Source organism: Corynebacterium breve, assembly GCF_030252165.1.
Lineage (GTDB): Bacteria > Actinomycetota > Actinomycetes > Mycobacteriales > Mycobacteriaceae > Corynebacterium > Corynebacterium breve.
This window is the reverse complement of sequence record NZ_CP126969.1, coordinates 173,015-230,685: the sequence shown is the minus strand read 5'-3', so window position 1 is coordinate 230,685 and position 57,671 is coordinate 173,015. Positions and strand designations below refer to the sequence as shown.

Genomic DNA, 57,671 nt, shown 5'->3' with positions numbered 1-57,671 from the left:
CCAGACCGATCGACGCGCCAATCGACACCGATGACACGTGGACAGGTAACCAGTACGAGTTCAGCGCAGGCACAAGCGGTGCCGCCTGGGCGTACAGCACAGTGGAGTTGAAGAACATCAAAATCACCATTGGTGTCAACAGCCACGGCCACATGGTGTGCCAGTTCTTCTTCTGCGCCACAACAGCCGCAATTACCATAGCCAGTGCGGTCATCACCAGGATGTACTCGTACATGTTGCCCAGTGGGAAACGCTTAGTCGCTAGCCCTCGGGTGATCACCGACACAACATGCAGTGCAATACCGAACCACACCATTGCCTGCGCCATGCCGGAGAATTTCTTCGCACCGGCTAGGCGCTTGTCGTAAAGCTCTTGGTCGAAGGGCTCGTCGATAAGCCCGTGTGCCTCATTGAAGCTATCGCTTGTCGACGACCCCGTGCCCGCTACCACCAGCTCTTTCGCATCGACCTCTGCTTTGGTGTCGCGTAGGCGACGCATATCGATCACGGACTGAATGCGTCCGTAGTGGATGAGCGAGAGCACCAACGCGACGATGTAGATCACAAACGCGGTGCGGAACGACAAATCGGAAAGATTTGCCAGATCGGTGTTTACAAGCATGGAAGACTTCCGGCCTTTCAAAAAGGAAAACTCTGCGCCATACCCTACCCCACGGCCCACCTGAGACCAAGAGGTTTGCGCTTGTCAACCCCGATTACGGAGTTAGTCTTCCTCGAGGTCGAAGTCGTCGCTTTCGTCTTCATCGTCCACGCGGCCAAGGATCTTTCCAGCGATTTCCTCGAATTCACCGGTCCATCCCGCGCGGTCGGTGCGCGCTAGGCCGCCTAGTTCCACCAGGGTGCCTCCTGTTGCCTCATCAGGGCGCAGGCGCACCCAGATGCGTCGGCGCTTAATCATCAACGATCCAATCAGTCCCGCGAGCATCGCCACGCTGGATACGAGCACCCAGCCTTGCGAGGGGTCGCGGGAGATCTGGTAGTTGGCATATTCGGCCGCGCCGTCGAAGCGCACCTTGATATCGCCGTCGATGGTGACCTCGTCGCCCGGCTGGAGGTTCACGCGATCGACCTTTTGTAGTTGACCATTGGCAATGAGCGACTGGTCCAACACGAAGATGTTCTGCGGGCGACCTGAGTCGAGTCCCGCGTCGCCGCGGTAGATGTCGATGGCCATGGCTGGGTCTTCCATCGACGGGTACGAGGAAGTGAGCAGGTCACCGTTTGCCCCTTCCCACTGCGCGGTGGGCGCGAAGAGACCTTCGATGGCGATTTGGTTCTGGCGACGTTCAAACAAGTCCGGGTACATGCCCGCTGGAGGGTCAAATCGCAACACGCCTGACGACAGGAAGAACGTCGGATCATCCGGGCGGAACTGGATCATCTGCGTGCGCTTCTCGCCGTTCGGCCACGTCACGGTGACTTGTGGGGCAAACCCGTGGCCCTGCAAGTAGACGCGGTCACCGCCAATGCGCAATGGATGGTTCACGCTGAGCTGGTATTTTTCCCAGGTATCGGGGTCGGAGGTGATGTCGTCGCCAAGCGCATACGAAACATCGGAGGTGAAGTCGCTCGCCTGGCCGTTCGGCAGGTAGTCGGCGTTGAAGTTGTGCGAGACGAAGCAGAACGGGGTCAGCCCCGTGCCGTCGAAAAGTGCGCCAGCGCGGAAAGAGTCAAAGTTGGCCGGCGACGTGTTGCAGAATTCTTGCGATTGCTCCACGGGCACCGCGTTCTCCGAACCGGACTCGGTCACGACGATGACCTGGCCTTCGTAGTAGGACAGGCGACCAAAGAAGATCGTCACCAGCATCGCGACGATGCCGATGTGGAAGATCAAGTTCATCAGCTCGCGGGTGTAGCCGCGCTCCGCTGCGATGGAGTAGGCTCCCGCGCGGTCGTCGTCAGCTGAGTATTCGGCAGTGTGCCAGCGCTTCAGGTTTTTCTTGGCGTCCGCTGCGACTACGTCGAGAGGCTTGTCGACGACCCCCTCGGCGTGCAACGGCATCCTGTGCAGGAATTTCGGGGCGCGCGTCGGCGGGGTTTTCGTGGCTTTGTAGTGCTCGCTGGAGCGCGGAAGGATGCACCCCACCAGCGAAATCATCAAGAGCGTGACAATCGCGATGAACCAGGTGGAACTGAACACGTCGAACAGCTGGAGCTTGTCGTAGATCTGGCCCATGCGCGGGTTGGAATCCAGGTAGTCATTGACTTGGACTTCGCTCACGCTACGTTGTGGCAAGAGCGCACCGGGGATGGAGACAAGTGCTAGCAGGAAGAGCAGGATGAGCGCGGTGCGCATACTGGTGAGCCAGTGCCAGCTCTTTTTGATCCACGTGATTATAGTGCTCACGTCATCCCACTTTCTTTCTCATCGTTCTGCCATGATGGCTTAGATAGCCGTTGTACCAAAGTCCACCACCAACGATTGAGACCAGCTGATGAAGTGGTTCCATACGCCGGTGAGCAAGGCGATACCCACGATGATCATGAGGATTCCGCCGATGATCTGAAGAGTTCGCGAGTGGCGATGGAGGAATTCAAAGGCATTCATCGCCTTGGCCGATCCCAACGCAACGATGACAAAGGGCAGGCCGAGGCCGAGGCAATACGCCAAAATCAGCACAACCCCCCGGACTGCGGTCATGCCTTCCGTGCCGACGGATACCGAGATAATTGCCGCGAGCGTCGGGCCCAGGCACGGAGTCCAGCCCAGCGCGAACACGCCTCCCAGCAGTGGGGCACCGATCCAAGTGGTCCACTTCTTCGGCTGCATGCGGGTGTCTTTTTGCATACTTGGCATCCAGCCCATGAATACGAAGCCCATGATGATCGTGATCACGCCACCGATGCGCATCAAGAGGTCGCGGTTGAGTTGGATCACGCTGACCGCGCCGAACACGGTCACTGACATGAGCACGAACACGACTGAGAAACCGAGCACAAACAGGATTGCTGCTCCTATGACCGCACCTTGGCGCTTCTTCCCTACTTTTGGGCCGTGTTTGTCGTCGAAGGTCATTTCGCCTCCCACGATGCTGGTGAGGTACGACATATAGCCAGGAACCAGGGGCACTACGCATGGGGAGGCAAAAGACACCAGACCCGCGAGCGCCGCGGCGAGGATGCCGAGTAGGAGTGGACCGGAGGTAGCGAGGTCGGCAAAAAGTTCGCCCATAATTACTTCAACTCGTTGGTCACGTCAAGGATGTCTTGAGCGGACACTTCACGGAGGAATACGGCTGCTGGCCGGTGCTCACTGTCGAGAACGATGGTCGTCGGGATGACCGAAGTTGGGATTCCGCCTAGTGCTGCAGCTGTTTTAAACGGCGGATCATAGACGGACGGGTAGGTCACGCCGTTGTCGGTGGCAAAGTCGCGCGCGATCTGTGGGTTGTAGTCGCGGACGTTGATGCCGAGTACGGTGCCGTCGTCGCCAAGCGCTTCGTGGGCCTCTTGGAGGTCGTCGACTTCCGCGCGGCACGGTGCGCACCATTGGCCCCAGGCGTTGAGGACGACGATCTTACCCTCGTAGTCGTCGAGGCTGATGGTTTTGCCCTCATCCATGAGAGACTCGCCGGAGAAGTTTTTCAGCGGAGCGCGGTCTTCTTCCTCATAGAAGATCTCCACCTTGCCACCTGGAGTGTGGAAGGCGAAGGTTTCCGTCTGGGCGTCGCCTTGGCCACAGGCGGCCAAGGTGACCGTGGCAACCAGCATGGTGGCCGCCAGGGTTAAGCGTTTGCGCATCTAGATATCTCTTGCTGGGGTTGAGTAAAACGATTCGGTCAGTGTGCCATCACGAAACAGCAGAGAGGTCACGCTAGTCAAATCACACTGGCGATCAAGCGGATTGTGGGGCAACGGTTTGTCGGCGACTGCGCGCTGGACCATGACGATCGGGAGTTGGTGCGACACCAAGATTGCCTCATGGCCTTCCGCCGCAATACGAGCGCGCTCAATCGCGTCCATCATGCGGGCGAGGATTTCTTCATAAGGTTCGCCCCATGACGGAACCGTCGGGTTGGTCATGTGTCGCCAGCGAATCGGGTTCCACAGCTGCGAGCGCCATCCCTTGGTGCGCAGGCCCTCAAAGGTGTTGCCGGACTCGATCAGGTCCTCATCGGTCTGGATGGGAAGGCTTGTGACCTGGGAAAATGGCCTTGCTGTTTCTTGGGCACGCTCCAGCGGGCTTGCTGCAAGGTAGGTCACGTCATGGCGCTCAAACGACTGTGCAGCCGCTGCCGCCATCGACTGTCCGCGCGAGGAGAGGTGATAGCCGGGTATGCGTCCGTAGAGGATCTTGCCCGGGTTGTGCACCTCACCGTGGCGTACCAAGTGGACGATAGTTGTGGTCATGCGCTTTAGGCTCCTTCAGGAGTAGCAGCTGCGGCAGCTTGAGCGGCAGGCTTCAATGCTGCTTCGATCTTCTCAAAGTCTGCGTCGGTAAGCGCGGTGGACACGAACCAGGTTTCAAAGGCACTCGGTGGACCGTAGACACCGTGATCCAACAGTGCGTGGAAAAACGGCGCGAAGCGGAAGGTATCGGCGGCCTGCATGTCTGCGAAGTTACGCCCCTCTCCTTCCGCGAAACGCACCGAAAGCATTGTTGCTGCGCGCTGGATGTTGTGGGCGACGCCTTCGCGGTTCAGGGCCTCGCTGACCAGCGAGTCGAGCTTGTCCGCATTCGCGTTGAGGGTTGGGTAGATATCCTCAGCGGCCAGCTTGAGGGAAGCTAGACCCGATGCCATTGCGATTGGGTTCCCCGACAGTGTTCCTGCCTGGTAAACAGGGCCGTTTGGCGCCAAGCGCTCCATAATGTCAGCCCGACCGCCAAATGCTGCTGCTGGCAGGCCTCCGGAAATGACCTTGCCAAAGGTGGTGAGGTCGCCGGCTACCTGGTCCACTCCGAACCAACCGGAGTACGAGGTACGGAAGCCAGTCATGACTTCGTCGATAATAAGCAAAGCGCCGTCGGAGTGTGCGATCTCCTTCAGGGCTGCGTTGAAGCCCTCCTGTGGCGCGACGGTGCCCATGTTTCCTGCTGCCGCCTCGGTGATAATTGCTGCGATTTCTCCAGGGTGGTCAGCGAATGCCTTCCGCACAGCGTCCAGATCGTTATACGGGACGACGATCGTGTCGGCGGCCTGAGCGCCAGTAACACCTGGGGAGTCCGGGAGAGCGAAGGTAGCTACGCCGGAGCCAGCTGCAGCGAGAAGCGCATCGACGTGGCCGTGGTAGCAACCATCGAACTTGATGATCTTCGCGCGGCCGGTAAATCCGCGGGCGAGGCGGACGGCGGACATGGTGGCCTCAGTGCCTGAGTTGACCAGGCGAACTTCTTCGACGCTGGTGCGATCGATAATCGCCTGGGCGAGCTCGACCTCGGCTTCCGTAGGAGCTCCGAACGACAAACCTTTCTTCAGAGCAGCTTCCACGGCGGCGGTGATGTCTGGGTGCGCGTTGCCGTGAATCATGGGACCCCAGGAATTGACCAGGTCAACGTACTCGTTGCCGTCAACGTCAGTGAGCGTCGAGCCTTTCGCCGAAGCAATGAACCTCGCCTGGCCTCCCACGGATCCGAAGGCGCGGACTGGGGAGTTCACTCCACCAGGAGTTACTCGCTGCGCACGCTGAAGAAGCGCTTGGGATTTGTCAGTGTTCTGGGATGTCAGGTCACGGGCAGTCATGGCCATCATTGTAGGTGGTCGCCGCGACACGGTCACATTTCTGTACTAGTTGCTCACTACTTGCAGGCCGACGATGCCCGCGACGATCATAACGAGGAACAGGATTTTCAACACGCTGACCGATTCTTCACCCATCGCGATCGCGATAATCACCGCAGCAGCGGCACCGACGCCCGCCCAGACCGCGTAAGCCGTGCCCGCAGAGATGGATCGCATCGCCCACGCAAGCCCGCCCATAGAAATCACCAGCGCGACGAGGAACACCAGGGAGGGCCAGAGTTTAGTAAATCCCTCGGTCTTGGCTAGGGCGTTTGCCCACACGCCCTCGAACAATCCAGAGCCGATGAGAATAAACCAGTTCATTGTTGTGCTTTCTTTGCTTCCTTGTTTTGCTTAAAGAACACGGAGGCAAAAACGACGACGAGCAGGCCAATCGCGAACCAGTTGGCCACCTTTTGGTACTGCTCAAGGACGAATACCACAGGCTCGCCGATGGCGTAGCCCAGCGCGAAATAGCCCAGCGACCAGATGGTTTTGGAGATGAAGTTGAGCACCATGAACTTGCTCAGCTTCATACCTGTTGCACCGCTCATGATGAACACCACGAGCGCGATCGGCAACGGAATGGGCACATACGCCAAGAAAATACCTAGCCAGCCCAGCTTCTGGGTCGCCTTTTCCACCCGCTCAATGTTGCGGGCTGTTCGTTGCGATTGCTCCGCGTATACGTCCAACATGCCCCGGCCCCACAACTTGCCGGCCCACCAGTAGACCCAGTCGAACTTGATCGCTACCACCGAACCGATCAGCAGGTACCAGATCCAGCCCGGCGCGTCGCCGACTGCGGCTAGAGCACCAGTCGATGCTGCACCGAGGCGAGAACCAGTTAATGCCAGCATGATCGGTGGGTCAAGGCCCAGCAGCCAGGCGCGCAGCGGGATCATCGCCATGCCGAAAACTCCGACGAAACCGATCCAGCCGAGGCACCAGAAGTCGGCCTTGCCTGGCTTCTGGTTCCACGGCATGCCGGGCTCTTCCCACCACTCTGTTTCTTCTTCGCTGGTGGGATCTGCAGGAGCTACGTCCAGCTCCTGCTCGGCCTCATCGCGGGCATTCTCGCGTGCATCGTCAGTCACAGCTACCTAACTTAGCCCGCGACGCGCGCTGCAGCCGCCTTGGCGTCGGCTATGACTGCAGGAACTCCGACTCCCCCGGACCATGCGCCAGTGAGGGCGAGGGTGGGTTGGTCGTCGATAAGCTGCTTTACCTTGGCAACGGTAGCCAGGTGAGTCTCGTCGTAGCGTGGTAAACCACCGAACCAACGCTGGACATAGATTTCTTCGAGTCCTGCCTCGCGGCCGTCAAAGCCGGTGATGGTTTGGAGGTCGTCGAGTGCCCAATCGACAAGATCGTCCTCGTCGGCGCGCAGGGCGGTGTTGTCGCCGAAGCGTCCGAAACTTGCACGGACCAGGGCGCCACCGCGCTCGCCCAAGTGAGGCCATTTTTTCGAGGAGAACGTGAACGCCTTCGCATGCACGCCATCTTCATCGGAAGCGACCAGCACGCCGGAATTCTCCGGCAGGCCTTCGGCGGATGCAAAACGCATGCCGACGACCACCGAGTCGGCAAGTTTCACGGCTTTCAACGCGGCCGATGCCTCGGGGGCAATGTTCTTCAGCAGCAGCGCAGTGGTTGGGGCGGGTGTGGCGATGATGAGTCGGTCGTAAACCTTGTCCTCTCCACCGGTGATGCGGTAGCCCGGGGCGGTCTTTTCCACCCCCGAGATGAACGCATCAACGTAGATATCGGCACCGGACTGCTCGGCCAGAGCTTCGTATGCCTCGGCATAGCCACCTCGGAAGGTACCGAAAACGGGTGCGGGCTTTCCGCCGGCTGGCTTCGGGCGCGCTGCCTCGAGGTTTTTCACTGCGCCAGAGAGTGTGATCTTCTCCCCTGCTTCGGCCAGACGGTCGAATTCCTCCGCCAACTGCGGGATCGTCGCGCGAATACCCAGGTCATCGGCTGCGCACGAGTACACGCCGCCCAACAGCGCGGAGACAACGTGATCAACCAGGTCGGCGCCATAGCGCTCGCGCATCAGCTGTCCAACGTTCATATCTCCCCCGACGGGCCAGTCGATTCCATCCTGGTTGGCTTCGTCGTCGATACGCGCAGCGGTTTCAGTGCTGATCAAGTGCGCCACCGGCTCCGACTGCGCGGGGATGCCCATCACGCCGCCGGCTGGAAGCTCCTTGGTCTCCCCGCCGGAATACACAAGTGAGCGCAGGCCCGAGGGGTGCACCAATGAATCCGCCAGTCCTAGCTCGGTGAAGAACTCCACCGCGTCTTTACGCCGCGCCAAAAACGCCTCGGCGCCCATGTCGGTTGGCCCCGCCTCAAAGGGGACGGTGAAGAGTTTCCCCCCGATGCGATCGGTTGCCTCATAGACGTCGATGACGGCGTCTTTGTCCTGCTTACGAAGCTCGTAAGCACTGGTCAAGCCTGCTAGTCCTGCGCCGATGATGGCGAATTTCATTGGTTTCTCGCTTAGTTCTCGTGGATGATGCGCACTGCTTCGGTAATGGCGTCCGCATCGGTGGTTGGCAATACGCCGTGGCCCAGGTTGAAGATGTGGCCGGTAGCGTCACCTGCGTCGATTGCGCGCTGCGCCTCCGCCTTGATGCGCGCAACCTCGGAGCGGACCACCTCGGAGCCCGCAAATAGCATCGCCGGGTCAAGGTTGCCTTGGAGGACACGTGGGCTGGAGAACCTTGTCGCTGCCTTGTCCAGCGGCACGCGCCAGTCCACACCCATGACCTCGGAGCCGGCCTCGGACATCGCGCCTAGAATCTCGCCGGTGCTCACACCGAAGTGGATGCGCGGAATCTCGCCCTTGACCGATTCCAGGATTTCCACCGAATACGGCAGAACATGCTGGCGGTAGTCCTTCTCGGTAAGGAAACCCGCCCAAGAGTCGAAGAGCTGCATGGCGTCGATACCGGCCTCGACCTGTGTGCGCAAAAATGTAGTGATCGTCGGGACCAAGCGCTTCATCAGCGCGTGCCAGGTTTCCGGATCGGCGTGCATCATCGCCTTGGTCTTCTCGTGATTCTTCGAAGGGCCACCCTCGACCAGGTAGCTGGCCAAGGTGAATGGCGCGCCAACGAAGCCGATCAGGGTTTGGGTGTCCGTAAGCTCGTCGAGAATAATCTCAATGCCCTTGGCCACTTCCTCGACCTCGTGGTCCAAGATCGGCAAGGCATCAACATCCGCGCGGCTTGTGATCGCCTTGTCCATGACAGGGCCGCGACCAGGGACGATCTCCACCCCGACGCCCGCCGCGCGCAGCGGGACGACGATGTCGGAGAACAGGATCGCGCCATCAACATCGTGGCGACGCACCGGCTGCAGGGTGATTTCGGCAAGCAGTTCCGGCATGAAGCAGGAGTCCAGCATAGAAATTCCCTCGCGGACCTTCTTGTATTCCGGGAGGGAGCGTCCAGCTTGGCGCATAAACCAGACTGGTGTGCGTGTTGGGGTGCGGCCGTGGGCTGCCTCAAGCAGCGGGGCGTTAGTTAGGTCGCGACGTTTCATGCTCTCTATTGTGATCCAAAAGTTTGAAAGAAGGAAACTGAGCAGGGGTTCCGCGCACAATAGCTACCGTTTGTTGCGAGCCGGAGCCTCCCAGCAGGCCAGAAACGGCAGCCTTTGTTCGCTTGACGACGACCCCGCTACTCCGTTTCCTCCGCCAGCTGAAGCTCATTGCCCTCGGGGTCCACGGCAACTGCGATCATCACAACACCGAAGTCCTCCACGCTGGACACTCCGATGCCGCGAGACTTGAGATCTGCAACCAGACCCAGCAGGTCATCGGTGCCCAGCACGACAGCTGCTTGACCTGCGCGCTCTGGGATCTCAGCGACCTGCACCCATGCCCCAGGCGCGACCTCCCATTCGGCGATGCCATCCGCAGGCTCCATGGTGGGCTCGCCAAAAAGTGCGTTGTAGAACTCCGTCACATTCGCAAGTTCTTTCACGGGCAAGACAGGGATGACGGCATTGAACTTGGGCATTGAGCGGTGCTCCTTCGAGACGATAAACAACTAAGTTCATCGTCCCACACCGCTACGGCAGGTGCACAGGCTACATTCCTAGTGCTTCCTGTAGCCCCGCCATCACAGCCGAAGTCGGAAGGGTCTCCGCGTGGTGCTGCCACGAATCGATGTTGCCGGCGTGGAAGTCAGCCTCGGCCGCAGCGAAGTCGTCCTTGAACTGTTGGCGGTAGTCCACGATCGGGTCAACTCCGTTAGGCGCGGCCCATTCGTTGAAGGCGGCGTCGTCTTGTGCGACGGTGCGGAAATCGTCGTCAAGCGGGACGGCAGGAGCGATCTGGAATTGCTCATTGACCTGGCCGTCTGGGATGCCGTAAGCAGTTTGGATGGCCTGGTCTGCCACCTGCGCGCGCCCCAGAGGGCCGATGCCTTGGGATGTCACGCCGAGGACCTCGCCGTTGTTTGGGTCATAGTTCACGCCGCCGGAGTCACCACTTTCGTAGGTCAAGCCCCAGTGCACGATGCTGTTCGACGCGCGGAAGAGCTGGACTCCACACGAGCGAGCTGAGCGCTGGCCGTCCTTGCAGATCGGCTGGCCGAAGTTGTCTACGGAGATCTCGGTGGCACCCAAGTCGCGGTAGTCGCGCACACCGGTCATTGCAACTGGGGTCGAGCGCTGGTGACCGTAGTGGTCCTCGGAGGTGGCAAGACCAGTCATCTCGACGCCGTCTTCGAGTTCGACCACGCCCCAGTCCGGCCAGTTGAGCGTGCCGTGGAGTTCGGCGTTTAAGTCGGCGTAGTGCGACTGTGCCTGCTTGTCGCCCGTTGCCACGCGGTAACCAATGAGCTGGTCGCCCCAGGTTTTCGGCGCGTACACCGCGGTTCCGATCTCGTTTTCGTAGCGTGGTGTGTCCACGAGGCAGTGTGCCGCGGTGATCATGATCTGCTTCGTTGTGCCATCTTCTTGGACGATGGTGCCCGCGACACCTTGTGAGCAACTGTTTGGCATGTGCTCTGCCGGGATGCCGTCGACCGGATGCACTGGGTAAGTGCGAACGGGTGCGCCTGGGCCGACTGGAGCTGCGACTGCTGCTGGAACGCTGCACAGGGTGGTGGCGGCGATCAAAGCAGCGAATACGTGGCGACAATTCACTGGAGGTTCTCCCCTATTGTTCCTGTAAGACCCCTTAACCATAACCCGCCGTCACGACATCGGCTCGGGTTCAAGTAAACCGGTCTAGGAAGGGAACTTCTTTACCGACAAGGAGCGGGCCTCGACAAACAAGGACGATCCCAACATCAAGACCGTGGCGGCCATGGGGTGCAGCAGCCCCGCAACGGCGAGCACCATCGCGCTGATGTTGTACACCCATGAGTAAACGATGTTGCGATCGATAATTCGGCAGACGCGGCGTGCCTGTTCGATCAATTGGGGGATCGCGCTGACGTCGTCACGCACAACGATCACGGAAATGTCCTCGCGCAATTCGTTGCCTGTTTCCAGGCTATCGCCCGAGCCTACGAGGATGCCAACGTCGGCAACCCGGAGCGTATTCACAACGGATCGATCGCCTACCATCGCCACGGTGGCGCCCTGTGTGTGCACCGCGCGCACCGCACCCGGTTTGTCGGTATGGCCAATTCCGGCGAGAACGTTCGAAATACCCAACAGGTCAGCAAAACGACGAGCCACCGGATAGGTGTCACGGGAGAGCATCACGGTTTCAATGCCCATGTCCTCGAGGCGCGTAATGGACTCAGCAGCGTCGTCCTTCACAGGGTCGTACAACGTGATGACGCCACGGTCTTTGCCCTTCCAGCGCACCACGATTGGGGTGCCGCCGTTGGTCGCAGCGGCAGCTAGTCGGCCATGCAGCGAAGACAGGTTGGTTGGTCGCCAGAGCATGGCCTCTACTTGCTGGGTGTGCTCTTCGCCGTCGTCGTCACGCGAAACGATCTCGATGCGAGCCTTGAGATCACCGTTTCTTGTGATCTCGTTTTTGGCCACGTCGATCCAGTGCGGGATGTCCACGCCGCCTTCGTCGTGATCGCGCGCCTCGCGAGCGGCACGCACGAGCGCTTGGGAGGACGGATGGTTCGATTCCATGGCCAAGGCACCCGCGACGCGCAAAACCATGTCGGCGTTTTCCCCACGCGCGGCGGTCACTGTTTCCACCGTCATGAACGGCTGCACCAAAGTACCCACGCGGTTGAAGATCACCGTGTCCACGTTTTCCAGGCTGCGCAGCGTGGCACCGTCTCTGATGATGATGCCGTTGCGTGCCGACGACTCGATGCCCAGACGAATCGCCATCGCCGGGGAGAGCGCCAAAGCGGTCGGGGCTACGGAAGCCAGAACTGCGAGGGCGGTGGCCATCGCGGCGTTGTAGTTTTGGTAGATCAGCACCCACAACACGAAATCTGCCACTGCGAGCATAAAGGCTGCGGGGATCAGGTAGGCCGCAGTTTTCGTCGACAATAGCGTGGCGCGATTCTGGCGATGGGAAGCTTCTTGCACCCAGCGGTGGATCGCTGCCATGCGAGTCAGATGTCCGGTGTGCACCACGCGGACTTTGATCTTGCCCGAAACAATCGTCGCGCCAGAGTAGACCTTGGAACCGACTTTGATGTTGAGGTCTTCGCGAGCATCGACAAGCCCTGGCTCGAGGACGCAGGACCCGCCCATCACTTGGCCATCGACGGGAATGATGTCGCCGGGAACCAAGATGATGTCGTCACCGGGATTGACTTCGGCAAGCGGCATCATTTCTTCAGTCACTGCACCGGTGGCACGGTTGCGCACGCTGACGCGCACTTCCGACGAAGGCTCGGGGCGCCGCTTCTCCATTTCTTCCAACAGGCTTGGGCGGGCGCGCATTGTCCAGATGCGGCCTGCGAGGAGGAGGATCGTCATGCCGCAGGCCACGTCGAGGAACAGCTCGCCGTCAGCCAATCTGCTGTGGTTAAACGCAAGCCACTTCGGTTCCGCCTGCCAACCAATATCGCCTGCCGGGGTGGCCACCAACAAGACGATGGACCAACCAAAAGCCAGCAGAATCGCCAGGGAACTCGCCCCATCAAGTGCTGTAAGACCACGGCGAACACCGCCGGCGAGGGCGCGGTGGAAAGGCCACGCGGCGTAAAACACCACCGGAATGGACAAGGCCAGCACCACCCATTGCCAACCTGGGAACTGCAGCTCTTGGAAATACGAGGTGAGGAAGACTGGCGCGCCGAACACGATCGCAATGGCTAGGCGCTTCAGCGTGATCAAATCGCGCGCGGTATAGAGCAGGTCGTTATCGGGCGGAGTGTGGCGGGCGGTGTTGGCGGGATCATTAAGAAACCCGGACACACGAGCGGATTCTATGGTCTTTGCTTCCAGCTCGTGTTGGCGACGCATCCTCCCCGACATGCCTTTGGTGCCACGATTTCCGCGCCGTGTCGTCGCTGGCTCCGGGGAACGCAGTTCGGAGACTCGTCGTCGTAAAGAAGAATCCGTCATCGTGGCACGTACGTTGAAACGAGCCATGACCTTGACCAGTTGGGTCGGATCAATCACATCGGGCGCGGTAATCCAGACGGTGTTGGTGGGATAGACGATTCTGGCCCACACACCCGGGATTTCCTCCAAAGCGTCTTCGATCTCACCAACGTCAGGGGCGTCGGGCAAGTTTTCTAGCTCAAAGGCATAGGAGGTTTTTGGGCGCTGGTCGGCATCAAAAACGTGTTTCGGTCCATCGTCGACATCGATCCCGGCTGCTTTCGCGGCCCGGATGGCTTCATCGATGGCTTGTGTGACGTCGCCTTGTAGTGGCGTGCGGGAAGCGTTCACGAAACGTGTGCCTCTTTTCCCTGTCCTCGGTGGTTAGAATCTGCTGCTTTTTGAGTCGACGTATGCGTTGGCTGCAGGTCGGAAGATGAAAAACGCTCCAAAGGCCAACAGCACGACAACAACCATCATGGCGATGCCTCCCACGCGGATCGCGAAGGCGATCACGTTGAAGAAACACGCCAATGCGATGCAAATGACGACGATCAGACGGGCCTTCTTGTTCCCCTGGCGCAGATAGGAGGCCGCGCCACCCATCACCAGAGCTAAGACCACGTTAACGACAGACACGAACCACATGTTGCGCATGTAGGCATCGCGCATCTCGGTGTCGGCGGGATCGCCTGGGAAGCCGATGGCGATCATCTGCATTGCGGTGACCAGCATCGCTACGGCTCCGGCGACGACGAGCCAGAAGCCGATTTTCAAGGACAACGGCCAGTCCTCGCCTACCTCGACATCGAAACGCCTGTTCTTGTCGTCGGGGTGGGAGGCAAAGGAGGGAAACATTGTCGGCATTATGAGCTCTTTCCTGGCTTATCTGTCTGATCCTTGTCGGACTTCTTTTCTGAAGTGCCATTGAAGCTATTGAAACGGGGATCCTGGTCCTCACCGGTCCACTTCAGCGCTTCTTGCTGGGAGGCGAAGTACATTCCGCACGCCGCCGCGACACCGACGGCAATCTGAATGATGCCATCTACCAGGATCAGCGCAACTGGAACCGAACTTCCTCCCGTTGTGGTCAGGAAAACAGTCAATAGTCGAATGGAGAAAAAGATCGAGAATAGAAACAGCAGCCGACGCGCGTAGCCTGCCCATTTCTGTCGTTTGGCAAACACAACCAACATCCAGACCAAGATGCCGATGATCACCAAAGTGATCGACGCCATAAACGCGATGGAGAGATAGACGCTGAGGTTAAGCACCGAGTCGGTCACCATCTCGTTGTCCTTGGCTGCTTCCTTTGCACTCGCGCGCAACGCAGCCGGATCAACCAGCGCCGCCACAATTGTCAGAATCTGGTGGATTGCCTCGCCCGCAACCGCGAACGTCCAGACCCACACCAGGTACCGCACGGTCTCCGGCATGTCTGATTTAAGCTTCTTGGCTTGCCCGTCCTTATGGACAGGTTTGTCAGGCTTCTGCGCCACCGTCATCAAAAACTTCACCCTAGCCGTTCAATTGCTTTGCCGCATCAACGGCAAAATACGTCAAAATTTGATCCGCACCGGCACGCTTGATGGCAGTCAGAGATTCCATCATCACTGCCTCGCGATCTACCCAGCCATTGAGACCGGCTGCTTGAATCATCGCGTATTCGCCGGAAACTTGGTAAGCAGCAACCGGCACCGGTGACATTTCTGCCACTTTAGTCAACACGTCCAGATAAGGCAGCGCTGGCTTGACCATGACAAAGTCCGCACCTTCTTCGATATCCAGCTGAGTCTCTAGGAGCGACTCGCGAATATTCGCTGGGTCCTGCTGATATGTGCGACGATCGCCTTGCAGCGACGAGCCCACCGCCTCACGGAACGGGCCGAAAAACGCCGACGCGTACTTCGCGGAATACGCCATAATTGAGACGTCTTGGAATCCGGCTACGTCCAACGCTGCCCGGATTGCTTCGATTTGGCCGTCCATCATGCCCGACGGGCTCACGATGTGGGCACCAGCTTCCGCCTGAGCCACCGACATCTTTTGGTACAGCTCGACCGTGGCGTCGTTATCAACGATGGAATTGCCCCACCGGTCCTCGCTGAGGACACCGCAGTGTCCGTGATCTGTGAATTCGTCCAGGCACGTATCAGCCATGATCATCACGTCATCGCCGAACTCCTTGCGCAAGACGGCCAAGTTCCGATTCAGCACTCCCTCTGGGTCCCACGCTGGGGAACCTTCGGCATCCTTGTCGTCGTCAAGCGGAACACCGAACAGGTCGATGCAGCGGATGCCTTGCTCGGCTGCCTCGGCAACCGCGCGGACTAGTGAATCTGTGGTGTGCTGGAAAACGCCTGGCATGGACGAGATTTCGCGCTTCTCGGACAGTCCGTCAGCGACAAACATCGGCAAGATGAAGTCCGCCGGGTGCAATCTCGTCTCGGAGACTAGCTCACGGATGGCGGGGTTCTGCCTCAGGCGGCGGGGGCGACGGGTGAAATCAAAAGTAGACACGGAACCATCATATGCCCAGGCGCATCAAAAGCCCCAAGAATTCACAAGAGCTTAGGATTCGGTTGCTTTACGACGAGCCCTGCGCTTTTTCCTCGGTGGCGGCAGCTGGCCTGCGGCGCGCAAGTTGGCGACGTGGTCGGCCAAGGCGTCGACAAGCGATGGCACATCGGCGACCTCAGGCATTACATCGACGCGCAAACCCTGCTCTTCTGCCTCCGCGGCCGTCATCGGCCCGATACACGCGATGATCGTGCGCTGGTGAGGCTTGCCCGCGATGCCGACCAGGTTCTTCACCGTGGACGCTGACGTGAAGCAAACCGCGTCGAAACCGCCAGTCTTGATCATGTCGCGAACCTCCGGCGGAGGCGGTGCGGCGCGCACGGTGCGGTAGGCAACGACGTCTTCGACCTCCCAGCCCAGATCGGTCAAACCGTCGACAAGTACATCGGTGCCAAGATCCGCGCGTGGCAACAATACGCGGGAGACGGGGTCGAGGTCTTCGACGTACTCAGGGAAGACCTGCACAAGGCCAGCTGCGTTTTGCTTGGTGCGGTGCGGCAGGAGCTCAGGAGTCATGCCACGGGCACGAATCGCATCGGCAGTCTTCGTGCCTACAGCTGCAAGGTGTACGCCGGCGAAGGAACGGGCGTCGAGACCGAGTTCTTCGAACTTGTCCCAAACGGCAACGACCGCGTTGACCGAGGTGAACACAACCCACTGGTAGCGACCTTCCACGATGCCTTTGATCGCGCGATCCATCTGCGCTGGGTTGCGTGGTGGTTCCATCGAGATCGTTGGGACCGACTGCGGAATCGCTCCGTAGCTCGTCAGGCGCGTCGACATCGACGCTGCCTGCTCCTTCGCGCGTGGCACTAGTACACGCCAGCCGTACAGTGGGCGGTTTTCCCACCAAGAGTACTTGGTGCGGTCGTCCACGGCTGTACCCAGCGTGACGACGAGCTTGCCCGGCAGATCCGCATCGAGTTTGCCGATGGTATTCAGCGTGGCATCGAAAGTGCGCTGCAAACGCGTCGTGCCGTTAGTGGTGACGTACGCCGGAGTCGTCGCAGCGAAACCACGCTCTTTCAGCTCCGCTGCAATCACCGGGAGATCGTCAGCTTCTGCCTGCAGTACCAGAGGCTGCGGCGCTTGGGCCAGCTGATCCCAGTCGATGGACTCGTTGGACAAATCCGCTTCGGTATAGGTCGAACCCAACGCGATGCCTGCGAAAGATGGCACCGTGGAAGGCAAAGACATCCCCGGTACAACCTGAAATTCCAGCCCGGCGGCTGCCACTGCGGAAATCTCCGCCAACACTCGGTCGCTGGTCAACGGGTTGCCTGCGACAAGACGGATCACGTCACCTTCGCCCGCTTCACCATCCGCGATGGACTGCATCGCAGCATCCATCACTCGTTTGAGCTGCTCAATCAACTCATCCGGAGTACCAACCGCCTCTTCGAGCTCCGCCGCAGTCGGTTCAGCAGGCTTTGGTGGCTTACGACGAGCTCCCGCCGCCTTCGCATCGGCACACATCTTGTCGTATTCTTCACGCGCAGCGTCGAGCTTCGCCTGCGGAACAGGCAGCCCTTCCGCGACGACGGCACGCACACCGCTGAGAACATCAGCGTCCACGACAGCGTAGGCGTTGTTGGCCAATACCTCGCGTGCTCGCACGGTCAGCAGGTCAGGGTTACCCGGGCCCGCGCCGACGAAAACGATCTTCCCCGGCTGGGGCGTCTGGGAGGACAAGGTCATAAACGGTTCTTTTCTAAGTCGGGTCTGTGCGAAAACGCTCGGACATGATCGAAGCGTTTTGTTGCCACACAAACCAAAAAGGAGACATAGGTCAGTACTTTTGGAAAGTTGAATCTCCGGCCAGCTATCCCACCCCCACCCAAGCTGTTCCAGCTGGCAGAAGCGTTGATTCCTAGAAAACAGGACCACCTTAACTGGCAGAAATTCAACGTATGATAGTTACACCTTAATTTAGGAACCCCAGATTGAAAAAACGGCCGATAATTTTACCGACCGTTTCGTTGCCTGAATCGTTGGGGTCGCACTTGGCACTCGTACGGCTTTCGTACGTCGTCAGGCCACAATCTTCTGCAGCTTTTGGGCATATTCCGACGCATGCGGCGTGGAAATCACGATCTTGCTATATGTTGCGTCCGCAAGTTCAAGCACAATGCCGGGGCCTTTCCGGTGACACACGGCGAGCACTCGCCCGCCCGGATCCTGACTCATTGTTCCCGTATATGTCCACCCTGGAATGTGGGTAGCGCCGTGTCGCTGTCCCACGCCAAGTTCGGTCAAGGGATCGGCAACGCATGACACCCCGCGGATTGCGCGCAAAGGAATCGTTAAGTGCGAGCGGCGCGCCGCAAGCTTCTCCCACCACCTCAAGGTGACGGTCAGTCGATCATGCTTAATCGAAAACTGTGCCATAGCTACCCGATGATACGGGCTGCGCCTTGCTCAATCAGAATCTTTGCAACGTTGTGTCCCAACTCAACCGGATCGGTGCCCGTTGCGGTTTCCACCAACTGTGTCGAGCCATCCAGAGCAAAAACTCCGGCTTGCAGGGTGATCTGGTCACCATCGAGGGAGGCATATGATGCGACAGGCGCGGTGCACCCGGCCTCCAACGCAGCGAGCACGGTCCTCTCCGCGGTGACGGTACGCAACACGGTGTCGTCGGCAAGCGCATCAATAGCTTGGCGAGCATGGTCGTCGTCAATGCGGCACTCCACAGCCAAAGCCCCCTGAGCAGGTGCCGGCATCAGCACGGTTGGGTCGAATAGCTGAGTCGCCTTGTCCCCCATCCCCACGCGCGAAAGGCCAGCGTACGCAAGAACAACCGCATCAAGCTCGCCGGAAAAAACTCTGCCCATGCGCGTATCGATATTGCCACGCAGTGGCTGAATATCCAGGTCAGGACGCTGCGCCTTCAACTGCGAGATGCGTCGCGGCGCCGAAGTTCCCACCCGCGCGCCCTCAGGCAACGTCTCCAGCGTCAGGCCGTCGCGCGCGATCAATGCTTCACGACGATCCTCTCGCACCGGAGTAATCAAGTGCGTCCGAGGCTCGTGTGCAGTAGGCAGATCCTTGAAAGAGTGCACTGCGATATCGCACTCTCCCGCGAAGAGTGCCTCACGCAGGGCTGCGGTAAATACGCCCACGCCGATGCGCTCGACGGGCGCCATGTTGACATCACCGGCAGTGGTGACGATGTGCAGCTCAGCGTCGAATCCAGCAGCGATCATGGCATCACGCTGGTGTCCCGCCTGGGTCGTCGCCAGCTTGGATCCTCGTGTACCGATCTTCAACACGTCTTATTTCTCCTTTTTGTTTTTCAACTCTTCGCGATCAGGAAGCTGCTCGACGTTCACAGCCACCGCCGGTGGCTCGGCGAGGCCAAATAGTTCTTGAAGTGCCGTTTCATAGCTAATCGAGCCCGAGTTCGCCGCCATTTCCTTCGCTCGAACCGTTGGCGTGTGCAAAATCTTGTCCACGACTCGCTTCATCGCACGCCAGACCTCGTTGTATTCGTGCTCCTCTAGGTGCGGCAGTTTCGACTTGAGGCGATCGAACTCGGCCTCCACCATCAGTGCGGAATTCGCACGCAGCTGAGTCACCACCGGGTTGAGGTCGCGGACACGCTCTTTCGAGGTATAAACATCAAGTTCTTCCTCGATAATCGCCAAAGCTTCGCGGTGTGCAGCGGTCTCTTCTGAATCGGTCTCCCGCAGCTTCTGGTGCAGGTACTCGATGTTGACCAGGTTGACGCCCTCGATGGTGGAAACGTCGTCTCTGATATCACGTGGCAAGGACAAGTCCACCAGCATGATTGGGCCAGGAATGTCCTCGGGAGTGATGGTGAAATCGTCTGTCGCTGTAGCCGACACAGCGATGTCCACGCGCCCCAAGGCCCCAGCACGAGCGTTGTAATCAACCACTTCTGCAGGAACGCCTGCTTCGCGAGAATGTTCAGCTAGGCGCTCTGCGCGAGAGCGTGTGCGGTTAGCAATAATCAGCTTGTCAATCCCCTGCTTACCCAAATGAGTAGCAGCCAAGGATGCCATCGCACCAGCGCCCAGAACCAGTGCGGTCTTTCCCTGCATCGTGTCGGTTTCCATGGTCTTCATGGCCTCGTCGAGGGCGAAAGTAACCATGGATGCACCAGCATCGTCGATCTCAGTTTCTGAATGCACGCGCTTGCCAGCTCGAAGCGCAGACTGCGCCAAGGCATGCAGACCAGGGCCAACAGTGCCACGCTTCTTCGCCTCTTGGTACGAGGTACGCACTTGGCCGATAATTTGCTGCTCACCGACGACCATTGAATCCAAACCGGAAGTCACGGTCATCATGTGCTCGGCTGCGGCGTCCGCGTAGCGCACATAGAGATAGCTTCGCAGCTCGTCTTCTGAGACTCCGGAGATCTTTTCAAGAACATCGACTACGTCCTGCACCCCCAAATGGAAGGCATTGGCCATCGTGTAGACCTCAAGACGATTGCAGGTCGAAATAATCATCGCTTCAGAAAGCGAAGGCTGCTCAACCAAAGTCGTCGTCGCTTCGGTTTGGACGGTGTCGTCCATGCTGAGACGTTCCAGCAGCGCCACCGGCGCTGAACGGTGGGACATCCCCACGACAAGCACACTCACTAATGTCCTCCAGATCGGAAAAGAATCAAACCAAAGAATACCCCCGACCCCCATGAGGGATCGTGTCGGGGGCGTTTGATTAAGACCTTGCTAGCTCCGCGGCGAGTTCGTCGTTATCGACTTCCCAGCACGCAAACTCTTCTTCATCAATAACTACAACGGGAACCCTGTCGCCGTATTCCAACGCGAGCTCCTGGATCTCATCCACATTCACCAAACTCAGGGAGGCTCCAGATGCGCGCACAACGGGCTCGATCTGGGCGGCAACTCGCTCACAGGATCCACATGTCGCGCGGACCATGAGCTCAACCTTCTTAGCCACTAACTTCCCCTTAAAGAATTGGCAATGTTTTGCCGAGCAATCTCATGCCCAGACACCTACGATGGTCTAGGTTACCCCGCCACCGAGAAAGGACCACACCCTGCCGTGACAACGGAGAGTTTCCCGTCGAGCCCAAGAGATTTCTTGGCCAACTGGTCCACGTCGAGGGGCAACCTCCGCCGCTTCCTAGAAGAAACAGCACTTCCGCCGATCGACGAGGAAGCGCAACGTGAGGCTGGCCAAGCCGCCGCGGCCGCCGCGGTGGAAGAGACCTTTGGGATCGACCTTGATCAGTTCACCTCTGGGGTTGACTCAGTGTCGGGAGCTCTTGCGTCTGCAGGTGGGCTACACATCACCCAGCCAGATCCGGATGTGCCACAGGATGTGGAATCGGCCGCATTTTTCGATATCGACAACACTCTGATCCAGGGTTCGTCGTTAGTAGTGTTTGCCTTCGGGCTTGCGCGGAAGCGGTTTTTTAACCTGCGCGAGATCGCTCCGATTGCATGGAAGCAGCTTCGGTTCAAGCTCAGTGGCACTGAGCACGCCGGAGACATGCAAAGTGGCCGTGAACAAGCGCTCTCGTTTGTGAAAGGACGCGATGTAAGTATCCTGCGCGAACTGTGCGAAGAGATCGTCGATCGATCCATGGTTCACAAGAGCTACGCGGGCACACTCGATCTCGCGGCGATGCATTTGGCAGCCGGACAGCAGGTCTGGCTAGTCTCGGCGACTCCTGTGCAAATCGGACAGATCTTAGCGGAGCGCTTCGGGTTTACTGGTGCACTGGGTACGGTGGCCGAGGAAGAAGGCGGGAAGTTCACGGGACGACTCGTCGGCGATATCCTGCACGGTCCCGGCAAGCGCCATGCAGTCGCTGCGTTGGCTGCGATCCAGCAGCTCGATCTTTCCAAGTGCACGGCCTACTCAGACTCGGCAAATGACATTCCGATGCTGTCGATGGTAGGTACTGCCGTGGCTATCAACCCAGATAAAGCACTGAAAGCGGAGGCTATAAAGCGCGGTTGGATTGTTCGTGATTACCGCAGCATGCGTCGCGCTGTAAAGACGTGGGGCGTGCCTGCGCTGGTGACCGCCGCATTGTCTTTCTGGGGGTTGAAGCGTTTCCGGGGTCGCGTTGAGTAGCTTCCGCAAATCCGTCTGGAAAACCAGACGGTTTTGCGGAATGTAACAAATTCAACCTTCCACCAACGCAAAATCCCGGCCCCACAGAAGTGTGGAGGCCGGGAAATCGTCGTTAAGCTTTACTTGCCCAACTTGCGACGCTGAACGCGCGTGCGCTTGAGCATCTTGCGGTGCTTCTTCTTAGACATGCGCTTGCGGCGCTTCTTAATAACTGAACCCATGGGGTTTCCTCGTTTCATTGTCGTACGTACAAAACTTGCCGATAGCAGCGTGACAAATCGGAGCAATCCGCTCGCCAAAACCCAAGGTGCACACTTGAGCAGTCGCTATTCGTCGGCACGAATGCACACCAGCATACCGCCCATCATGCAGACAAAAAAACTGGGGCACCCACCTGCCCTGAATCGCAACTCAGAGAAAGTGGGCGCCCCAGCGCTGAAAGGTACCCGGTAATTATCCGACGTCGTAGACAGACGAATCGAGGTACTCACTTACAGCCGACTCGTGGACGCGGAATGAGCGACCCACACGCACCGCTGGAAGCTCACCGGAGTGAACCAGACGGTAAACCGTCATCTTGGAGACGCGCATGATCTCCGCAACCTCAGCAACGGTGAGAAACTTACCTTTATCTTCATTAGCCATTTATAAATTAACCCTTCAGCACCTGGCGCGCTGTAGGCTTCCCCTCCCACAGGACGAACACGCACGTGCCTGAACTAGCTTAGCGTGAAACGTGTGACTCTTGCGACTCAAGTGCCACACTTTTTTACATTCATCGCACGCGAACTACTGTTTTCCCAGTTCACGGGCACGAAATGCATTCTTCTCCAACGCGCGGTAAAAGGCCCCCCGCAGGCCAGATTCCTCCAATTCACGCACTGCTGCAACCGTTGTACCCGCCGGCGAGGACACGCCGGCGCGTAGCACGACAGGATCCGCCCCAGATTGCTCGAGCATCGCACCAGAACCGGCGACGGTAGCGATCGCGAGTTCTTGTGCAACACTGCGCGACAAGCCGAGGGACACGGCGGCGTCGATAAGCGCCTCAGTGACCAGGAAAACATATGCAGGCCCAGACCCCGAAAGCGCGGTCACCGCGTCCATGGACCCTTCCGGCACAAAGACAACTGTCCCTGTAGACGCCAGGAGAGTCTTCACTAGCTCTGCTTGTTCCTCAGTAACAAACTTGCCCGTCGAGATCGCACAGACCCCCTTGCCAATCAGCATCGGCGTATTCGGCATCACACGGACAACCGACGTGCCCGCCGATGAGATAGCCTCCTCCATCTTCGCCAAGGTGATTCCTGCAGCCATCGATACCAAGGTCGTGGAGACGTCGTTGTTTGCGATGGTGTCGGCGATCTCTTCAATCACGGGCACTATCCCCGCCGGTTTTACGCACAGAAAAACCACATCGGCGTCGGAAGCAGCTTCTTCATTGTCCGATGTGGTGTGCACGCCATAGCGCTGCGCCAACTGTTCAGAGTGCTCAGCGGAGCGATTGGTAACGGTGATGGTCTTTGGGTCATAATCCGCAGCGATCAAGCCAGCGATAAGTGCCTCGCCGATCTGACCGCCGCCAATAACTGAAATCTTGCTCATGGCACTAAGCGTGCCACAAAAGTTGCCCTACAACAGAACGATCAAGGCCGGACCGAAGGTCATCAGCAGGCCAACGATGGCAGACAGCGTCATGGAAAGTCCGTCACGTTCCGAAAGCATCTTACGGATCACTCCCATCATGCCCAGCGTGACGACGACGCCGAGAACCGCAACGACAACCCCGTTCAGGTTTGCCCACATCCACTTGAAGCCGAAGAACACAGCAACGGCCAAGACTAGGCCCCCGAGAATCATGCCGATGAGTGCGAGGATGTTAATCGTGCTCGATTCCTCATCCTCGGTGTCTAGGTCTGTATCCTGGCCATCTTCCTGGTCTTCCGGCACATCAACAACTGAAACTTCTGCGGTCTCATCGGACAACGCTTCAGCGACGACCGGAGTTTCCTCACTGTCAGCGCTCTCTTCGACTGGCTCGGCTTCAGGAACGACCGGGATGATATTTGTCTCATCTGCCTCGTCGACCTCATCGGAAGCGTCTACTGCGTCCTCTTCAAGGTCCTTTTCAAGGTCCTCTTCAAGGTCCTCTTCCACTGCCTCTACTGGCTCTTCTGGAGTAACGTCCTCCGCAACCTCCGGAGCAACCTCTTCGGCCGGGGTTTCGTCGTAAAGCTGCTCTTCGACCTGCTGTACTGGCTCCTCAACCTTTTCAGGCTCAGCTACCGTTTCTGGCTCAGCGGGAGCATCAATGGGGACTGACGAGTGGCGTGACTCTGCAGGGCGCTCCTCTACCTTGCGGAAGGAACCAGTGAGCTCAGCCACCGACACGCCACCCTCATCGAGGCTGCGTCGACGGCGACGACGAGGCCGGTCCGCTTCGCCCTCCGGCTTGTCCTTGTTCGCACGTGCGAGCAACTCTGCAACAGTCAGCTGCTTGTCATTGTCCGACATCTACTCGTCATCTCCTTGATCAAGGCCTTTGTCAATCCGACGCAGGATAACACCTTCGCGCAATGCCCACGGGCAGATTTCCAACTTATCAAGCTTTAGTGCGCGCATGCTGGCTTCCGCAACCAGAGCGCCGGCAACAATTTGGTGGGATCGGTCCGCGCTGATGCCTTCAAGCTCGGCACGGTCAGCGGCGGTCATACGTGAAATAAACGCGATGAGCTGGCGCAAGCCAGGGGCTGTCAGGGTTCGCTTCACGTATGGACCAGCCGACGAAGGTGCGGCACCCGTCAGACGCGCTAGTGTTCGGAATGTCTTCGATGTCCCCACCGCAAGCCCAGCTGGACCCAGCGCTTCGAACTGCTGCGCAGGCATAACCAACTCGGCATCGATAAAGTCGCGCAGGGCGTTGATCTTCTTACGCTCGGGAGGATCGGTGTCGAACCACTCGTGGGTCAGGCGTCCCGCACCAAGATCAAGGGAGACCGCCAAATCCGGGGTTTCATCTGAACCGGTGGACATCTCCAGCGAACCGCCACCGATATCCAAGTTGGTGATACGCCCAGCCGACCAGCCGTACCAACGACGCGCCGAAAGGAACGTCAGGCGTGCCTCTTCCTCGCCGGAGAGCACATCCAAGCGGACACCGGTCTGCTTCTCAACGTGATCGAGCACCTCGACAGAGTTCGTTGCTGAACGCACCGCGGACGTGGCGAACGGAATCATCTCCGTGCACTTGAGTCGATCTGCGAGGTCTTTCGCCTCGCTCACCGCATCAGTCAGCTTGGTCAGACCCTTGTTGTCGATGGCATCATCGTCGTCAAGCATCTCGACGAGCCGCAGAGACTGCTTCCAATCACTCATGGGCGTCGGGCGTCCGCCGTAGCGGGCATCCACTGCCACAAGGTGGACAGTATTGCTGCCCACGTCCAATACACCTAATCGCACATATCCTAGGTTAGACGGTCTACGGTGGTGAAGTGTGAATCAACCTGTCTTTCTTGGCTTTCCCGCAAACTCTCCCGCAGGAAAGTCCATCCGCGCCGGACGCGAAGTTCCCCCGGATTTTCCCCGCGAGTGGTTCGAATTTACCCACCCGGATGACCCACACCACTATTTCTCCATCGACCTGACGTGGGTGGAATCGACCTGGCAGTGCCGCTTTGGCACCGACGCGTGCCATGGCATTTCCGACGACCTTCCAGTGGTCGGCTGTTGCATCCACGGCGCCTACCTTGCCGACGAATCCGACCGCGACGACCTCTACAACGCGGTCGCGGAAATGCCCGCGAAGTACTGGCAGCTACGCCCCGCGGACACAGATTCCTATCTTGCCAACGCCGACCCGATTGTGCTGGAGCCCTGGCTGGAGTGGGATGACGACGAAGAAGAACCCAGTCTGAAGACTGCACGGGTCGATGGCGCCTGCATCTTTGCCAACCGCGAGGGTGCGGAAACCGGACCGGGTTGCTCGCTGCATCAATGGGCGATGGCTGAGGGGCGCAATATCATCACCTCGAAGCCTGAGGTGTGTTGGCAGGTGCCATTTTCGCGCGAGGACGCATGGGAAGAACGCTCCGACAGCCAAGAAATCCTGCGCACAACGATTGGCGAATACGACCGCCGTCAATGGGGCGACGGTGGCGAAGATTTCGATTGGTGGTGCTCGGGCGACACGGGTTGCCACGCCGGCGGGGTGCCAGTGTGGCAGTCAATGAAGCAAGAACTGATCGCGCTGATCGGCGAAAAGCCTTATAACATCGTCGCCGAACACTGTCGCAATCGCGCAGAACTCCCCGAGAAATTCAAAGCGGTGCATCCGGCGACACAGCGCGCCCGCTAGGCCTCGAACTTATAGCCCAGCCCGCGCACTGTCACCAGCTGCTTCGGGCGAGAAGGCTCAATCTCAATCTTGGAACGCAGGCGCTTGACGTGAACATCGAGAGTCTTGGTGTCGCCGACGTAGTCGGCACCCCAAATGCGGTCGATGAGCTGCCCCCGCGTGAGCACTCGCCCGGCGTTGCGCAGTAGGTACTCAAGCAGGTCGAACTCTTTGAGAGGCATGGGGACGGGCTGGTCGTCGACAAGCACTGTGTGGCGCTCGACGTCCATCTTTACGCGTCCACCTTCAAGGATCTGCGCTTCGATTTCCTCGGTGATTTCCGCTTCTGGGCCCCGGCGCAAAACGGCGCGGATGCGAGCGATGAGCTCGCGGGAGGAATACGGTTTGGTCACGTAGTCATCAGCACCGAGTTCAAGGCCGACAACCTTGTCGATTTCCGAATCACGTGCGGTGACCATGATGATCGGCACCATCGAGGTAGTCCGCAGCTGCTTACACACGTCAGTGCCGGACATTCCGGGCAGCATCAGGTCTAGGAGAACAAGGTCAACCTCATTGCTGGCAAACTCGTCGAGCGCTGTGGGACCGTCGGGAGCAACAATTGCCTCAAAGCCTTCTTTGCGCAGCAGGTACGCAAGTGGATCCGCGAGGGATTCCTCGTCTTCGACAATAAGGATGGTCGTCGTCATTGCTTCTCCATTTCTTTCCGACGCGCCGTCACGCGAGTGACCGCCTTCCTCAGCTTCGGGCCTGATGAAGCATCATCGGCATCGACGATCTCCAGTTGTTCGGGCTCGGGCTCAGGATTGTAAATAGGGAGCTCAATTGTGAATGTGGATCCCGTTCCAGGACGAGACCACAACTTGATATTACCGCCATGGTTAGCAACCACATGCTTTACGATAGCCAACCCCAGTCCAGTGCCGCCGGTTGAGCGCGACCGGGCCTTATCGATTCGGAAGAATCGTTCAAAAACGCGCTTTTGATGCTCAGGCGCAATTCCAATGCCGCGGTCCGTGACACGGATCAAGACGATGGAATTGTGCACGATTTTCTGCGAGATACTCACCGGCTGAGACTTAGGCGAATAGTTGATCGCATTAGAAAGCAGGTTGGACAAAGCCATGACAAGCATGGACCGGTCCCCCAGCACCTCCACCCCGGTGTCCTGGCCACGAGTAAGGATAATCTCCTGTTGGTCGGCTGCGACCTGGTTGCGCGCCATCGCTTCTTTGACCACATCGTCAACGCGGACCGGCTCCATTTCTGGCAAAGCCTCGGCGCCTTGCAGCTTGGAAAGGCTGATCAGCTCGGAGATCATGTCCGCCATGCGGTGTGACTCTTTGAGCAGCTTCTCGCCGAAGTAGTTGACCATGTCGGGATCTTCTGGATCCTGCAGCAAGGCCTCCGCAAGCAGGGATATTCCACCCACCGGAGTTTTTAGTTCGTGGGACACATTGGCAACGAAGTCTCGACGCGCCGCTTCCATGCGGACGTTTTCTGATTCATCGGTGCCGTACACAATGATGAAGTAGGTATCCACCAGTGTGAGTGGCTTGACCAGCGCTTTAACATCGGACACACGGTTGCCGGTTGAGCGGCGTGGCATCGTGAGGTCCAAGGTGCGGGTCTCTAGATCCTCAAACACCTCTTGGCCAACGGACCACACCTCGGGGTTCAGCGTCCTATCGTGGACGATTGCCATCTCGTGCGCCTTGGCGTTAGACAAAATCACCTCGCCCGAGCGGTCCACCACGGTAACGCCAGTGGGAGATCCTTGCACGGCGAGGTGCAACACTTGACTGACGGTGGTGACCCTGTTGTCTTGAAGGGTCGCCGAGTTCTTGGCTCGCTCGCGGCGTTGCTTCACCCACCGCACCACAGGTACGGCGAGCAACGCTGCCACGATGCCTAGAAGAAATGCGAAAAACTCAGTCACCGGCAGTTGAAGCGTCTGTTATCTCAGCAGTTTGCGACTACTTGTTGCCCTGGTTCGCCACAGCAGCGGCACCGGCAGCGGCGGTCTCTGGGTCAAGGTAGGTACCCCCTGGGTTCACAACCTTGCCAGCAGGATCGATTTCGTAGACCAGCGGCATACCGGTAGGGATGTTCAGGCCTGCGATTTCTTCTTCAGAGACGTTGTCCAGGTACTTCACCAGTGCGCGCAGGGAGTTACCGTGCGCTGCGATCATGACGTTCTCACCGCGACGAGCGCGTGGCAGGATTTCGTCGACAAGGTAAGGCACGAAACGCTCAACAACGTCCTTCAGGCACTCGGTGCGCGGAACCTCAGGAAGGAACTCGTATCGCGCATCGTTGGTCTGTGCGTACTCGTTGTCTGGATCGATCTCTGGAGGAGGGGTGCCGTAGGAGCGGCGCCATTCCATGAACTGCTCTTCACCGAACTGCTCGCGGATTTCAGCCTTGTTCAGGCCCTGGAGCTTGCCGTAGTGGCGCTCGTTCAGGCGCCAGTTGCGGATCACTGGGATCCAGTGGCGGTCTGCCTCATTGAGGGTGATGTTCGCGGTGCGGATTGCGCGACGCAGCAAGGAGGTGAAGACGATGTCTGGCAACATGTCCTTTTCCTTCAGAAGCTTGCCTGCGTTGACTGCTTCAGCTTCGCCCTTTTCGGTGAGGTCAACGTCGACCCAACCGGTAAACTGGTTCGATTCGTTCCACTTGGACTGGCCGTGGCGGACTAGGATCAGATTTCCGTTACTCATAGTTCCAAGCATGCCACTATTCCGAGTAGTTTGCTTGGCAAATTGAGGTTTGACCGCCTACCTTCAACCCCGGCTAGCTACCCTGCGGACGACGCTGTGCCTCCGACGTATCGATTTCCGTCAACGCCTTCGCATACACCTTGGCCATTTCCTCCGCTGACACTTCCCAGGAGAACCGAGCAGCCCGCGTAACGCCGCGCTGGCCCATGTGGATGCGCAGGGAGTCGTCGTCAAGCAGCGTTTCAAGCGCATTAGCCCACGCTTCGGCACCGTGTCCGTTGACCAGCAGGCCCGTCTCACCATCTGCGACCGCGACCGGGAGGCCACCGACCTTGGCTGCCACCACCGGAGTACCGGTTGCCTGAGCCTCGATCGCGACCAGTCCGAACGACTCGTTGTAGCTTGGCACTGCCACAATATCCGCCGCCTGATACACCGCTACGAGGTCCTCTGGCGGACGTGGCTCAAGGTAGCGAATGATCTGTGCCACCCCAAGGTCGCGCGCCAACTGGCAGTAGTACTCCACCGACGCCTGATTGCCCGAAGCACCTCCGCACAGGATGATCCTGACATTGCGGTACGAGTCGCGCTCCAGCAACTCCGCAGCCGCCCGGATGAGTACCTGTGGCCCCTTGAACTCCTGCAGGCGACCGATGAATGCAATCACCTTCGCATGCAACGGGATGCCCAAAGCGCGACGTGCGTTTTCCGTGTTGCGGTTAGTGCCCGGGGTAAACAGCTTGGTGTTGGCACCAGGGGTGACCACGTCGATCTTTGACGCATCCACGTCGTAGTGGGTGCACAGCTCATTGATTTCGTCGTCGGTGTTTACCACGAGGACATCAGCATTATCCACGAGCTGCTGCTCGCAGATGCGCCGAGCTTCGCTTTCCGACGAATCATTGGCCGATCGGTGCGCATTTTTCACCGCTGCCCATGTGTGGCCGGTAAAGATGAGGGGAATCTCCCACAGGTCTCGCAGCAGCCAGCCAATCTGGCCTGAGAGCCAGTAGTGGGCGTGGATCAGGTCGTAGCGCACATCTTCTTGACGAACGAACTGCACGATGCCGCCGGCAAAAGCAGCCAATTGGGTTGCGAGTTCGTCTTTGGATAGGCCCTCGTATGGGCCAGCAACAATGTTGACTACTCGAAAGTTCGGAGTCACTTGGACGATTTCGCCCTGGCTCGGGCGGGTGGCCCGCGTGAAGACATCTACTTGGATACCTTGTTTGCCAAGTTCTCGGGCCATATTGAGGATGTAAACGTTCATGCCACCCGCATCGCCCGAACCAGGTTGTTCAAGCGGAGAAGTGTGCATGGAGATCATCGCGATGCGCATGTTCGCCATGGTAGTTCCTACGCTCTAGGTGTGCCTAAGCCGAATAAGCCGAATGCGCCCAGCTCCGTCGATTTCTCTTGGGAACTAGACGCATCGAGGCGCTAGAAGTTACTCGCGGTGACTTGCAGCCTTCTTCGCGATGTCTTCTACTCGGCGTGGCTGAGTGGCAAATTCTTCCGGACGCTCCGGCACGACCCTGCGCGCTGCGGACTTGGTAATCACAGCCTGCATCTTCTCCAATGGTCCCTGGCCTACGGCGGCCTTCCAGAACACAGCGAACACCACGGCGACAACGATCTGCACGACAGTCATGACCACAGGGAAGTCATTCACTGCTGGCTTAAAGAAGTACAGGAACAGCATGTGGGCGACGTAGACGGTCAGACTCATGGAGCCGACTGCGATGAGTGGTTCCAACAAGTGAACTACAGCGCGTTCCAGCACGAGGAAGGCACTCACGGCTACTGCAGCCAGTGCACCGGCAAAGAACACCGAGGCGATGGTGTTTGTGTGCGGGCCGACGACAAACTGCCACCACAGCGTGCTGGACGGTAGGCGTCCACCGAACTGAACTAGCTCCCAAACATCGTCATAAGACATCGAATCGGTTGCCTCGGTGATTTCGTACATCGCACGGTTTTGCATGACGATATCGGAGATGAACCCGAAGGTAACCGCAGTGACCAGGCTGTAGAAACCCAGCTTGATGACAACGGAAAGGTTACGCAGATCCAAGCGGCCGATTGCCATTCCCAGGAAGATGTACGCCATCCAGGTGATGGCTGGGTACACGCCGGTGAAGATCAGCGAGCTCAGCGAGGTTAACGGCTGAGCGTAGAGCATATCGATGATGTCTGGTCGGTTGAGGAACTCAAAGTCAAACGTGGCGATAGCAAAGTACCGTAGCAACGGCCCCACGATCGCTGTTACAAAAGACAGCAGGAATAGCGACCGGGCACCAAGACCGAGGAACGGAATCGCGAATAGGAAGAAGAACGCGTAGTACGGCAAAATGTTGTACACCGGAATCGGCGCCAAGTTAATCACGCCACCGAGGATGATCATGAAAACCACGCGGAAAAACACATTCCAGCGATCTCGGCGTAGCCGTCGGCCGGTGTGAATCTTGCTCATACCGGAGATAATCGCCAGGGAGAGTCCGGCAAGAAGTGCGAAGAGCTGAGCCGAACGACCAGCGAAAATTTCATACGTCATGCTCACTTCGCGGACGCCGTCGTTCCAAGCAGGCATTGTGTGCACGGCGACCATGCCGATGACGGCAAAACCACGGGCAGCGTCGATGCCGAGGATACGCGGACGCTTCTTGGTACGCGGACGCTTTTCGGGTTCGCTGCCGTTCCATGGTTCGCGTTTATCGCGTGCCCCAGGCTGTGGGCGATCGCCAATCACGATGTCTCCCTCAGGGACATGATCAGGCATTGGTGCAGGTGTAGTCATTGTCTCTGCTTCCTATCGTGATGTTGTGCTGGTGGACGGGGCTTTGGTTTTGAAGCTCGTGCTATTTACTTCGGCCTCAAGTGCCTTGAAGTCGATGGTTGAGCCGGATCCCTTGACAGGGTGGACTGGGTTTCCTTCCCAGACACTGTCGCCTGGAATTCGGTCGTGGCGCAGAATCAGAGATGCAGGGCCGATCGTCGATCGCTCGCCGATCGCGGAACCAGGCAACATGAAGCTGCTTGGGCCCAGGGTCGAGCCGGCTTCTAGATGCACCGGCTCGAGGGACATCACGCGATCGTGGAATAGGTGGGTTTGCAAGACGGTACCGCGGTTCACCGTGGCGTTGTCATCGATGATGATGAGGTCGAATTCTGGCAACCACCAGGTTTCACACCAGACATCCTTGCCGATCTTCGATCCCATCAGGCGGGCCCACATGTTGAAGTACGGGCTTCCCAAGCTCATGAATACGAGGGTTGGTACCGCAAGAAGCTCGTTGAAGTTGTCCGCCAACTCGTTTCGCCACACGAAGCTGCTGTGTAGCTCCTGTTTTTCGGCCTTGAACTCGCCGACGAGAATCCATTTCAGGGCAACCGGCAGCAACGTAGACAAGAGGTAGCCGCAGAAGACGATCGGCCCCGCCGCTAGCAGAGTCAGGAACAGGCTGAACATGCTCGTTCCTGCCTCCACGTACACCATCGACATGAAGTAGACGACACCCGTATCGATCACGAAAGTCACGATGATCGGCAAGAGTCGCAGGGCCTCTACCGCCGCTCGGCCGATCTTTCGACTAAACGGTGGCTTGTAGGTGTTTTCGGAGTTCGAGTTTTCCTTTTGACGTGGAATCGCCGATGCTGTGCGCCCCATCCATGATGAGCCGACTTCCGGTCGGAATGGAGCAGTGGAAAGCACGGCGAGCAACGATTCTTCCGGCATGTCTCGGTCGCCACCGACGATTGCGGAGTTACCGACGAAGCTCTTTTCGCCAATCACGGTGGTACCAATGTGTACCCAGCCGTTGCCGTAACGTGGGGCACACGCCATCACGTCGTCGGCAAGGAATGATCCGTCCTTGATCACAGTGAGGTGAGGGATAACAACGACGGTCGAAATCTCAACATCCTTGCCCACCTGAGCACCACAGATACGGAGCCAAATCGGAGTGATCCACGAGGCGTAAACGAAGTACGCGGATTCCAGCGTGGCCGCCATCAGAGCGCGGGTCAGCCACAGTGCCCAGCCGGTAGTCGATTGATCAGGCCAGAATCCCGGTTTGATCAGACCCGAGAGGGCGCGGACGGTCACTGCCACCATCGACAGCCAGATGGTAATGGAGACGACCACGAACGGGATCGCCCAGATCAAAACTGTGAGGAATACCGCGTGGTAGGAGCGGGTGTACAAAAGACCCGTCTGCGTAACGATAAACACCGCACCCGGAATTGCGGCCATGATGGGCATCACAGTAATGAGCAACATACCGAGCGTGTACAACAGCCAGTTTCCAAAGCGGCTGACCACACCCAAGTCTTCTTGTTCCAGAGGCTCTTCCTCCGGCCAGTTCTGATTGGCTGGTCCAAGGAAGCGCATCGGTGCGCCTTCCCACATTTCGTCTGGCTGGACAGTGCCCTTGACGTGGGATCCAGGGAGGATCTCAGCGCCTTCACCAACAGAGGCACCTGGCGAGACGAAGGATCGAGCACCGATACGCGCATTTTCGCCAATGACGATGCTTCCGACGTAGAACTTGTCGCCGTCAATCCAGTGACCTGACAAATCGACTTCTTCTTCGATGGTGGCATTATCGCCAACGTAGGTAAGTCCAGTGAGAGAGAGGCCAGAGTTAAGTTTGGTATTCTTCCCAATCTTGTTGCCGAGCATTCGGTAGAACACCGGAGCAAACGGCGTGCCGTCCATTGTCTCGTGGCTTTGGTAGTTGAAGAAGCGCTCAGCCGCCCAGACCCGGATGTGTTCTTTGCCGCCGCGCAGGTAGACGCCCGGTTTGAGCTTTCCAATGAGGAGCTTTGTAACGCTGACCGTCACCAGCATCTTTCCAAATGGGCTGTAGAAGATGATCCAGGCGAGCAGCAGCGGGATGATCGGCGGACGCGGTACCCAGGCTGCGTCGCCGAAGACTGAGAAGGCCCATACGACGATGAGAGCCGAAACGCCGTAGCGCAGACCAGTGAAAGCGACCATGAACAAAATCCACAATCCCTGGAAGACCTTGCCACCTGCAGGCAGCGGGGCAGGCATATCGCGCTCTTCGGCTTCGCCTCCGAGAGTGCGCAGGTACTCGCTCATCTCAGTCAGAGTTGGGTTGTTATACAACTCGGCGATGTCGGTAGTCGGGTAAGTCTTGCGCAGCTCTACTGTCAGCTTTGCAATTGCGACCGACGAGCCACCGAGTTCGAAGAAGTCAGAGTCTTCGGTCAATGGGATTGGACCTAGCTGGTGCTTCCATGCTTCTGCCAGCGGGACGAGGTGGGTCGGTAGATCGTCGTCCTCGGCATTTGGATCGATCGGCAGTGGCCACGGCAGTGCCTTGCGGTCAACCTTGCCGGACGTCTTCATCGGCATTTCGTCCATCACATACAGAACAGGGACGATACCGCCCGGCATGGTCTTCGCTAGCTCGCCACGGGCCTCGTGAAGATCGATAGTCTCGCCCTCTTCGGCTACCAGGTAACCAACCAGAACGTCGGAGCCAGTTTCGGTCTTATTCAGGCGACTCGCACCCACATTGACATGGGTCAACGCGGTGAGTTTATCGTCGATCTCGCCAAGTTCTAGTCTTCGTCCAGCGAACTTAATCTGGTCGTCGGCGCGACCAGCGAAGATCAAGCCCTCTTGCTCGGCCTTCACTAGGTCGCCGGTGCGGTATGCGCGTTCCCATCCCATCGATGGCAGGGATGCGTACACCTCCGCGTCTTTCTGCGGATCAAGGTAGCGGCCTAGGCCAACACCGCCGATGATGAGCTGGCCTGTTTCGCCCCACTTCACCGGCTGTTCGTCTTCATCGACGACGACAAGCTGCCAACCAGGTACTGGGCGTCCGATACGTACTGGTGGCTCGGAAGTCATCAAGTGGCCGGAAGCAATGACGGTCGCCTCGGTTGGTCCGTAAGAGTTCCAGATCTCGCGATGCGGATCCTCCAACCGCTCTACTAGATCGAGAGGCAGCGCCTCGCCGCCAAAGATGAGGAGACGAATGTTCTCCAATGCTTCCTTGGACCAGAACGACGCCAGCGTTGGCACCGTGGAAATGGCTGTGATGCGGTTCTTCTTCAACCAGTCGTTCAAGACATCGCCTGAGCGAACAACATCGCGGTGTGCACATACCAGTGTTGCGCCGGTACGCCACGCGAGCCACATTTCCTCACACGAGGCATCGAACGCGACGGACAAGCCTGCCATGACTCGGTCGTGCGGGCCTAACGGCTCGTTGACCAGGTACATCAATTGTTCTGCATCGACAAGAGCGGCGGCGGACCGGTGAGTAATAGCCACACCCTTGGGCTTGCCGGTGGATCCGGAAGTAAAGATGATCCAGGCGTCGTCGTCAAGCGTAGGAGCTGCCTTATCGACGACCGCTTGGTTCAAGTCTTTCTTAATCTCGATGGAGAGGTTTGCCCCATAGACAGCTGCGACGTCAGCTTCTTCCCACACGGTGTTTGCGCGCGAGTCAGGGTCGTCCCAGTCGACTGGAACGTATGCAGCGCCCGCAAAAATAGTGGCCAGGATTGCTACATAAAGGTCGGTCGTGCCCGACGGAACGCGAATTCCGATTCGGTCACCTCGGCCGATTCCAAGCTCATGCAGACGCTCGACCTGCTCACGGAGGCGTTGTTCCAATTCCGCGTACGTTAAACTCTCCGCATCTGATTCCAGTGCGGTGACCTCGGGGAATTGGCGAATTGCGTGCATCGCAATATCCACGAGTGTGCGTTCTTGTGGTTCTGGTTCGACACCGTAGATCGCGTATTCAGCGTGGTCTTCCCGTGACGGGAGTGTTGAGAGGTCGATTGTGGCCATACTTAGAAACTCACTATTCTCATTGTGTAACTCTGGTTGTATAGACAGCTCTTCGCTCTATCGCAACAGTTAATCTTAGGATCAAGTTACGAAACTACAACTTATAGGACGGGTGTCCATTTAGTTTCCCTATCAACTATGTGGGCTGTACTGCCGATTCTACTATTGAAAACCTAACAGTAACGCTAATCACATTTGCCCATAAATCTATTTTGACCCCTAGAACTCATGACAAGTTCGTATCGACTGCACCATTCAGTCACCCGCCCCGCCACGCGCTAGTCTGTTAGCGTGCTCCCCCGTAACAACCAGCAGACAAAGCAACGACGGGTGATCATCAGCATCATCGTGCTCACCGCGCTCGTTGCACTATTATTCGTTCCCGCCATCGTTTATCTCGATTACCGTGTGACCAAACAAGCAGCCTGTACCGAATGGGGTCTTGAGAAGAATGACCACCGTGCCGTACCACGGCCACTCAAAGAGGCTAAACCCGAAGAAGTCCAGCTCAATGCCGAATTTTCTACACAAGACACCACTGGCGAGTACCATTTGTTCGCCCGCGACATTGATTACTCACAACCAGTCGGCCTATTGGTCCGCCTCCACGGCGACGGCGCGTGGGAGTTTGACAATCCTTCCGACCTCCCAAATTGCCTGGCAGATGTGGCGGCCTCCCACAATATGATTTTGCTCGCACCAAAGTCACCAGACCCCAACCCAAGTGGCGAATCACTGACCTGGTGGAAGGCAATTCCACATAACCGCGACTGGGTAACCGCGCTCGTCGAGGAAACTCTTGCACAGCATAAAGCCATCGACCCCAAAAAGATCGTGTGGATGGGCTACTCCGGTGGTGCCGAATTCATCACGTACGGAATGCTTACACACAAATCGGACCTCGTTACAGGTGGCTCCATGATGCTTGGCGGAGGCGGCGCACCCAAGAAGCGCCTCCTCCGAGACCTCCCCGATCCCGCCCGCACCACGATCCCCCACCACTGGTACGTGGGAGAACTGGATACCGGCGAAGATCCTGCCTATCCTTTCGACGCTGTCACTGCTGCCCGGCGTGGCGAAGAGTTCTACCGAGACAACGGGTTTAAGGAAACTAAATTGATTGAGCTTCCCGACCAAGATCATGTCAAAATGCCACATGCCACGATCCTCGACGACTTCCTCTCGGCGGTCGAGACTCAGTAGTCGTTATACTTAATGCTTAGGCCCGAAGCCGGTCACTTTCAACGACGTTGAAGATCCGTACTCTATTTGTTGCTCCCCCGCTTCCTGCGGGGCGTTAGGAATAATCTATGTCTGCTTTTGAATCCAAAGCCTGGTTACAGCACTATCCTGCGTGGACTCCACACACCCTTGATTACGGGGACACCACCTTGTTGGACATCTACGACAACAACCTGGCTATCAACGCAGACAAACCCGCAACATGGTTCTTTGGTCGCAGGATGAACTACGGAGAGCTTGACAAGCTTGTCCGCCGCGCCGCCGCCGGCCTGAAAGCCTTCGGAGTTCGACCCGGCGACCGAGTGGTCATCATGCTGCCGAACTGCCCGCAGCACATCGCTGCGTTTTATGCGGTGCTGAAACTCGGCGCGAGCGTCGTCGAGCACAATCCGCTATACACAGCACACGAGCTACGCGATCAGTTCAAAGATCACGGTGCGCGCGTTGCTATCGCGTGGGACAAAGCAGCTCCAACCCTTGAAAAGCTGCGCAAAGACACCGATCTAGAGACCATCATCGGTGTCAATATGGTCAACGCAATGCCTAAATTGCAGCAGTTCGCATTGAAGATCCCCGTCAAGAAACTTCGTGATTCACGCGACGCTTTGACAGCGCCAGCCCCCAATACTGTTCCCTGGGAAGCCCTGATCGGTGCTGCGATCGGTGGAGAAGGCGAAGATATCGTTTCCGAACCCTCACTGCACAAGGATTCTCCGGCCCTTGTCCTGTACACGTCTGGAACTACCGGTGAGCCGAAGGGTGCAGAGCTCTCCCACGGAAACCTCTTTGCCAACCTTCTCCAAGGCAAAGCGTGGGTCAAGGGGCTGGGAGATCAAGACGAACGCGTGCTTTCGGCACTACCGCTATTCCACGCCTACGGCATGACCATGATCGCAACTCTGTCCATATATATTGGCGCGGAAATGGTCTTGCTCCCCGCTCCCAAGATCCCGCTGATTATGGACGTGATGAAGAAGCACACCCCGACTTGGGTTCCAGGTGTTCCAACACTCTACGAGCGGATCGGCCAAGCAGCAGAAGAGCAAGGCATCGCCATCAAGGGCATTCGCAATGCCTTCTCCGGCGCGTCGACCCTTCCAACCAGCACCGTAGAAAAGTGGGAGCGATTGACCAACGGGCTCCTCGTTGAAGGCTACGGCCTCACCGAAACCTCGCCGATTCTCGTCGGCAACCCAATGAGCGAGGCCCGTCGCCCTGGATACATCGGTATCCCATTCCCCGACACCGAGGTGCGTATCGCCAACCCAGACAACCTTGACGAAACCCAACCAGACGGGGTCGAAGGCGAACTCCTCGTCCGTGGCCCTCAGGTGTTCAAGGGGTACCTGAACAAACCGGAGGAAACCGAGAAGTCCTTCCACAACGGCTGGTTCCGCACCGGCGACGTCGGAGTTATGGAGGAAGATGGTTTCATCCGCTTGGTTGCCCGAATCAAGGAAGTCATCATCACCGGCGGTTTTAATGTCTACCCGGCAGAGGTGGAAGAAGCCCTGCGCGAGCACCCAGATATTGAGAACGTCGCCGTCGTTGGCCGACCTCGCAAAGACGGCTCCGAAGACGTTGTCGCCTGCGTCACCCTAGGCGAAGGCGCAGCACTCGACCCCGACGGATTGAAGGACTTCGCCCGCGAGCGCCTTACTCGATACAAAGTGCCTCGCACCTTCTACCACTTCGAACACCTCGCCTCCGATCAGCTAGGAAAAATCCGCCGTCGCGATGTGCATGCGGATCTATTGAAGCTTCTCGACGAAACCGGCGACTAAAGGTCGTCGCTAAGCCATTCCGTGCAATACTTAGCCACATGAAACCTCGCAAGAAGACCCGAGAAGAAAGGTAAACTCATGTCGGCTTACGAAACAAAGGCATGGACTGCGCAGTACGCAGAGTGGACGTCTCCCACGTTGGAGTACGGCGACACAACGCTGATTGACGTTTACGACGACAACTTGGCGGCTAACCCCCACAAGCCAGCCACGTGGTTCTTCGGCCGTTCGCAAACTTATGCCGAGCTAGATCACCAAGTACGCGCAGCCGCCGCGGGCCTCCGCGCATTCGGCGTGCGCCCCGGGGACCGAGTAGCTATCGTCCTACCTAACTGCCCACAACACATCGTGGCGTTTTACGCGGTACTCAAGCTCGGCGCCGTCGTCGTCGAGCACAACCCGCTCTACACTTCTCACGAACTTGCGCCACTATTCCGTGACCACGGCGCACGCATCGCCATTGTCTGGGACAAGGCCGCAACTACGGTGGAAGTTCTCCGCGAGACCACCAACTTGGAAACAATCGTCAGCGTGAACATGATCGAGGCGATGCCACGCTTTCAACAGCTCGCACTCCGCGTCCCTATCCCTCCGCTCAAGGAGAAGCGCGACCAGCTGACGGGCGATGCCCCTAATACGGTTCCTTGGGGATCACTAGTGGGCACTGCCATTGGCGGTGACGGAAAGAACTTCACCTCCCCTGAGGGCATCACTCGGGACCACCCCGCGGTGGTGTTGTACACATCGGGCACAACAGGAACGCCGAAAGGCGCTGAACTGTCCCACGGCAATATCGTCGCTAACTGCATAATGGGCGAGGCCTGGGTGCCCCGCTTAGGCGAATCTGATGAGCGCATGCTCGGCGCGCTACCCATGTTCCACGCTTATGGCTTAACCCTGATCGGCGCACTCAGCGTGTATATCGGGGGCGAGATGGTGCTCATGCCTGCACCTCGCATCCCATTGATCATGGACATCATGAAAAAGCACACCCCGACCTGGATCCCCGGTGTGCCAACGTTGTACTCCAAAATCATCGAGGCTGCGAAGAATAAGGGCATCGAAATCAAGGGCGTACGCAATTCGCTGTCGGGCGCTGCGGCGTTGCCTATCGAAACTGTCGAGGAATGGGAGCACCTCACTGGAGGCCTGCTCGTCGAGGGCTACGGGCTCACGGAAACCGCGCCGGTGATCGTGGGAAATCCGATGACCGAGAACCGCCGCCCAGGTTATATCGGCGTGCCGTTCCCAGATACCGATATTCGAATTGCGAACCCAGATAATCTCGACGAGACCCAGCCAGACGGCACCGAGGGCGAGCTCTTGGTCCGTGGCCCACAGGTGTTCAAGGGATATCTGAACAATCCAGAGGCCACCGAGGATTCGTTCCATGAGGGCTGGTTCCGCACCGGCGACATGGCGATCATGGAGGAAGACGGTTTCATCCGCATCGTCGCTCGTATCAAGGAAGTCATCATCACTGGCGGCTTCAACGTCTATCCGGCGGAAGTTGAAGATATCGTGCGCGAGCACCCAGACATTGAGAATGTAGCCGTCGTCGGCCGTCCTCGTGAGGATGGCTCGGAGGATGTCGTTGCCTGTGTCACCCTGCGCGATGGTGCAGCGCTGGACCCAGACGGGCTCAAGTCCTACGCGCGCCAGCGTCTCACTCGCTACAAGGTGCCACGCACGTTCTACCACTTTGAGCACTTGGCCTCAGATCAGTTGGGCAAGATTCGTCGTCGCGAAGTCCAGCAGGATCTACTGTCGCTTTTGGAAAAGCACTAGGTTGCAACCCCTTGCACTTTAATACCCCTAGGGGTATAGTGGCAGATGTCAGATACCTCTGGGGTATTAGTTCATTCAGTAAGGAACCCAAAATGTGTTCTCCAGTTAAGTGCAACAAGTGCGGCAAGACCACCTGGGCCGGCTGCGGCCAACATATCGAGCAAGTCAAGGCATCCGTCCCGGCATCTCAGTGGTGCACCTGTGAGCGCGAGCCTTCCAAGGGCTTCCTTGGCGGACTCTTCGGACGCTAGGGAGTAATCGCAACATGACCACCACCATCATCATTGGCGGTGTCGCCGGTGGCATGTCCACCGCAACCCGCCTCCGCCGTAACGACGAGGACATGGAAATCATCGTCCTAGAGGCTTCCGGCAACGTCAGCTTTGCCAACTGCGGCCTGCCCTACTACGTGGGCAACGTGATCACCGATCGCGATGCGCTCCTCCTACAGACCCCTGAGGCACTGAAGGATCGCTTCAACCTAGACGTTCGCGTGAACACCCGCGCAGTCTCGATTGACCGAGACAACCAGACCATCACCACCGAACAGGGCGAGACCCTCAAGTACGACACCCTCGTCCTCTCCCCCGGCGCGAACCCGATCCAGCTGCCCATCGATGGCATCGAGCATGCACTCACCCTGCGCAACGTCGAAGATGTCGACCGCATCGTGGCAGCTACCGAGGGAGCGAAATCCGCCGCAGTTATTGGCGGCGGATTCATCGGCCTGGAGCTTGCAGAAAACTTCACGCACCGTGGCATCAAGACCACCGTCATTGAACGTGGACCTGAAATCATGGCGCCACTGGATTCCGAGATGTCCGCCATCGTACGCAAACACCTCGAAGCCAACGGCGTGACAGTCCTGCTTAACGCCGACACAACCCGCATCGACACCAACTCGATCACCTTGTCCGATGGTCGCACGATCGACTCGGACATCACCATCGCAGCCGTGGGCGTTGCACCGGCCAACGAGCTCGCGGTCATGGCAGGTCTAGAGGTCGGCGAGCGCGGCGGCATCGTTGTCGACGACGAGCAGCGCACATCCGATCCAAAGATCTTCGCCCTCGGCGACGCAGCCGAAAAGCGCGATGGCATCGACGGGACCGACACCCTGGTTCCGCTCGCACAGACCGCGAACCGTCACGGACGCATGGTTGCGGACATCATCGCGGGCCGCGACACCAAGCGCACCGGCACCCTCGGCACCTCCATTGTCGGCCTCTTCGGCTTGTCCGCGGCATCCGTGGGCTGGAACGAGCGTCGCGCGCGACAAAAGGGCCACAACCTGCGCCTCATCCATCTTCACCCGGCGGATCACGCAGGTTACTACCCCGGCGCATCGACTGTCCATCTCAAGCTCGTTGTCAACGCCGATACCGATGAGATCCTCGGGGCGCAGGGCGTGGGCCAGGCGGGCGTCGATAAGCGTATTGATGTAATCGCTACCGCCATGCGCGCGGGTCTCAAGGCAACCGATCTTGCAGACCTGGAACTTTCCTATGCTCCACAGTTTTCGTCTGCGAAGGACCCAGTCAATATGGCCGGGTTTATCAACGACAACATGATCCGTGGCGAGAAGACAGTTCAGTACTACGAGATCGAAGAGAAGCTGGCCCAAGGCTTCGAGCTGATTGACGTCCGTGAGACCAGTGAATATGCGGCGGGAGCCATCCCAGGTTCGCGCAATATCCCACTGAACACACTGCGCGATCACATCGACGAACTGCGAGGCAAGAAGATCATCGTGCACTGCCAGACCGGCGTGCGCAGCCACACGGCGACGTCGTTGCTGCGAAACAACGAGATCGACGTTTCTAACCTCGACGGTGGGTATGTCACGTGGGCAGCAGTACAGTAGACCTCATGAACATTGATAAGGAAGACGCAAAAGCAGCTATCACTCGGCTGAAGCGCGCACGCGGCCAACTCGACGGCATCATCCGCATGCTGGAAGAGGGCGAAGAGTGCGAGAAGGTTGCCACGCAGATCTCTGCGGTGTCTACCGCCGTCTCGCGCGCCGGATTCCTTGTCATCTCTGAGGGGATGAAGAAGTGCATCCTTGAGCAAGGGCCAGACTCTCTGGACGAAAAGCGACTACAGAAGCTGTTTTTGTCGCTGGCTTAACACCCCTTTTGCTTCCGAAAAACCGGACACCCGCTACATCAAGCGGGCGTCCGGTTTTTCGTTTTACCCCCAAAAGTACTCACTGACTGCGAAAAACATGAGAGTTCCCTCACAATTGACGGCGCGTCGTTCCATTCCTACGCCTAAGTAAGTTACGGTGACGAAGTTGTACTGTTTCCGGCCCCTAATTTTCACAAAGGAACTTACGGATGACCTTGACGCCACTTCTCGCCATGCCGAAACCCGCTCTCATCTTCCAGGGACAAGGGTCGAATTGGCAGTACGCTCTAGCCGACGCAGCCACGTCGCCTCTGACCCGCACCCGCCTCAGCGATCTGCTAGATCGCGCGCGCACCACCACCGGCCCAATCGCACGCCTCATCGCCTCGACCGTGCCCGGAGCCACCGAGCGCCTGCGCGCGCTGCTTGCCGAAGATGCATCCCCAGCTCCCATTGCCATCGACGCCCATCCGGCCGTCAGCGTGCCGGGCATCGTCTTGAGCCAAATCGCCGCCGTTGACCAGCTGCGCGACCTAGGAATGGACATCACCGAGACGCTGCTCGCCGGACATTCCCAGGGCTCCCTCGGTGTCGTTGCCGCACGCCAGCCTGAGCAGGCGCTGGCCTTTGCCATCCTGCTGGGTACCGCGGCATCCCACGTGCACGGCGCTACCGACGATCGCCCGCACATGCTCTCTGTTCGTGGCTTGCACCTAGAACAGCTCACCGAGATCATCGCAGACATTGCCGGTGCGCAGGCAGCGGTACTCAACGGCCCTCGCCACATCGTTCTTTCCGGCACCCCGGAAGCACTGGAACAGGCCCAGGCAGCAATCACCGCCGCTGCCGACGCGCATAATGCGCGTCTGGAGTCCGCAGAGTTCGGTGGCTCCGAAATCACCCCGCTTTTCGACGAGCTCCCAGTCGCATACCCATTCCACAACACCACCAACAGCGAGGCCGTCGAGCTTGCTGCGCAGTGGGCTGACGAATGTGGCATCGACCTAGGAGTAGCCACCGCCCGCGAGCTGGCCAACGCAATTTTGCACGATCACCACGATTGGCCCCACGAGGTCTCCTGGCTTCTCGACGAAAACGTCTCCCACATCATCTCCCTGGACAAGTCACTGGCAAGTTTCACCGCGAAGCTTGTTGCCGGCGCTGGCGTCCCGGTACTCACCGCGGATTCGTCGACAAGCCGCGACGAGCTGGCCACCCCTGGAACCGAACTGCCTGAGGCCGTGGACTACTCGGAGTTTGCGCCGCGACTGGTGCGCCTGCCCGATGGCAAGACCTACACCCAGACCCGCTTCTCCACGGTCACCGGCCTTTCACCGATCATGCTGGGTGGCATGACCCCGACCTCCGCCGATGGCGAGATCGTCGCTGCAGCCGCCAACGCTGGCTACTGGACCGAGATGGCCGGCGGCGGAATGTACTCCGATGAGGTGTTTAACCACCACAAAGACAACATGGAGTCCTTCCTCGAACCGGGTCGAACCGCGCAGTTCAACACCATGTTCTTCGACCGCTTCCTGTGGAACCTCCAGTTCGGCCAGGCACGAATCGTGCCTAAGGCTCGCGCTGCGGGTGCATCTTTCAACGGCGTATGTGTCTCCGCGGGTATCCCGGAGGTGGACGAGGCCACTGAGCTACTTGCACAGCTATCTAGCGACGGCTTCCCATACATCGCATTTAAGCCGGGAACCACAAAGCAGATCCGAGATGCGATCAAGATCGCGGCCGCGAACCCAGATTTCCCAGTCATCCTGCAGGTAGAAGACGGCCACGCGGGCGGTCACCACTCCTGGACTGACCTGGACGACATGCTGCTGGACACCTACGCCGAGGTGCGTAAATACCCGAACGCCCTGCTTACCGTGGGTGGCGGCATCTACTCCCCAGATCGTGCAGCCGAGTACATCACTGGTACCTGGTCAAAGAAGTACGGACTGCGCCCGATGCCTGTCGATGCCGTTTTCATCGGCACCGTCGCAATGGCAACCAAAGAAGCCAAGGCCACCGACTCCGTGAAGGAACTCCTAGTCAACACCCCAGGCCTGCCATTCGAAGAGAACGGCGGCTGGGTTTCCCGTGGCACCGGCGTGAACGGCGTGGCGTCGTCGCAAAGCCACCTGCTGGCAGACATCCACGATCTGGACAACTCCTTTGCAGCCGCATCCCGCCTGATTACCTCGCTGGACATCGACGAATACGACGAGCGTCGCGACGAGATCATCGAGGCGATCAACAAGACTTCCAAGCCATACTTCGGCGATGTTGAAACGATGACCTACGCGCAGTGGGTCGAGCGCTTCGTCGAGCTAGCACACCCATTTGTTGATCCAACCTGGGACGATCGCTTCTTCGACCTGCTCCACCGCATCGAGGCCCGCCTAAACAACAATGACCGCGGAGAGATCGAGACTCTCTTCCCTGAAATCGACGAAGTTGCAGACGCTCCGGCGATGGTCCAGCGCCTGATCAACGCCTACCCGCAAGCACGCGAAATCCAGGTCAGCCCACGTGATGCCGCGTGGTGGATCTCCCTGCACTACAAGCATGTCAAGCCGATGCCGTGGGTCCCAGCGATCGATGGCGACCTCAAGGTTTGGTTTGGCAAGGACACCCTGTGGCAGGCGCAGGATGAGCGCTACACCGCCGACGAGGTGCGCATTATCCCTGGCCCAGTGGCGGTTGCTGGCATCACCAAGAAGAACGAGCCAGTGGCAGAGCTGCTCGCGCGTTTCGAAGCTGGTTCTACCCAGGCGCTTACCGCCGCTGGCGTAGAAGCTGAAGAACAGTTCTCGCGCCTGGCTGACGCTCAATCCGCAGAAGAATACATCAAGGCGGCCCCAACCATCGTCTGGCACGGTCACCTCATGGCCAACCCTGCCTACGAGATGAATGACGATGCCTACGATCTGATCCAAGACGAAAACGGCCTGTGGTCCATCCGCATCAACTCCGACTCCTACTGGGATGACCTGCCGGAAGATCAGCGCCCGTTCTACGTCCGCGAGGTGACGATCCCACTGGACCTGCACGATGGCGTGGCCACCGGCGCTTCGCCAGTAGTGTCCGACGAGCGCCTGCCGGATTCTGTCTTTGCGCTACTCGAAGGCCTTGCGGGTGTGGGCTCAACCTCCGAAAACGGTGACTACATCGCGGAGATGCCACGCATCATCGAGGGCTCTGAGTCCGAGGATGCACCATTTGGCATCGCGAAGTATTCCTTCACCTTCCCTGCTTCCCTGTTGAGCGCGCACACCAACGTCACCGGGGGTGCCCTTCCAAACTCGGGTACCGAAGAAACGGTGGGCACCCCAGATGTCTTGGTCGGCCCATGCTGGCCGGCGATCTACACCGCGCTGGGCTCCGGAAAGCTTGCCGACGGCTACCCAGTCATCGAGGGCCTACTCAACGCAGTCCACCTCAACCACGTTGTTGACCTGCGCGTTCCACTCGAGGAGCTGGCTAACGGCCGCACCATCGACGTTATCTCTAAGTGCACGGCGATCGACGAGTCTGTCTCCGGCCGAATCGTCACCGTAGAGCTGGAGCTCTTCGACCACGAGACCGAGAAGCTCGTCGCCACGCAGATGCAGCGCTTTGCGATCCGTGGCCGCGCTACCGGCACCGACCAGCCAACCCCTGCTCCAGAGTGGGGCGGCGGCAAATCCTCCACCAAGGTGGAGTCCACCCCGCGTTCCTTCGTCGACCGCGCCACCGTCACCGCGCCAAGCGACATGACCCCGTTCGCGCTGGTCTCTGGCGACTACAACCCGATCCACACCTCGTACAACGCGTCCGGCCTGGTCAACCTTGAAGCCCCGCTGGTACACGGAATGTGGCTCTCCGCCACCGCACAGCACTTGGCCGGCCGCCATGGAACCGTAGTCGGCTGGACCTACTCGATGTACGGCATGGTGCAACTCAACGACGAAGTCGAGATCACCGTCGAACGCGTCGGCCGCAAGGGCATCCACCAGGCGCTCGAGGTCACGTGCCGGATCGACGGCGAGGTCGTTTCCGTTGGTCAAGCGTTGATGGCGCAGCCCAAGACCGCCTACGTGTACCCGGGCCAGGGCATCCAGGCTGAAGGCATGGGCAAGGGCGATCGCGACTCCTCCCCTGCCGCGCGCGACATCTGGCGCCGTGCAGATCGCCACACCCGTTCCAGGCTGGGCTTTAGCATCCAGCGCATTATCGACGAAAACCCAACCTCGGTGACCGTCAAGGGCGTCGAGTTCAAGCACCCGAAGGGTGTCTTGCACCTCACCCAGTTCACACAGGTGGCTCTGGCCGTCGTCGCTTATGCCCAGACCGAGCGCCTTCGTGAGGCTGGCGCTCTGGCATCGAACTCCATGTACGCGGGCCACTCCCTTGGTGAATACACCGCGCTGGCTTCCCTGGCAAACATCTTCGATTTGGAAGCCGTGATCGACGTTGTGTACTCCCGTGGTTCTGCAATGGGCTCTCTGGTGCCACGCGACGACGAAGGAAACTCTGACTACGGCATGGGTGCACTGCGCCCGAACATGGTGGGCGTTTCTGCTGATGACGTGGAAGAATACGTAGCCAATGTCGCCGAAGAGGCGGGCGAATTCCTGCAGATTGTTAACTACAACATTGCCGGCCAGCAGTACTCCATCGCGGGTACCAAGAAGGGTCTGGCCGCGCTGAAGCAGAAGGCAAACGCCGTACGCGACCGCGCGTATGTCACAGTCCCCGGCATCGACGTGCCATTCCACTCTTCCGTGCTACGCGACGGCGTGCCCGCCTTTGCGCAAAAGCTCGACGAACTCCTCCCGGAGACCATTGACATCGAGGCGCTGGAAGACCGCTATGTGCCGAACCTCGTAGCGCGGCCATTCGAGCTGACCCAAGACTTCATCGACGCAATCAAGGATGAGGTTCCTTCTGAGCGTCTGGCAGACATCACCCCGGAGAACACTGACGCGAACACCTTGGCTCGCACGCTGCTAATCGAGTTGCTCGCGTGGCAGTTCGCTTCCCCAGTTCGCTGGATCGAAACTCAAGATCTGCTCCTCCGAGCTAATGACCAGATGATCGAGGTCGGCTTGGCATCCAGCCCGACCTTGACCAACCTGGCTAAGCGCGAGATGGACATCATCGGCCACCACATCCCGGTATTCAACGTGGAGGCGCACCAGGATCAAGTCATGCTGCAGGACACTGTCGCAGCACCTGTCGTCGAAGAGCCAGTAGCTGACGAAGCTCCTGCAACCGAAACTCCAGCAGCACCGGTAGCCGCCGCGGCCGCTCCTGTCGCGGAAACGCCAGCACCAGCAGCCACCGGCGGAGGCTCCGGCGCAGATGCTCCTGACCTGCCATTCACGGCCGCCGAAGCGATCATGGTGCTGTTCTCCTTCCAGAACAAGATGCGCATCGAGCAGATCAACGATTCCGACACCGTCGAGGAATTGACCAATGGTGTCTCGTCTCGTCGAAACCAGCTGCTCATGGACATGTCTGCAGAGATCGGTGTTCCTGCGATTGACGGTGCCGCAGACGCCGACGTTGCGTCCTTGCGCGACAAGGTCAAGACAGCAGCCCCTGGCTACTCTCCGTTCGGATCGGTCCTGTCCGAAGCGACAACTGCACGTTTGCGCCAGCTCACCGGCGCTGCAGGTGTGAAGCCGGCTTATATTGCCGAGCGCGTCACTGGCGCATGGGGTCTGCCTGCGTCTTGGGCGTCCCATGTTGAGGCAGAGATTCTCCTGGGCTCCCGCGATGAGGAATCCGTTCGTGGAGGCTCCCTGGCAACCATCCCAACATCTGCGTCTTCAAAGGCGGATGTCGATGCGCTGATCGATGCCGCAGTGCAACAGGTCGCAGGCCGCAACGGTGTCTCCGTTTCCCTGTCTTCTGGCGGAGCGAGCGGAGGTGGCGGGGTTGTCGACTCTGCAGCACTGAACGCGTACGCAGACTCCATGACCGACACTCTGGTCTCCACCGCACGCACCCTGCTGGACAAGCTCGGAGTGGATGTCACTGCCGCTGCATCCGCCGAAGAGATTGACACCACCGTCATCGACACTGTCGAAGCAGAGCTTGGCTCCAACTGGGTCAAGCTGGTCACCCCGGTCTTCGACCCTCGTCGCGCAGTGCTTTTCGACGACCGCTGGGCGCAGGCTCGTGAGGATCTCGTCCGCATCGCACTGGGTGAGAAGACCATGGAAGCCACCCGCTTCGCTGGTCTGGGCGAAACGGTTGCTGAGCAGGCCGAATGGTACGCAGACAATGGATACGACAATGTTGACCTCCTCCAAGCGATCGCCAAGGCTTCCCGCGAAGAGGCAGTGGAAGAGCTCGCAGGCGAGGTCGCGCTGGTGACAGGCGCAGCCCCTGGCTCGATCGCAACCGCAGTTGTTGAACGCCTGCTGGAAGGCGGCGCAACTGTCATCATGACCGCGTCGCGCGTCTCCCAGGCACGCAAGGAGTTTGCGCGTCAGCTCTTCGCCGAGCACGCTTCTAAGAATGCGAAGCTGTGGATTGCACCTGCCAACCTCTCGTCGTACCGCGACATCGACGCGTTGATCGACTGGATCGGCTCTGAACAGCGCGAAACCGTAGGCAACGAAGTAAAGATCATCAAGCCTGCACTCATCCCAACCTTGGCATACCCATTCGCGGCCCCAAGTGTCTCCGGATCCCTGGCAGATGCCGGTGCGCCCGCCGAGAACCAGGCTCGACTGCTCCTGTGGTCCGTGGAACGCACGATCGCGGGCCTGTCCAACCTGGCACAACAGGCCGATGACTTCCCAGCGACCCGCGCGCACATCGTTCTTCCTGGTTCCCCGAACCGAGGCATGTTCGGTGGCGATGGCGCCTACGGCGAGGTCAAGGCAGCGCTCGACGCTATCTTGGCCAAGTGGTCGGCTGAGGCTGGCTGGCCAGAGGGTGTCACCCTAGCCCAAGCGAAGATCGGCTGGGTCTCTGGCACCTCGCTCATGGGTGGCAACGACGTCCTCATCCCAGCCGCGGAGAAGGCTGGCATCCACGTGTGGGATCCGGAGGAAATCTCTTCCGCTCTGATCGGTCTGGCAAGCAAGGAGACCCGTATCAAGGCGGCCGAGGCACCAGTCGAATTGGACCTCACCGGTGGTCTGGGCGATTCTTCAATTTCCATCTCCGAGCTGGCTCGCCAGGCACAAGAAGATGCGGCTGCAGAAGAGGTCGTCGACAAGCAAGAAACGCCGGTGACGATCAAGGCTTTGCCGAACATTGCTCACCCAGCGCAGCCTAATGGCGTTGTGATCGACGACGTCACCTGCGAGCTCGACGACATGATCGTCATCGTCGGTGTCGGCGAGGTCTCCTCTTGGGGTCTAGGCCGCACCCGTCGCGAGGCTGAGTACGGAATCCAGCGCGACGGCGATGCCGATCTCACCGCGGCCGGTGTGCTCGAGCTGGCGTGGATGATGGGACTCGTCTCCTGGAACGAGGATCCAAAGCCGGGCTGGTACGACGCTGACGGTACCGCGATCGAGGAAGAGGACATCTACGATCGCTTCCGCGACGAGGTTGTAGCGCGCTCCGGTATCCGTACCCTGACGGACAAATATTTCCTGGAAGATCAAGGTTCGATCGACCTCACCGAGGTCTTCTTGGATCGCGACATCACCTTCAGCGTGGCTAGCGAAGCGGAAGCGCGCGACATCGAAACCGCTGACCCTGACAAGACCAAGGTTGAGCTGATCGACGGCGAGTGGACCGTGACTCGCCAGGCAGGCGCAACCGCACGCGTGCCACGCAAGGCGACGCTGACCCGCACCATCGCGGGCCAGATGCCGGATGATTTTGATCCGGGCAAGTGGGGTATCCCGGCACAGATGATCGACGGCCTAGACCGCATCGCGGTGTGGAACCTGGTCACCGCTGTCGACGCATTCATCTCCGCGGGCTTCACCCCTGCTGAGCTGATGCAGGCGATCCACCCGGCAGATGTAGCGTCCACCCAAGGCACCGGCATCGGTGGCATGGAGTCGCTGCACCAGGTGTTCGTCTCCCGCTTCCTCGACGAGGACCGCCCGAGCGACATCCTGCAGGAAGCACTGCCAAACGTTGTGGCTGCGCACGTTATGCAGTCGCTCGTGGGCGGTTACGGTTCGATGATCCACCCGGTGGGCGCATGTGCCACCGCTGCTGTGTCCATCGAGGAGGCGGTAGACAAGATCGCGCTGCACAAGGCGGACTTCGTGGTCGCTGGCGGTATCGACGACGTGCAGGTTGAATCGCTGACCGGCTTTGGCGACATGAACGCCACCGCCGAAACAGCGAAGATGACCTCCCAGGGCATTGACGGCCGATTCATTTCGCGCGCGAACGACCGCCGTCGCGGAGGCTTCCTCGAGGCTGAGGGTGGCGGCACCGTCTTGATCGCACGCGGTTCCCTGGCCGCTGAGCTGGGACTGCCTGTGTACGCGGTGATCGGTTACGCTTCGTCCTTCGGCGACGGTGCCCACACCTCCATTCCGGCACCTGGTCTGGGTGTCTTGGCTGCCGCGCGTGGTCGCGAGAACTCGAAGCTAGCGAAGAACTTGAAGTCGCTGGGACTTTCCCCGGACGATGTTTCGGTTCTGTCCAAGCACGACACCTCGACCAATGCGAACGACCCGAACGAGTCCGAGCTGCACTCGATCCTGTGGCCTGCCATTGGCCGCGACCCTCGCAAGCCGATGTACGTGATTTCGCAGAAGTCGCTTACCGGCCACGCGAAGGCAGGTGCTGCGCTCTTCCAGACCGGTGGCATCATCGACGTCCTGCACTCTGGCGACTTGCCACAGAACGCATCGCTCGACTGTGTCGATCCGCTCTTGGAGCCAAAGTCCAAGAACCTGGTCTGGCTGCGCGCGCCGCTGTCGCTAGGAGAAGGTGCTGTGAAGGCAGCTGCTTTGACCTCGCTCGGCTTCGGCCACGTGGGTGCCCTGGTTGTTCTGGCCCACCCAGCAGTGTTCGAGGGAGCGCTGACCAAGGCGGGTAAGGACGTCGCCGCATGGCGCGAGCAGGCAACCAAGCGCCTCCGCGCTGGTGCGCAGCACTTGGAGGCCGGCATGATCGGTCGCGCCGAGCTGTTCACCCAGGTGGAAAACCGCCGCTTCCCTGAAGCCGGTGCGCATGACGCCGAGATTGCATTGCTTCTCGACGACTCCGCGCGCCTTGGCGACGACGGTGTCTACCCACGCGCCTAGCGAGAAATAGAACGGGAGAAGGCGAATTTCGCTTATCTCCCGTTCGCCTTTTCGCGCTACTGTCCTAACTCCCGGCTGATCTGGGAAAGTTGCTTGATCAGATCGGCCACATCTCCCACCGGATCGCGACGCAACCTGGCACCCTTCCAGTCACCCGGCGATTTATAGCAGCCGAGGCGGTCATAGCGCCTAGTCAAGCCGACCATGTAGGTACGGTTTTCGCCGCGGTCGAAGCGCAAAAGTTGGGACGTGGCCAGCCACCCAATCGTGATGAGTGGGTCGCGGGAGGCTTCGTCGATAAGCCTGCGTAGTTCGATGTGATCATGGTTCCAGCCCACAACCTTTTTGTCGTTCGCGGTGAACTCGGCGAACTGTCCTACGACGCACATGTCGGTAACGGGCAGCCAGGCGTCGCTGCGCAACGCGTGCTCGGCTCGTTTGAAATAGACATCGTGGCCGGTGGCGAACCTTCCGCACGTGCGGGGAACGCGGACCATTCGGGGTTCCTGCATCGGAACTGCTCCTTTAAGAATCGCTCTTCCTCACAGCACCTCGCTGCAAGGCCGATCTTCCTTCGGGGGCACCGTGTGCGAACGCGGTTGCCAGCGGGCCTGCCGAAGGGCATTAAACGGCCACGCTTCTTGATCGTGGAAAACAGTATAGCTAAGTAATTCCGATCATGATCGTCAGGTAGGTTTGGCTGACTTCCGGGTCATCGGCGTGCAGGGCCCAGCTCTCCAGCGTGCGCAGCGCCCGGTTGAGGTTGGTGGTGTCGCCGATCCGGTGGGCGCGCTGGATCACCGACTCTAAGATCAAACCAGCGTTGGAATGCTTGTTGTGCTGGAAAAACAGCGTGGCTTGATGTAACAGAGCCTCGTTGAGGACCTCGTCGTCAGCGACCGCAGAGGCCGTAGACACCAACCATGCGGCAAGGTCCTCAGCTTCCACGGGATGGTTCAACGATCCCAGCAATGTCACCAAAGTGGAGGTGCGGCGCAATACGAGTGAGGCGGAATCCTTCTCACGGCGCAGCACTCGCGCTCCGGCCTCGGTAAACAAGGTTGACCACTCTGGCCATGTCTCGGTGAAATTCGGCTCGACCAAAGTACAGGCCACCATTGCTTGTCCGTGTCGTAACAGGAACTCCTGCAGCGGATACTTGCCAGTCGGGATATCGCGGTATTGGCGCGACAGCGCGGAGGCCGTGCGCAGATCGCGGTTTTCAAACAATATCTCGATGCGAACGGCGACCGCCTGGATGTGGCGCTCGTCGTTTCCCGCCTCGATGGCCAAGCGCTGGGCGATCTCCGCTGGTTCAAGAGCCGCGCGCGAGTTACCCACCGATGACAAGAGCTGCGCGCGCCCCAAGTAAGTGTTGATCGACCAGATGCTTGCGTTGGCGCCTTCATACCCTTCGTCGTAAATGCGCAAGAGACGACGATTGACCAACAGCGCGGTGAGATAATCTCCACCACGCACGGCTTCTTGCGTAAGTTCACCAAGGTCGGAGGCAATGAGTTTCTCTTCGCCTTTGGATACGTCCGAAAGCACGAGATCGGCTGCGTAGTCGATGACTGCCCGCCAAGCGTCGCCGCGGCCGGTGATCGTCGCCAACTGTGCAGCGACATCCAAGGCCAGGCCAACTCCCGACGCGGTGTCCAAGGCCGCGATTGAAGGTAGCGCTTGGACAGCTATTCCCAGGAGAGTGTCGGTGTCGAGCAACGAGGCAGAGAGCAACAGTTCAGTGCGGATCAGTTCTCGCGCGGCCTCGCCCGCTTTCAGGTAGAGCTCTCCCAGCTCGTGGGCAGCGTCGAGAGCAATGTCGTCGTCCGAGGTGATGAGCTTTTCTCGCAGACGATAGAGCTCTGATAGATCGTCCTGCTCAGGTAGTACTGCGGCGCGTGCGAGCGCATTGCTGACGCCTGCTTCATCGCCCATGGCCTCATAGAAAAATGCTTCGACGTGTTCCGGAAGCAACTTTGGCCGTGGGTAGACCGAAATTGGTTTATCGCGGCTCAATGCCGTGTCATCGACGACGGTTCCCGCGAGTTCCGCGCGGTCGACGGGCGGGATGTCTGTGGGGGCGAAGATGTAGCGTGTGAAGGAGTCGTTGCCGTTGCGTTCGCCAAAAAGTGCAGCGGTACGCGAGGCAAAGCTGCGGGCACGTCGAGCCAAGTCAGCCACCGTGCCGTCACTGCCTGCAAAAACGCGCTGCCAACGCGGGGTGGTAAATCGAGTGACTAGCAGAGTGCCATACCCGGCGCGCTCTGCCGCCCCGAAAATGATGCCCAGTGCCCTCGCCAATACCGTCATCGTGGCGTCGGGGGCAAAAGTGTCTACGTCGAATGCCGCCGCGTGAACAAGGCGCACAGCGGCGTCGATAAGGCCCGCCTCGGCGAGGAAGGCCGCGGCAAGCACCGCAGCATCGGCAAGCTCAGGAACTCCCACCGACGATTTAAGAATCAGGTTCACCCACTGCACCATGGTTTCCCGGTCGAGCTCATGTGACAACGGTCCCACTAATCTCGCCAAAATACCGGCGGGGAGCGCGCTGGTCATACACTCATCCGCGAGTGACCGTGCGATATCGATCGCTTCGTCATAGCGACCTAGGGTGAGCAGGCCCAGCACGCGGTTCCAAGCACGGAAGTAGCGCTCGTCGCTTGGTAGTTGGGGATCAATATCGGGGAGGGTGAGAAATAGTCTGATCACTTCGCGCTGGTCGCCAAGGACGACAGCGACGGCGAGTTCGATTTCGTGGCGGTGTTCGTCGTCAAGCTCGGCGTTGACCACGCGCAGGAGCTCGTAGATGAGGCGGCATGGTACCGAAGCATTGAGGGCTGCGATCGCGGGCGAACGCGCAATGTGGGTGTCAAAGTAGCTCACCACGGAGCGACCATCGATCGCTTCTTCGCTGCCACGCGGGTGATCGGGAAACCGCTGGGGATCACTCTGGTGCATCGTGCGCAGCTGTGGGATCAGGGTGAGCAGCTCGTCAGGACGGTTTTCTGACAATGCTGGAACTGCAGATAGGTCGATATCGTAGCGGAGTTCGTCGGCCCCGATCTCGTCGGCGTGTGCACGGAGCGAGTCGATTTCAGCCAGAAAAGTGGTGCCCGATATCTCGCCTAGGGCGAATTCGCGACGGGCTATCAGCCAACGCCGTCTAATATCGGACAGCTGCATGCGTTCTAGCTTAGTAAACGGGAACGAGATTCACTTTTGGATATCGTCGATATCCATCCCGATCCAGACCGGTTCCGGCACCAAGCGCACGCCGAATTCGCGCTCGACACCATCGCGGATCGTCCGCGCTAGCCCGGCCACGTCAGAGGCGGTGGCACCACCCCGGTTCGTGATGGCCAACGTATGCTTCGTCGACAAGCGCACTGGCGCGTCCTCGGCCGGGTAGCCGCGGCGGAACCCGGCGCGCTCAATCAACCATGCAGCGGCGAGCTTCTCGCGACCATCGGGCTGAGCAAAACGCGGCATGCCTTCCTCCCCGACCTTGGCCTCGATCTCGTCCGCCAGCGCCTTATCGACGACCGGGTTGGTGAAAAAGGAGCCCGCCGACCAGGTGTCATGATCCTCGGGATTGATGACCATGCCTTTTTGGCCACGCAACTCCAGAACTGAAGCACGGGCCTCAGCGACAGGAACCTGCTGGCCGCCCAGATGGCGAAGTGGGATCGATACGCCGGAAGGATCTAGCTCCATCTCGATCTCCAACACGACCGCACGGTTGGTGAACTTCAAGTTTGAGTAGCGGTAGGCCAACTCCAGTTGCTCGGGCTTAACCCAGCCTGTTTCCTTGGTCTCACGGTTATACAACTTGACCTGGGTCAAGACATCACCCACTTCGGCACCGTAAGCGCCGACGTTTTGAACCGGGGTCGCACCCGCGGAACCGGGGATACCCGACAAGGCCTCGATACCGGACAGGCCGTGCTCAACGGTCGTTGCCACAACGGAATCCCACACCGCACCGGCCTCGGCGTGCACAATCCCTTGCTCGGACACGTTGACCGCGTCATTCGCTGCGAGAACCACCACAAGGTCTACGTCACCTTCCGCAACGACCAGGTTAGAGCCACCCCCGACGACGAGGAGTGGGACGGAGGCTTCGTCGAGAAGCTTGACCGCGTGTGCAAGGGCATCGCTGGTAGTGGCGCGAACCATACCGCGCGGAGTACCTCCCACATGAAGGCTGGTGAGCTGCGCGAAGGCAACCGGTTCGAGGATCTCAAGGCCTGCAACAGCGGATAGTTTCTCAAGTAAGGGGCCGTCAAAGCGGGCCATAGATGAATCAGACACGTCTACCACGGTAGTCTGTTTGGCATGGCAACTCGTAGCGAAAATACCGTAACTATCAATCAGCCGGCAGAAAAAGTCCACGCCGCGCTAACCAATGCCGATTACTGGGCCTACATTGTGGCCAACCTCTCCCCAGAACCAGGCGAGGTCAACGAGTTCACCGGCAACGTTGCAACCCTGTTTGAGGTCCTCCCGATGGACCTTCTTCCAGAGGCAGTCCGCTCCATGGTTTCTCAGTCCCTGAAGGTGAAGCGCGTCATCACCGTCGGCGAACTTGTAGACAACAAGGCAGACATCAAGTACGAAGCTGACGTCAAGGGCACCCCGGTCGACTTTGGCGGAGACATCAAGCTTGTTGGCGAGGGCGACACCACCACCCTCAACTACGACAACGAAATCTCCATCAACATCCCATTCATGGGCCCAGCTATTGAGCCCAAGGTTGGCGACGCACTCGGTGACCTCTTCCAGCAGGAAGCTGACCTGACCAACACCTGGATCACCGAGAATCTCTAGACTCTCCGAGGTTTCGTTTTCCGATGGCCGGCCATGCCCATAATCTGCGCGCGCAGTCAGGGGCTGGCCGGCCTTTTGGCACCATCACCCGTGGCACCACAGGGTTTAATCGTCTCCGCCGCTCCGACCGGTGGACCTACTATCACCCCGAACTAAGCTCGTATCTGCGCAGCGCAGACAAGCCTCTTGCCGTCGATGTGGGTTACGGTGCCAGCTACACCACCACCGTGGAGTGGGCAGGCTGGCTCCGGCGACTCAACCCCGGTGTGGAAGTGGTGGGACTCGAGATCGACCCCGCTAGGGTCCTGCCACCACGCGACGGGGTGCGCTTCGAGCTCGGTGGCTTCGAACTAGCCGGGTACCGCCCGCACTTTGTGCGCGCTTTCAACGTGTTGCGCCAATACGCAGAAGACCAAGTGGACATGGTCTGGGAAGAAGTCTGCTCCAGGCTTGCGCCCGGGGGCTACTTTGTGGAGGGCACATGCGACGAGATTGGTCGCAGGGCTGCCTGGGTGCTTCTCGACGAAACCGGGCCGCTGACATTAACTCTGGCCTGGGACCCCCACGACGTGGAAAAACCCTCCGATGTGGCCGAGCGTTTGCCGAAGAAGCTGATTCATCTCAACCGCCCGGGCGAGAAGATCTATGACATTTTCTCCGCTGCCGACGATGCATGGGACCGAGCCGCTGGGTGGGAGCCTTATGGCCCTCGCGTACGGTGGCGGGCTGCCCGCGAGATTCTGCTGGCCGAAGGTGTCCCCTTGCACCCGGTTCGGCGCCGAATTCGCGACAATACCCTCACCGTTGATTGGCAGCACGTTGCGCCCTAATTTGGGACGATTGACCAATGGTTGGCACCTTGGGCTGTTTTGAG

At 59.0% G+C, this 57,671-nt stretch carries 46 protein-coding genes and 1 riboswitch (1 of these 47 cut by a window edge); of the genes, 11 read left to right on the top strand and 35 right to left on the bottom strand.

The features are described from left to right. From ccsB to QP027_RS01025, 21 genes are all read right to left on the bottom strand, one after another. On the bottom strand, positions 1-622 hold the 5' portion of the coding sequence (gene ccsB / locus QP027_RS01125) for a c-type cytochrome biogenesis protein CcsB (protein ID WP_284825356.1). 410 nt of this gene lie to the left of the window's left edge; only the first 622 of its 1,032 coding nucleotides appear in the window; the start codon lies at positions 620-622; its stop codon lies off the left edge, out of view. A 102-nt stretch (positions 623-724) separates the two neighbouring features. Then, positions 725-2,317: a cytochrome c biogenesis protein ResB gene (locus tag QP027_RS01120; protein ID WP_432418615.1), complete on the bottom strand. Its 1,593-nt coding sequence runs from the start codon at positions 2,315-2,317 to the stop codon at positions 725-727. Between the two features lie 90 nt (positions 2,318-2,407). Beyond that, entirely contained in the window at positions 2,408-3,193 is a 786-nt protein-coding gene (locus QP027_RS01115; RefSeq protein WP_284825354.1) for a cytochrome c biogenesis CcdA family protein, read from the bottom strand. Between the two features lie 2 nt (positions 3,194-3,195). Then, entirely contained in the window at positions 3,196-3,762 is a 567-nt protein-coding gene (locus QP027_RS01110) for a TlpA disulfide reductase family protein (RefSeq protein ID WP_284825353.1), read from the bottom strand. Next, positions 3,763-4,371 (bottom strand): histidine phosphatase family protein, encoded by a 609-nt coding sequence (locus tag QP027_RS01105; RefSeq protein ID WP_284825352.1) that lies wholly within the window; start codon positions 4,369-4,371, stop codon positions 3,763-3,765. A 5-nt stretch (positions 4,372-4,376) separates the two neighbouring features. Then, positions 4,377-5,702: a glutamate-1-semialdehyde 2,1-aminomutase gene (gene hemL / locus QP027_RS01100; protein ID WP_284825351.1), complete on the bottom strand. Its 1,326-nt coding sequence runs from the start codon at positions 5,700-5,702 to the stop codon at positions 4,377-4,379. Positions 5,703-5,747: 45 nt separating this feature from the next. After that, the gene (locus QP027_RS01095; protein ID WP_284825350.1) at positions 5,748-6,065 is read right to left on the bottom strand and encodes a DMT family transporter; all 318 of its coding nucleotides are present in this window, start codon (positions 6,063-6,065) and stop codon (positions 5,748-5,750) included. Further along, positions 6,062-6,838 carry a DedA family protein gene (locus tag QP027_RS01090; RefSeq protein WP_284825349.1) on the bottom strand — a complete coding sequence of 259 codons (777 nt, stop codon included), beginning with the start codon at positions 6,836-6,838 and terminating at the stop codon, positions 6,062-6,064. Before QP027_RS01090 ends, QP027_RS01095 begins: the two co-directional genes overlap by 4 nt. Positions 6,839-6,849: 11 nt before the next feature. Next, the gene (locus tag QP027_RS01085) at positions 6,850-8,238 is read right to left on the bottom strand and encodes a protoporphyrinogen oxidase (RefSeq protein ID WP_284825348.1); all 1,389 of its coding nucleotides are present in this window, start codon (positions 8,236-8,238) and stop codon (positions 6,850-6,852) included. 11 nt (positions 8,239-8,249) lie between these two features. After that, positions 8,250-9,296 (bottom strand): uroporphyrinogen decarboxylase, encoded by a 1,047-nt coding sequence (gene hemE, locus QP027_RS01080; RefSeq protein ID WP_284825347.1) that lies wholly within the window; start codon positions 9,294-9,296, stop codon positions 8,250-8,252. A gap of 137 nt (positions 9,297-9,433) precedes the next feature. Then, complete coding sequence (locus QP027_RS01075) at positions 9,434-9,775, bottom strand: VOC family protein (protein ID WP_284825346.1); 342 nt, start codon at positions 9,773-9,775, stop codon at positions 9,434-9,436. A gap of 70 nt (positions 9,776-9,845) precedes the next feature. After that, complete coding sequence (locus QP027_RS01070) at positions 9,846-10,907, bottom strand: chymotrypsin family serine protease (RefSeq protein WP_284825345.1); 1,062 nt, start codon at positions 10,905-10,907, stop codon at positions 9,846-9,848. 84 nt (positions 10,908-10,991) lie between these two features. After that, a complete protein-coding gene (locus QP027_RS01065; protein ID WP_284825344.1) occupies positions 10,992-13,589 on the bottom strand; it encodes a heavy metal translocating P-type ATPase in 2,598 nt (865 codons plus the stop codon). Between the two features lie 33 nt (positions 13,590-13,622). Continuing rightward, on the bottom strand, positions 13,623-14,096 hold the full coding sequence (locus QP027_RS01060) for a hypothetical protein (RefSeq protein ID WP_284825343.1): 474 nt from the start codon (positions 14,094-14,096) through the stop codon (positions 13,623-13,625). 8 nt (positions 14,097-14,104) lie between these two features. Then, entirely contained in the window at positions 14,105-14,743 is a 639-nt protein-coding gene (locus QP027_RS01055; protein ID WP_284825342.1) for a hypothetical protein, read from the bottom strand. 13 nt (positions 14,744-14,756) lie between these two features. Then, the gene (hemB, locus tag QP027_RS01050) at positions 14,757-15,758 is read right to left on the bottom strand and encodes a porphobilinogen synthase (protein WP_284825341.1); all 1,002 of its coding nucleotides are present in this window, start codon (positions 15,756-15,758) and stop codon (positions 14,757-14,759) included. A gap of 51 nt (positions 15,759-15,809) precedes the next feature. Then, positions 15,810-17,516, bottom strand: coding sequence for a bifunctional uroporphyrinogen-III C-methyltransferase/uroporphyrinogen-III synthase (locus tag QP027_RS01045; RefSeq protein ID WP_284825340.1), 1,707 nt, complete (start codon positions 17,514-17,516; stop codon positions 15,810-15,812). 333 nt (positions 17,517-17,849) lie between these two features. Next, positions 17,850-18,206 (bottom strand): hypothetical protein, encoded by a 357-nt coding sequence (locus QP027_RS01040; protein WP_284825339.1) that lies wholly within the window; start codon positions 18,204-18,206, stop codon positions 17,850-17,852. A 2-nt stretch (positions 18,207-18,208) separates the two neighbouring features. Then, complete coding sequence (hemC, locus tag QP027_RS01035; RefSeq protein WP_284825338.1) at positions 18,209-19,090, bottom strand: hydroxymethylbilane synthase; 882 nt, start codon at positions 19,088-19,090, stop codon at positions 18,209-18,211. Positions 19,091-19,093: 3 nt separating this feature from the next. Beyond that, positions 19,094-20,425 (bottom strand): glutamyl-tRNA reductase, encoded by a 1,332-nt coding sequence (locus QP027_RS01030; RefSeq protein ID WP_284825337.1) that lies wholly within the window; start codon positions 20,423-20,425, stop codon positions 19,094-19,096. 79 nt (positions 20,426-20,504) lie between these two features. Beyond that, on the bottom strand, positions 20,505-20,726 hold the full coding sequence (locus QP027_RS01025; protein ID WP_284826878.1) for a glutaredoxin family protein: 222 nt from the start codon (positions 20,724-20,726) through the stop codon (positions 20,505-20,507). A 126-nt stretch (positions 20,727-20,852) separates the two neighbouring features. Between QP027_RS01025 and QP027_RS01020 the strand changes: the two genes are divergently transcribed. Continuing rightward, positions 20,853-21,893, top strand: a complete 1,041-nt coding sequence (locus QP027_RS01020) for an HAD-IB family hydrolase (protein ID WP_284825336.1) — start codon at positions 20,853-20,855, stop codon at positions 21,891-21,893. A gap of 119 nt (positions 21,894-22,012) precedes the next feature. Here the strand turns inward: QP027_RS01020 and QP027_RS01015 are convergent, their stop codons facing one another. The 5 genes from QP027_RS01015 to QP027_RS00995 all read right to left on the bottom strand — a co-directional run bounded on the left by QP027_RS01015 (position 22,013) and on the right by QP027_RS00995 (position 25,352). Further along, a complete protein-coding gene (locus tag QP027_RS01015) occupies positions 22,013-22,114 on the bottom strand; it encodes a 30S ribosomal protein bS22 (RefSeq protein ID WP_012359487.1) in 102 nt (33 codons plus the stop codon). A gap of 232 nt (positions 22,115-22,346) precedes the next feature. Beyond that, a complete protein-coding gene (locus QP027_RS01010) occupies positions 22,347-22,538 on the bottom strand; it encodes a helix-turn-helix domain-containing protein (protein WP_284825335.1) in 192 nt (63 codons plus the stop codon). Between the two features lie 144 nt (positions 22,539-22,682). Then, a complete protein-coding gene (gene proC / locus QP027_RS01005; protein WP_284825334.1) occupies positions 22,683-23,498 on the bottom strand; it encodes a pyrroline-5-carboxylate reductase in 816 nt (271 codons plus the stop codon). Between the two features lie 27 nt (positions 23,499-23,525). Then, on the bottom strand, positions 23,526-24,407 hold the full coding sequence (locus tag QP027_RS01000) for an Rv0497 family membrane protein (RefSeq protein ID WP_284825333.1): 882 nt from the start codon (positions 24,405-24,407) through the stop codon (positions 23,526-23,528). Next, on the bottom strand, positions 24,408-25,352 hold the full coding sequence (locus QP027_RS00995; RefSeq protein ID WP_284825332.1) for a Ppx/GppA family phosphatase: 945 nt from the start codon (positions 25,350-25,352) through the stop codon (positions 24,408-24,410). It lies immediately after the preceding gene. Positions 25,353-25,386: 34 nt separating this feature from the next. On the opposite strand from QP027_RS00995, the gene QP027_RS00990 reads away from it, so the two are divergent. After that, positions 25,387-26,247, top strand: coding sequence for a DUF3109 family protein (locus tag QP027_RS00990; RefSeq protein ID WP_284825331.1), 861 nt, complete (start codon positions 25,387-25,389; stop codon positions 26,245-26,247). Here the strand turns inward: QP027_RS00990 and QP027_RS00985 are convergent. The 6 genes from QP027_RS00985 to QP027_RS00960 all read right to left on the bottom strand — a co-directional run bounded on the left by QP027_RS00985 (position 26,244) and on the right by QP027_RS00960 (position 35,805). Beyond that, a complete protein-coding gene (locus tag QP027_RS00985; RefSeq protein WP_284825330.1) occupies positions 26,244-26,936 on the bottom strand; it encodes a response regulator transcription factor in 693 nt (230 codons plus the stop codon). The two genes, QP027_RS00990 and QP027_RS00985, sit on opposite strands and share 4 nt — an antisense overlap. Then, complete coding sequence (locus QP027_RS00980; RefSeq protein ID WP_284825329.1) at positions 26,933-28,186, bottom strand: sensor histidine kinase; 1,254 nt, start codon at positions 28,184-28,186, stop codon at positions 26,933-26,935. The genes QP027_RS00985 and QP027_RS00980 overlap by 4 nt, the downstream gene beginning before the upstream one ends. A gap of 37 nt (positions 28,187-28,223) precedes the next feature. Next, on the bottom strand, positions 28,224-28,970 hold the full coding sequence (locus QP027_RS00975; protein WP_284825328.1) for a phosphoglyceromutase: 747 nt from the start codon (positions 28,968-28,970) through the stop codon (positions 28,224-28,226). 73 nt (positions 28,971-29,043) lie between these two features. Then, entirely contained in the window at positions 29,044-30,309 is a 1,266-nt protein-coding gene (gene mshA / locus QP027_RS00970) for a D-inositol-3-phosphate glycosyltransferase (protein ID WP_432418614.1), read from the bottom strand. Between the two features lie 108 nt (positions 30,310-30,417). After that, positions 30,418-31,767, bottom strand: a complete 1,350-nt coding sequence (locus QP027_RS00965; RefSeq protein WP_284825326.1) for an acyltransferase family protein — start codon at positions 31,765-31,767, stop codon at positions 30,418-30,420. 12 nt (positions 31,768-31,779) lie between these two features. Further along, positions 31,780-35,805 carry a Pls/PosA family non-ribosomal peptide synthetase gene (locus tag QP027_RS00960; protein WP_284825325.1) on the bottom strand — a complete coding sequence of 1,342 codons (4,026 nt, stop codon included), beginning with the start codon at positions 35,803-35,805 and terminating at the stop codon, positions 31,780-31,782. A 291-nt stretch (positions 35,806-36,096) separates the two neighbouring features. Here QP027_RS00960 and QP027_RS00955 point away from each other — a divergent pair, with 291 nt between their 5' ends. From QP027_RS00955 to QP027_RS00925, 7 genes are all read left to right on the top strand, one after another. Then, on the top strand, positions 36,097-37,008 hold the full coding sequence (locus QP027_RS00955; protein WP_284825324.1) for an alpha/beta hydrolase family protein: 912 nt from the start codon (positions 36,097-36,099) through the stop codon (positions 37,006-37,008). A 107-nt stretch (positions 37,009-37,115) separates the two neighbouring features. Then, positions 37,116-38,831 carry a long-chain-fatty-acid--CoA ligase gene (locus tag QP027_RS00950; protein WP_284825323.1) on the top strand — a complete coding sequence of 572 codons (1,716 nt, stop codon included), beginning with the start codon at positions 37,116-37,118 and terminating at the stop codon, positions 38,829-38,831. A 78-nt stretch (positions 38,832-38,909) separates the two neighbouring features. After that, positions 38,910-40,619: a long-chain-fatty-acid--CoA ligase gene (locus QP027_RS00945; protein WP_284825322.1), complete on the top strand. Its 1,710-nt coding sequence runs from the start codon at positions 38,910-38,912 to the stop codon at positions 40,617-40,619. A 92-nt stretch (positions 40,620-40,711) separates the two neighbouring features. Then, positions 40,712-40,870 (top strand): DUF8730 family Cys-rich protein, encoded by a 159-nt coding sequence (locus QP027_RS00940; protein ID WP_284825321.1) that lies wholly within the window; start codon positions 40,712-40,714, stop codon positions 40,868-40,870. Positions 40,871-40,884: 14 nt separating this feature from the next. Then, positions 40,885-42,483 (top strand): FAD-dependent oxidoreductase, encoded by a 1,599-nt coding sequence (locus tag QP027_RS00935; RefSeq protein WP_284825320.1) that lies wholly within the window; start codon positions 40,885-40,887, stop codon positions 42,481-42,483. Positions 42,484-42,488: 5 nt separating this feature from the next. Beyond that, a complete protein-coding gene (locus QP027_RS00930; protein ID WP_284825319.1) occupies positions 42,489-42,749 on the top strand; it encodes a metal-sensitive transcriptional regulator in 261 nt (86 codons plus the stop codon). Between the two features lie 209 nt (positions 42,750-42,958). Further along, positions 42,959-51,967, top strand: coding sequence for a type I polyketide synthase (locus tag QP027_RS00925; RefSeq protein ID WP_284825318.1), 9,009 nt, complete (start codon positions 42,959-42,961; stop codon positions 51,965-51,967). Positions 51,968-52,023: 56 nt separating this feature from the next. Here the strand turns inward: QP027_RS00925 and QP027_RS00920 are convergent, their stop codons facing one another. The 3 genes from QP027_RS00920 to QP027_RS00910 form a co-directional block, all read right to left on the bottom strand. Then, positions 52,024-52,479, bottom strand: a complete 456-nt coding sequence (locus QP027_RS00920) for a hypothetical protein (protein WP_284825317.1) — start codon at positions 52,477-52,479, stop codon at positions 52,024-52,026. A 17-nt stretch (positions 52,480-52,496) separates the two neighbouring features. Further along, positions 52,497-52,614, bottom strand: a riboswitch (SAM riboswitch). Positions 52,615-52,630: 16 nt separating this feature from the next. Beyond that, complete coding sequence (locus tag QP027_RS00915) at positions 52,631-55,153, bottom strand: hypothetical protein (protein ID WP_284825316.1); 2,523 nt, start codon at positions 55,151-55,153, stop codon at positions 52,631-52,633. A gap of 30 nt (positions 55,154-55,183) precedes the next feature. Continuing rightward, positions 55,184-56,266, bottom strand: coding sequence for a UDP-N-acetylmuramate dehydrogenase (locus QP027_RS00910; RefSeq protein WP_284826877.1), 1,083 nt, complete (start codon positions 56,264-56,266; stop codon positions 55,184-55,186). Positions 56,267-56,305: 39 nt separating this feature from the next. Here QP027_RS00910 and QP027_RS00905 point away from each other — a divergent pair, with 39 nt between their 5' ends. Together QP027_RS00905 and QP027_RS00900 are read left to right on the top strand one after the other, a co-directional pair. Then, positions 56,306-56,797, top strand: a complete 492-nt coding sequence (locus QP027_RS00905; protein WP_284825315.1) for a DUF2505 domain-containing protein — start codon at positions 56,306-56,308, stop codon at positions 56,795-56,797. A gap of 23 nt (positions 56,798-56,820) precedes the next feature. Then, positions 56,821-57,627 carry a class I SAM-dependent methyltransferase gene (locus QP027_RS00900; RefSeq protein ID WP_284825314.1) on the top strand — a complete coding sequence of 269 codons (807 nt, stop codon included), beginning with the start codon at positions 56,821-56,823 and terminating at the stop codon, positions 57,625-57,627. Positions 57,628-57,671 lie beyond the last annotated feature (44 nt).

Coding starts and splice junctions, on each gene's coding strand:
- QP027_RS01120 (WP_432418615.1), bottom strand. CDS start 2,317: ATGCGCACCGCGCTCATCCTGCTCTTCCTGCTAGCACTTGTCTCCATC.
- QP027_RS01115 (WP_284825354.1), bottom strand. CDS start 3,193: ATGGGCGAACTTTTTGCCGACCTCGCTACCTCCGGTCCACTCCTACTC.
- QP027_RS01110 (WP_284825353.1), bottom strand. CDS start 3,762: ATGCGCAAACGCTTAACCCTGGCGGCCACCATGCTGGTTGCCACGGTC.
- QP027_RS01105 (WP_284825352.1), bottom strand. CDS start 4,371: ATGACCACAACTATCGTCCACTTGGTACGCCACGGTGAGGTGCACAAC.
- hemL (WP_284825351.1), bottom strand. CDS start 5,702: ATGACTGCCCGTGACCTGACATCCCAGAACACTGACAAATCCCAAGCG.
- QP027_RS01095 (WP_284825350.1), bottom strand. CDS start 6,065: ATGAACTGGTTTATTCTCATCGGCTCTGGATTGTTCGAGGGCGTGTGG.
- QP027_RS01085 (WP_284825348.1), bottom strand. CDS start 8,238: ATGAAATTCGCCATCATCGGCGCAGGACTAGCAGGCTTGACCAGTGCT.
- hemE (WP_284825347.1), bottom strand. CDS start 9,296: ATGAAACGTCGCGACCTAACTAACGCCCCGCTGCTTGAGGCAGCCCAC.
- QP027_RS01075 (WP_284825346.1), bottom strand. CDS start 9,775: ATGCCCAAGTTCAATGCCGTCATCCCTGTCTTGCCCGTGAAAGAACTT.
- QP027_RS01060 (WP_284825343.1), bottom strand. CDS start 14,096: ATGTTTCCCTCCTTTGCCTCCCACCCCGACGACAAGAACAGGCGTTTC.
- QP027_RS01055 (WP_284825342.1), bottom strand. CDS start 14,743: ATGACGGTGGCGCAGAAGCCTGACAAACCTGTCCATAAGGACGGGCAA.
- QP027_RS01045 (WP_284825340.1), bottom strand. CDS start 17,516: ATGACCTTGTCCTCCCAGACGCCCCAGCCGGGGAAGATCGTTTTCGTC.
- QP027_RS01040 (WP_284825339.1), bottom strand. CDS start 18,206: ATGGCACAGTTTTCGATTAAGCATGATCGACTGACCGTCACCTTGAGG.
- QP027_RS01025 (WP_284826878.1), bottom strand. CDS start 20,726: ATGGTCCGCGCGACATGTGGATCCTGTGAGCGAGTTGCCGCCCAGATC.
- QP027_RS01015 (WP_012359487.1), bottom strand. CDS start 22,114: ATGGGTTCAGTTATTAAGAAGCGCCGCAAGCGCATGTCTAAGAAGAAG.
- QP027_RS01010 (WP_284825335.1), bottom strand. CDS start 22,538: ATGGCTAATGAAGATAAAGGTAAGTTTCTCACCGTTGCTGAGGTTGCG.
- proC (WP_284825334.1), bottom strand. CDS start 23,498: ATGAGCAAGATTTCAGTTATTGGCGGCGGTCAGATCGGCGAGGCACTT.
- QP027_RS01000 (WP_284825333.1), bottom strand. CDS start 24,407: ATGTCGGACAATGACAAGCAGCTGACTGTTGCAGAGTTGCTCGCACGT.
- QP027_RS00985 (WP_284825330.1), bottom strand. CDS start 26,936: ATGACGACGACCATCCTTATTGTCGAAGACGAGGAATCCCTCGCGGAT.
- QP027_RS00975 (WP_284825328.1), bottom strand. CDS start 28,970: ATGAGTAACGGAAATCTGATCCTAGTCCGCCACGGCCAGTCCAAGTGG.
- mshA (WP_432418614.1), bottom strand. CDS start 30,309: ATGCGCATCGCGATGATCTCCATGCACACTTCTCCGCTTGAACAACCT.
- QP027_RS00965 (WP_284825326.1), bottom strand. CDS start 31,767: ATGACTACACCTGCACCAATGCCTGATCATGTCCCTGAGGGAGACATC.
- QP027_RS00960 (WP_284825325.1), bottom strand. CDS start 35,805: ATGGCCACAATCGACCTCTCAACACTCCCGTCACGGGAAGACCACGCT.
- QP027_RS00950 (WP_284825323.1), top strand. CDS start 37,116: ATGTCTGCTTTTGAATCCAAAGCCTGGTTACAGCACTATCCTGCGTGG.
- QP027_RS00945 (WP_284825322.1), top strand. CDS start 38,910: ATGTCGGCTTACGAAACAAAGGCATGGACTGCGCAGTACGCAGAGTGG.
- QP027_RS00940 (WP_284825321.1), top strand. CDS start 40,712: ATGTGTTCTCCAGTTAAGTGCAACAAGTGCGGCAAGACCACCTGGGCC.
- QP027_RS00935 (WP_284825320.1), top strand. CDS start 40,885: ATGACCACCACCATCATCATTGGCGGTGTCGCCGGTGGCATGTCCACC.
- QP027_RS00930 (WP_284825319.1), top strand. CDS start 42,489: ATGAACATTGATAAGGAAGACGCAAAAGCAGCTATCACTCGGCTGAAG.
- QP027_RS00925 (WP_284825318.1), top strand. CDS start 42,959: ATGACCTTGACGCCACTTCTCGCCATGCCGAAACCCGCTCTCATCTTC.
- QP027_RS00920 (WP_284825317.1), bottom strand. CDS start 52,479: ATGCAGGAACCCCGAATGGTCCGCGTTCCCCGCACGTGCGGAAGGTTC.
- QP027_RS00915 (WP_284825316.1), bottom strand. CDS start 55,153: ATGCAGCTGTCCGATATTAGACGGCGTTGGCTGATAGCCCGTCGCGAA.
- QP027_RS00910 (WP_284826877.1), bottom strand. CDS start 56,266: ATGGCCCGCTTTGACGGCCCCTTACTTGAGAAACTATCCGCTGTTGCA.
- QP027_RS00905 (WP_284825315.1), top strand. CDS start 56,306: ATGGCAACTCGTAGCGAAAATACCGTAACTATCAATCAGCCGGCAGAA.
- QP027_RS00900 (WP_284825314.1), top strand. CDS start 56,821: ATGGCCGGCCATGCCCATAATCTGCGCGCGCAGTCAGGGGCTGGCCGG.